The sequence below is a fragment of the Arthrobacter sp. SLBN-83 genome (assembly GCF_006715285.1).
GTDB lineage: Bacteria > Actinomycetota > Actinomycetes > Actinomycetales > Micrococcaceae > Arthrobacter.
This window is the reverse complement of record NZ_VFMX01000001.1, coordinates 1,870,471-1,926,662: the sequence shown is the minus strand read 5'-3', so window position 1 is coordinate 1,926,662 and position 56,192 is coordinate 1,870,471. Positions and strand designations below refer to the sequence as shown.

General features: G+C 64.8%; 54 protein-coding genes (2 of these 54 only partly in view). 27 read left to right on the top strand and 27 right to left on the bottom strand.

Annotation, left to right across the window (positions count from 1 at the left end):
• On the top strand, nt 1-472 hold the 3' end of the coding sequence (locus tag FBY30_RS08810; protein ID WP_235009383.1) for a hypothetical protein. Its footprint begins 977 nt before the window's first position; only the last 472 of its 1,449 coding nucleotides appear in the window; its start codon lies off the left edge, out of view; it ends in the stop codon at nt 470-472.
• Nucleotides 473-610: 138 nt separating this feature from the next.
• Complete coding sequence (locus FBY30_RS20620; protein ID WP_160141454.1) at nt 611-772, top strand: hypothetical protein; 162 nt, start codon at nt 611-613, stop codon at nt 770-772.
• Between the two features lie 41 nt (nt 773-813).
• Here the strand turns inward: FBY30_RS20620 and FBY30_RS08805 are convergent, their stop codons facing one another.
• The 4 genes from FBY30_RS08805 to FBY30_RS08790 all read right to left on the bottom strand — a co-directional run bounded on the left by FBY30_RS08805 (nt 814) and on the right by FBY30_RS08790 (nt 2,762).
• The gene (locus tag FBY30_RS08805; RefSeq protein WP_142132531.1) at nt 814-1,518 is read right to left on the bottom strand and encodes an SOS response-associated peptidase; all 705 of its coding nucleotides are present in this window, start codon (nt 1,516-1,518) and stop codon (nt 814-816) included.
• A 172-nt stretch (nt 1,519-1,690) separates the two neighbouring features.
• Nucleotides 1,691-1,939 carry a hypothetical protein gene (locus FBY30_RS08800; protein WP_142132530.1) on the bottom strand — a complete coding sequence of 83 codons (249 nt, stop codon included), beginning with the start codon at nt 1,937-1,939 and terminating at the stop codon, nt 1,691-1,693.
• A gap of 104 nt (nt 1,940-2,043) precedes the next feature.
• Complete coding sequence (locus tag FBY30_RS08795) at nt 2,044-2,451, bottom strand: SRPBCC family protein (protein ID WP_142132529.1); 408 nt, start codon at nt 2,449-2,451, stop codon at nt 2,044-2,046.
• On the bottom strand, nt 2,448-2,762 hold the full coding sequence (locus FBY30_RS08790) for an ArsR/SmtB family transcription factor (protein WP_142132528.1): 315 nt from the start codon (nt 2,760-2,762) through the stop codon (nt 2,448-2,450). Before FBY30_RS08790 ends, FBY30_RS08795 begins: the two co-directional genes overlap by 4 nt.
• A 206-nt stretch (nt 2,763-2,968) precedes the next feature.
• On the opposite strand from FBY30_RS08790, the gene FBY30_RS08785 reads away from it, so the two are divergent.
• Nucleotides 2,969-3,943 (top strand): muramidase family protein, encoded by a 975-nt coding sequence (locus tag FBY30_RS08785; RefSeq protein WP_160141453.1) that lies wholly within the window; start codon nt 2,969-2,971, stop codon nt 3,941-3,943.
• Nucleotides 3,944-4,082: 139 nt separating this feature from the next.
• Nucleotides 4,083-4,784, top strand: coding sequence for an EAL domain-containing protein (locus FBY30_RS08780; protein WP_142132526.1), 702 nt, complete (start codon nt 4,083-4,085; stop codon nt 4,782-4,784).
• Here the strand turns inward: FBY30_RS08780 and FBY30_RS08775 are convergent.
• The gene (locus FBY30_RS08775; protein WP_142132525.1) at nt 4,771-5,073 is read right to left on the bottom strand and encodes a hypothetical protein; all 303 of its coding nucleotides are present in this window, start codon (nt 5,071-5,073) and stop codon (nt 4,771-4,773) included. The genes FBY30_RS08780 and FBY30_RS08775 overlap by 14 nt on opposite strands.
• A gap of 198 nt (nt 5,074-5,271) precedes the next feature.
• Here FBY30_RS08775 and FBY30_RS08770 point away from each other — a divergent pair, with 198 nt between their 5' ends.
• The 3 genes from FBY30_RS08770 (at nt 5,272) to FBY30_RS08760 (ending at nt 7,508) form a co-directional block, all read left to right on the top strand.
• Nucleotides 5,272-6,642: a pectate lyase family protein gene (locus FBY30_RS08770; RefSeq protein WP_142132524.1), complete on the top strand. Its 1,371-nt coding sequence runs from the start codon at nt 5,272-5,274 to the stop codon at nt 6,640-6,642.
• A 133-nt stretch (nt 6,643-6,775) separates the two neighbouring features.
• Nucleotides 6,776-7,135: a VOC family protein gene (locus tag FBY30_RS08765; protein ID WP_142132523.1), complete on the top strand. Its 360-nt coding sequence runs from the start codon at nt 6,776-6,778 to the stop codon at nt 7,133-7,135.
• A gap of 88 nt (nt 7,136-7,223) precedes the next feature.
• Entirely contained in the window at nt 7,224-7,508 is a 285-nt protein-coding gene (locus tag FBY30_RS08760) for a DUF427 domain-containing protein (protein ID WP_142132522.1), read from the top strand.
• Nucleotides 7,509-7,584: 76 nt separating this feature from the next.
• Here FBY30_RS08760 and FBY30_RS08755 read toward each other — a convergent pair whose 3' ends face one another.
• Together FBY30_RS08755 and FBY30_RS08750 are read right to left on the bottom strand one after the other, a co-directional pair.
• Nucleotides 7,585-7,899: a hypothetical protein gene (locus FBY30_RS08755; protein WP_142132521.1), complete on the bottom strand. Its 315-nt coding sequence runs from the start codon at nt 7,897-7,899 to the stop codon at nt 7,585-7,587.
• A 63-nt stretch (nt 7,900-7,962) separates the two neighbouring features.
• Entirely contained in the window at nt 7,963-8,871 is a 909-nt protein-coding gene (locus FBY30_RS08750) for a patatin-like phospholipase family protein (protein WP_142132520.1), read from the bottom strand.
• Nucleotides 8,872-9,059: 188 nt separating this feature from the next.
• On the opposite strand from FBY30_RS08750, the gene FBY30_RS08745 reads away from it, so the two are divergent.
• A complete protein-coding gene (locus FBY30_RS08745) occupies nt 9,060-9,554 on the top strand; it encodes a GNAT family N-acetyltransferase (protein ID WP_142132519.1) in 495 nt (164 codons plus the stop codon).
• Nucleotides 9,555-9,614: 60 nt separating this feature from the next.
• On the opposite strand, the gene FBY30_RS08740 is transcribed toward FBY30_RS08745, so the two are convergent.
• From FBY30_RS08740 to FBY30_RS08725, 4 genes are all read right to left on the bottom strand, one after another.
• Complete coding sequence (locus FBY30_RS08740; RefSeq protein ID WP_142132518.1) at nt 9,615-10,097, bottom strand: SRPBCC family protein; 483 nt, start codon at nt 10,095-10,097, stop codon at nt 9,615-9,617.
• A 179-nt stretch (nt 10,098-10,276) separates the two neighbouring features.
• Nucleotides 10,277-11,335, bottom strand: a complete 1,059-nt coding sequence (locus FBY30_RS08735; protein ID WP_142132517.1) for a metallophosphoesterase — start codon at nt 11,333-11,335, stop codon at nt 10,277-10,279.
• 39 nt (nt 11,336-11,374) lie between these two features.
• Complete coding sequence (locus FBY30_RS08730; protein WP_142132516.1) at nt 11,375-12,241, bottom strand: phosphatidylinositol-specific phospholipase C/glycerophosphodiester phosphodiesterase family protein; 867 nt, start codon at nt 12,239-12,241, stop codon at nt 11,375-11,377.
• 241 nt (nt 12,242-12,482) lie between these two features.
• A complete protein-coding gene (locus tag FBY30_RS08725; RefSeq protein ID WP_142132515.1) occupies nt 12,483-13,928 on the bottom strand; it encodes an HNH endonuclease signature motif containing protein in 1,446 nt (481 codons plus the stop codon).
• A gap of 322 nt (nt 13,929-14,250) precedes the next feature.
• On the opposite strand from FBY30_RS08725, the gene FBY30_RS08720 reads away from it, so the two are divergent.
• Nucleotides 14,251-15,342: a type I restriction endonuclease gene (locus tag FBY30_RS08720; RefSeq protein ID WP_142132514.1), complete on the top strand. Its 1,092-nt coding sequence runs from the start codon at nt 14,251-14,253 to the stop codon at nt 15,340-15,342.
• Nucleotides 15,343-16,095: 753 nt separating this feature from the next.
• Here FBY30_RS08720 and FBY30_RS08715 read toward each other — a convergent pair.
• Complete coding sequence (locus tag FBY30_RS08715; protein WP_142132513.1) at nt 16,096-18,123, bottom strand: ABC transporter ATP-binding protein; 2,028 nt, start codon at nt 18,121-18,123, stop codon at nt 16,096-16,098.
• Complete coding sequence (locus FBY30_RS08710; RefSeq protein WP_142132512.1) at nt 18,120-19,853, bottom strand: ABC transporter ATP-binding protein; 1,734 nt, start codon at nt 19,851-19,853, stop codon at nt 18,120-18,122. Before FBY30_RS08710 ends, FBY30_RS08715 begins: the two co-directional genes overlap by 4 nt.
• A gap of 276 nt (nt 19,854-20,129) precedes the next feature.
• Here FBY30_RS08710 and FBY30_RS08705 point away from each other — a divergent pair, with 276 nt between their 5' ends.
• The gene (locus FBY30_RS08705) at nt 20,130-21,317 is read left to right on the top strand and encodes an MFS transporter (protein ID WP_235009382.1); all 1,188 of its coding nucleotides are present in this window, start codon (nt 20,130-20,132) and stop codon (nt 21,315-21,317) included.
• Here the strand turns inward: FBY30_RS08705 and FBY30_RS08700 are convergent.
• Nucleotides 21,271-22,362 carry an SDR family oxidoreductase gene (locus FBY30_RS08700; protein ID WP_142132510.1) on the bottom strand — a complete coding sequence of 364 codons (1,092 nt, stop codon included), beginning with the start codon at nt 22,360-22,362 and terminating at the stop codon, nt 21,271-21,273. The genes FBY30_RS08705 and FBY30_RS08700 overlap by 47 nt on opposite strands.
• 324 nt (nt 22,363-22,686) lie before the next feature.
• Here FBY30_RS08700 and katG point away from each other — a divergent pair, with 324 nt between their 5' ends.
• Nucleotides 22,687-24,981, top strand: coding sequence for a catalase/peroxidase HPI (gene katG / locus FBY30_RS08695; protein ID WP_142132509.1), 2,295 nt, complete (start codon nt 22,687-22,689; stop codon nt 24,979-24,981).
• Between the two features lie 63 nt (nt 24,982-25,044).
• Here katG and FBY30_RS08690 read toward each other — a convergent pair whose 3' ends face one another.
• The 5 genes from FBY30_RS08690 to FBY30_RS08670 form a co-directional block, all read right to left on the bottom strand.
• On the bottom strand, nt 25,045-26,250 hold the full coding sequence (locus tag FBY30_RS08690; RefSeq protein WP_142135053.1) for a GAF domain-containing sensor histidine kinase: 1,206 nt from the start codon (nt 26,248-26,250) through the stop codon (nt 25,045-25,047).
• 293 nt (nt 26,251-26,543) lie between these two features.
• The gene (locus FBY30_RS08685; protein WP_142132508.1) at nt 26,544-26,729 is read right to left on the bottom strand and encodes a hypothetical protein; all 186 of its coding nucleotides are present in this window, start codon (nt 26,727-26,729) and stop codon (nt 26,544-26,546) included.
• A gap of 102 nt (nt 26,730-26,831) precedes the next feature.
• Nucleotides 26,832-28,445 carry an AMP-binding protein gene (locus tag FBY30_RS08680; protein ID WP_142132507.1) on the bottom strand — a complete coding sequence of 538 codons (1,614 nt, stop codon included), beginning with the start codon at nt 28,443-28,445 and terminating at the stop codon, nt 26,832-26,834.
• 157 nt (nt 28,446-28,602) lie between these two features.
• Nucleotides 28,603-29,262, bottom strand: coding sequence for a response regulator (locus FBY30_RS08675; protein ID WP_142132506.1), 660 nt, complete (start codon nt 29,260-29,262; stop codon nt 28,603-28,605).
• Nucleotides 29,259-30,575, bottom strand: a complete 1,317-nt coding sequence (locus tag FBY30_RS08670; protein WP_200830660.1) for a sensor histidine kinase — start codon at nt 30,573-30,575, stop codon at nt 29,259-29,261. Before FBY30_RS08670 ends, FBY30_RS08675 begins: the two co-directional genes overlap by 4 nt.
• 166 nt (nt 30,576-30,741) lie before the next feature.
• Between FBY30_RS08670 and FBY30_RS08665 the strand changes: the two genes are divergently transcribed.
• Nucleotides 30,742-31,845, top strand: coding sequence for an FtsX-like permease family protein (locus tag FBY30_RS08665; RefSeq protein WP_142132505.1), 1,104 nt, complete (start codon nt 30,742-30,744; stop codon nt 31,843-31,845).
• Between the two features lie 30 nt (nt 31,846-31,875).
• Entirely contained in the window at nt 31,876-32,574 is a 699-nt protein-coding gene (locus tag FBY30_RS08660; RefSeq protein WP_142132504.1) for an ABC transporter ATP-binding protein, read from the top strand.
• Between the two features lie 20 nt (nt 32,575-32,594).
• Here FBY30_RS08660 and FBY30_RS08655 read toward each other — a convergent pair whose 3' ends face one another.
• A complete protein-coding gene (locus tag FBY30_RS08655) occupies nt 32,595-33,170 on the bottom strand; it encodes a hypothetical protein (protein ID WP_235009549.1) in 576 nt (191 codons plus the stop codon).
• Between the two features lie 219 nt (nt 33,171-33,389).
• Here FBY30_RS08655 and FBY30_RS08650 point away from each other — a divergent pair, with 219 nt between their 5' ends.
• The 5 genes from FBY30_RS08650 to FBY30_RS08635 all read left to right on the top strand — a co-directional run bounded on the left by FBY30_RS08650 (nt 33,390) and on the right by FBY30_RS08635 (nt 39,079).
• The gene (locus tag FBY30_RS08650; protein ID WP_142132503.1) at nt 33,390-33,866 is read left to right on the top strand and encodes a sensor histidine kinase; all 477 of its coding nucleotides are present in this window, start codon (nt 33,390-33,392) and stop codon (nt 33,864-33,866) included.
• 235 nt (nt 33,867-34,101) lie between these two features.
• Nucleotides 34,102-34,254, top strand: coding sequence for a hypothetical protein (locus FBY30_RS20815; RefSeq protein ID WP_200830659.1), 153 nt, complete (start codon nt 34,102-34,104; stop codon nt 34,252-34,254).
• A 117-nt stretch (nt 34,255-34,371) separates the two neighbouring features.
• Nucleotides 34,372-37,011 (top strand): exo-rhamnogalacturonan lyase family protein, encoded by a 2,640-nt coding sequence (locus FBY30_RS08645; RefSeq protein ID WP_142132502.1) that lies wholly within the window; start codon nt 34,372-34,374, stop codon nt 37,009-37,011.
• A gap of 247 nt (nt 37,012-37,258) precedes the next feature.
• Complete coding sequence (locus FBY30_RS08640; protein ID WP_142132501.1) at nt 37,259-37,984, top strand: polysaccharide deacetylase family protein; 726 nt, start codon at nt 37,259-37,261, stop codon at nt 37,982-37,984.
• Between the two features lie 135 nt (nt 37,985-38,119).
• Nucleotides 38,120-39,079 carry an SRPBCC family protein gene (locus tag FBY30_RS08635; protein WP_142132500.1) on the top strand — a complete coding sequence of 320 codons (960 nt, stop codon included), beginning with the start codon at nt 38,120-38,122 and terminating at the stop codon, nt 39,077-39,079.
• 70 nt (nt 39,080-39,149) lie between these two features.
• On the opposite strand, the gene FBY30_RS08630 is transcribed toward FBY30_RS08635, so the two are convergent.
• From FBY30_RS08630 to FBY30_RS08620, 3 genes are all read right to left on the bottom strand, one after another.
• Nucleotides 39,150-41,141, bottom strand: a complete 1,992-nt coding sequence (locus FBY30_RS08630; protein WP_142135047.1) for a rhamnogalacturonan lyase — start codon at nt 41,139-41,141, stop codon at nt 39,150-39,152.
• A 347-nt stretch (nt 41,142-41,488) separates the two neighbouring features.
• The gene (locus FBY30_RS08625; protein ID WP_142132499.1) at nt 41,489-42,784 is read right to left on the bottom strand and encodes an MFS transporter; all 1,296 of its coding nucleotides are present in this window, start codon (nt 42,782-42,784) and stop codon (nt 41,489-41,491) included.
• Between the two features lie 16 nt (nt 42,785-42,800).
• Complete coding sequence (locus tag FBY30_RS08620) at nt 42,801-44,231, bottom strand: M20 family metallopeptidase (RefSeq protein WP_142132498.1); 1,431 nt, start codon at nt 44,229-44,231, stop codon at nt 42,801-42,803.
• 119 nt (nt 44,232-44,350) lie between these two features.
• Between FBY30_RS08620 and FBY30_RS08615 the strand changes: the two genes are divergently transcribed.
• Nucleotides 44,351-45,253 carry a LysR family transcriptional regulator gene (locus FBY30_RS08615; protein ID WP_142132497.1) on the top strand — a complete coding sequence of 301 codons (903 nt, stop codon included), beginning with the start codon at nt 44,351-44,353 and terminating at the stop codon, nt 45,251-45,253.
• A 5-nt stretch (nt 45,254-45,258) separates the two neighbouring features.
• On the opposite strand, the gene FBY30_RS08610 is transcribed toward FBY30_RS08615, so the two are convergent.
• On the bottom strand, nt 45,259-45,729 hold the full coding sequence (locus FBY30_RS08610) for an Lrp/AsnC family transcriptional regulator (protein ID WP_235009380.1): 471 nt from the start codon (nt 45,727-45,729) through the stop codon (nt 45,259-45,261).
• 92 nt (nt 45,730-45,821) lie between these two features.
• On the opposite strand from FBY30_RS08610, the gene hisC reads away from it, so the two are divergent.
• From hisC to FBY30_RS08590, 4 genes are all read left to right on the top strand, one after another.
• A complete protein-coding gene (gene hisC / locus FBY30_RS08605) occupies nt 45,822-46,925 on the top strand; it encodes a histidinol-phosphate transaminase (RefSeq protein WP_142132495.1) in 1,104 nt (367 codons plus the stop codon).
• Between the two features lie 53 nt (nt 46,926-46,978).
• A complete protein-coding gene (locus FBY30_RS08600; protein ID WP_142135045.1) occupies nt 46,979-47,611 on the top strand; it encodes a YitT family protein in 633 nt (210 codons plus the stop codon).
• Between the two features lie 70 nt (nt 47,612-47,681).
• The gene (locus FBY30_RS08595) at nt 47,682-48,323 is read left to right on the top strand and encodes an NADPH-dependent F420 reductase (RefSeq protein ID WP_142132494.1); all 642 of its coding nucleotides are present in this window, start codon (nt 47,682-47,684) and stop codon (nt 48,321-48,323) included.
• 150 nt (nt 48,324-48,473) lie between these two features.
• Complete coding sequence (locus FBY30_RS08590; protein ID WP_142132493.1) at nt 48,474-48,824, top strand: hypothetical protein; 351 nt, start codon at nt 48,474-48,476, stop codon at nt 48,822-48,824.
• A gap of 57 nt (nt 48,825-48,881) precedes the next feature.
• Here the strand turns inward: FBY30_RS08590 and FBY30_RS08585 are convergent, their stop codons facing one another.
• Entirely contained in the window at nt 48,882-49,814 is a 933-nt protein-coding gene (locus FBY30_RS08585) for a threonine/serine dehydratase (protein ID WP_142132492.1), read from the bottom strand.
• Between the two features lie 2 nt (nt 49,815-49,816).
• A complete protein-coding gene (locus FBY30_RS08580; RefSeq protein ID WP_142132491.1) occupies nt 49,817-50,080 on the bottom strand; it encodes a hypothetical protein in 264 nt (87 codons plus the stop codon).
• Nucleotides 50,081-50,285: 205 nt separating this feature from the next.
• Here FBY30_RS08580 and FBY30_RS08575 point away from each other — a divergent pair, with 205 nt between their 5' ends.
• Nucleotides 50,286-50,870: a dTMP kinase gene (locus tag FBY30_RS08575; RefSeq protein WP_142132490.1), complete on the top strand. Its 585-nt coding sequence runs from the start codon at nt 50,286-50,288 to the stop codon at nt 50,868-50,870.
• Nucleotides 50,871-50,977: 107 nt separating this feature from the next.
• Nucleotides 50,978-52,465, top strand: a complete 1,488-nt coding sequence (gene dctA / locus FBY30_RS08570; protein WP_142132489.1) for a C4-dicarboxylate transporter DctA — start codon at nt 50,978-50,980, stop codon at nt 52,463-52,465.
• A 77-nt stretch (nt 52,466-52,542) separates the two neighbouring features.
• Here the strand turns inward: dctA and FBY30_RS08565 are convergent, their stop codons facing one another.
• Complete coding sequence (locus FBY30_RS08565) at nt 52,543-53,436, bottom strand: hypothetical protein (protein ID WP_235009379.1); 894 nt, start codon at nt 53,434-53,436, stop codon at nt 52,543-52,545.
• A 190-nt stretch (nt 53,437-53,626) separates the two neighbouring features.
• On the opposite strand from FBY30_RS08565, the gene FBY30_RS08560 reads away from it, so the two are divergent.
• Nucleotides 53,627-54,781, top strand: coding sequence for an N-acetylglucosamine-6-phosphate deacetylase (locus tag FBY30_RS08560; protein ID WP_442858299.1), 1,155 nt, complete (start codon nt 53,627-53,629; stop codon nt 54,779-54,781).
• Between the two features lie 83 nt (nt 54,782-54,864).
• Nucleotides 54,865-56,192: the 5' portion of an HNH endonuclease signature motif containing protein gene (locus FBY30_RS08555; protein ID WP_142132487.1), read on the top strand. 328 nt of this gene lie beyond the right edge of the window; only the first 1,328 of its 1,656 coding nucleotides appear in the window; it begins with the start codon at nt 54,865-54,867; its stop codon lies beyond the right edge, outside the window.

Sequence of the window (56,192 nt, the reverse complement as noted above, 5' to 3'; positions counted from 1 at the left end):
CGCGTCAGCTCCGCCATCCGATTCCCCCTGCACCTTTGATGATGAGTCCTACACCGCTGCCCTGGCCGGCTCCGTCTATGGCCAGGGCCAGATCCAGGGCGCCAGCAAAGTGGACTACACCGACTTCACCGTAATCAACATGCCCTCATCCTTGGCTCCGCCTTATCCGTTCGACTCCCGAGCGGAGCATCTCCGGGGCTGCACGAGCGTCCAGGAGAAGTCCTTCGGAGGCAGCAGCCGGCCCTGGTCCCCTGTCGCCGCGCTCACCACTGCCATCACCGCCGACTCAACCTACTCTGTCGCTTATCAGCTCTCCGACGGAACCGGCGAATGGCACATCCGGTGCGGAGCGCGCAGGGGGACGCTGTCGATTGAGGCAAGCAGCCGGACTGCGTCCCAATCCGAGACACAGGCGAAGGCCGACGCCCTCGTCTCCTTCTTCAACGCGGTTTTCTCCCGTGCGGGAAAGTGAGCCGGCCCGGGCTTTTGGCCGGGGAATTTGCGTCATTCCTCAAGATTTGCGCAGTTTATCCTGCTGCTGGATTAACCCTCTTCCCTTGGAATTCAACGCTGCCTAGGGTTGGCACACACGCTTTGCCAAGGGGGACAAATGAAAAGCACAGTTGAGAGTCTTACAGACGCCGCGAACCAGGACGCGCAGGTCACCGCGCCGGAATCACTGGATGTACAGCACAAAGTGGCGGATTGGACGTCCGACTGCCTGCTCACCATGCGCAGCCCCATCCGCTTCACCCGCGCCGACTGGCCGTAAATCCCGCGGCACCTCAAAGGAGCCGGTCCGCGACAGCGTCGTCACTCGGCCGGCTCAATCAACTCCGGCCCGTCGTTCCGCACACTGTTTACCCTCGTGGAGACTACCCGTGGGGTCAGAACGGGCTCGGGAAGAGTGTCCAGGAGGTGCTGGATATCGTTCTTATCCGTCAGGTCCGGGTCCAGCCACTCAGCGAAGCGGTCGCGGGGAATGATCACCGGGGACCTGTCGTGGACGTGGCCCAAGGAGTCCTGGGCGGTGGTGGTTAGGACAGTGCAGCTCAGGAGCCACCGGCCCGGGTCATCCTCCGGCACTGAAGGATCGGCCCACCACTCGTACAGGCCGGCAAAGCCGAGCATCGGTTCCTTCTCGGAGTACAGGTAGTTGGGGATCTTCTTGCCGTCTTCCGTCTTTTGCCACTCGTAGTAGCCGTCGGCAGGAAGAATTGCGCGTCTTTTCACAGCTGCCTTACGGAATGCCGGCTTCTCCAGGATGCTCTCGCTGCGGGCATTGATCAGCTTGTTGCCGATCTTGATGTCCTTGGCCCAGGACGGGACCAGGCCCCAGTGGGCCACCAGCAGGTGCCGTTCGATGCTGCCCTCGTCCAGCCGTTCGGCCACGATCGGCACCGGCTCGGTGGGGGCCACGTTCCAGCTGGGTGGGGGCAGGCTGCCTTCAACCTCTTTTGCGTCAAAGTGGCTCAGGAGGTCCCCGCTGGCCTTGGACATGACGTATCTGCCGCACATGTGGTTATTCTCCCCACTCCAGATTGCCCGGTAAGTAACGGGACGGGCCACCTGGACCACCGGTATGACTCCGTGGAGCCATGCGCCCAACACGGCCAGCGCACTGGCCCAGGTCGTTACCCGCCGTTTCAGGCCCGCCCGGCTTTTGAAGCCGTTGCTACAGACGGAAAAATCAGCTGGAGGCTTCCCGCTCGATTTCCTCGGCCAGGTCATCCACTTCTTCCGGCCGGGCTTTGATCCCGGCCTCTTCGAAACGCTCCTCCAGGACGTGGCTTACATCGTCCTGCACATGGCCCAGCTGAATGTCGTGGCGGACATCCTCCGCGATGTCTTCGGGTGTGGCATCGGGATCCGTTCCCGCCACCAGCTCATCATTGCCATCAAAGGGGTCGTTGGCGCCGCCGTCTCCGGTATCAGTCATACTCCATCGTTACCCTTCTCCGTCCGGCAGTAAACGGGAGGTAGGAGCCAAAGGGGAACGGACGACGGCGGGCCGGGACCGCCGTCGTCCGTTCACCTGAAGTGTCAGGCAGCTTCGGCAAGGAGACCGTCGATCCGGGCCAGCAGGGATGGCCAGCCGTTGCCCATGCCCTCGATGGCGTGCCGGCCCATGGGGGTGTCGAGCTGGAAGCCGGCGTGCTCGAAGTGGAGGATGGTGCCGCCGTCCACGGGTTCAAGGCGCCAGGTGATGGTGGTGTCCAGTTGGCCCTGCGAGAACAGGAAGCTGATGGACGTGCCCGGGTCCACGGTGAGCACCTCGCACTGCTGCTGGCCCCAGGCGTCCATGTCCATGCTGAAGCGGTGGCCCACCACGGGCGCGATGTCGCCCGGCGCCCACCAGCGGGCCAGCAGTTCAGGGGTGGTCAGGGCGGCCCAGACAGCGGCAACGGGGTGTGGGTAGCGGCGTTCCAGCCGGATGGCGTTCTCGGTCATGACGGTTTCTCCTCGTCCAGAAGGTCGGCCAGGGCATCCAGCCGCTGGTTCCAGTAGTGCTCGAAGTGCTTTACCCAGCCGCCGATCTCGGCGAGCCGGGCAGGCTGCAGGTGATACACCCTGTTCCTGCCCCGCCGCTCCTCCCGGACCAGCCCCGCCTCACGGAGCACGGCAAGGTGCTCGGACGCTGCCGGGCGGCTAAGGTCCAGCAGGCCGGTGAGGTCACCGGCTGTCCGCGGGCCCTGCCGCAGCTCGTCCAGGATGACGCGCCGTGCCGGGTTGGACACTGCGGCAAAGACATCGGGAAGCACAGGAATAGAATACGTCGGAAATCTCCGACATAACAACAGCAGGCTCGGTGACGGCGGTTGGAGGTTCATCCAGTAGTCTCACTTTTGGCCCATGTGGGCCGTAACTCGGCTGGACTTATTGGGGGGGCATATCCATGGTGGGAATCGGCAGTAGATCAAAGACGGCACCAAGGCGCGCGGCCTGGCCGCAGGCCGCGGTAAGTGTCGTGCTGCTGACTGGACTGGCGGGATGCACGTACTCCGATCACCCGACAGAGCCGGCGGCGGCCATCCAGTCCACCCCCGCCCCCACCGCGTCTTCGGCCGCGAAGCCCGCGCTGAGCGGGGAAACCATGCGGGACTCGTTTGGCAACGTGGACTTCTACACCACGACAGCGGGCGACACGCTCGCAGCAGTGGCGAAGGCCTACAAGCTCTCCGAGGCGAAGGTGGCCGGGTTCAACGGGCTCCAGCCCGGAACGCCCCTCGCTCCGGGCACCAAGCTCCGACTGATTCCGGATGGTCCCGGGCCGGGCGCCATGGGCGTGGCCACGGTGGACGCTAACGGCATTCCAATGGATTACACAGTGGAACCCGACGACAGCCTGGCCGGCATCACCTACCGGTTCAACCTGACCGAGGAGCAGTTGGCGGAAGCCAATAAGGTTCCTTTCGCCTACGAAAAGGGGAACGTCTTCTTCATCCAGGCCGGAAGAGCCATCCCCCTGCAAAAAAACGCGGTGGACAGCCGCTCGGGGGCCGGAGCGGAGGTCAAGAACTCGTTCGGCCAAACCGTCTACTACACCACGGTGGACGGCGATTCGTTCGACAGCCTTGGCTACAAATACCGGTCCACCACCGCACAGATCCTGCTGTACAACCCATCCTTGGCGGCGGACCAGCCCATTCCTGCCGGCACGAAGGTTCGCCTAATTCCGGGCGAGTTGAAGATCGAGGGTGCCCAGGGAACCTTCACCACCGATGCCAACGGCATTCCGCTGACCTACACCACGGCCCCCGGGGACACGGAGCGGCAAGTTTCGTTCCGCTTCGGCGTAACCGACCTGCGCGCAGCCAACCGCCCCAGCAAGGGAACAGGCGGGGCATGGTACGAATTCACCGACCTGCCGCCCGGGGAACTGGCATCCGGCCAGACCATTAGCCTGGCACTCGACAAGCCCATCAATAATCCCGAACGCTAACGTCAACACTCAGTGACCCGCCCCCATTCACTGGGGGCAGAAACCTGTGGTGTCCTACTCTTGAGTAACCCCCAGAGAGGACCTCACTTTGGCTTGTAACGGCTGCACCGCATCTTCCCGGCTGGACTTCGATTTCAGCATGGCCTTCCAGCCGATTTACGACGCAGAGGCACGCCGCGTCTGGGGCTATGAGGCCCTGGTCAGGGGAATGTCCGGCGAGGGTGCGTACGAGGTCCTGGGAAGAGTGCTGCCGGAGCAAAGATACCGTTTTGACCAGGACTGCCGGGTGAAGGCCATCGAACTGGCGTCCCGGTTGTTCCCGGCGGATGAAGAGCTGATGCTGTCCATCAACTTCATGCCCAACGCAGTCTATGAGCCGGCAGCCTGCCTCCGCGCCACCCTCCTGGCCGCGACGCGCTGCGGCTTCCCGACATCGTCAATCATGTTCGAGTTCACGGAGAACGAAGAAGTGGTTGATACCGGCCATCTCACCAATATCATCACCGAGTACCGCAAGCACGGCTTCACCACGGCCATCGACGACTTCGGCGCCGGCCATGCCGGGCTGGGACTTTTGGTGGACTTCCAGCCCGACCTGATGAAAATCGACATGAAGCTGATCCGGGGCATCGACACCAGCCCGGCCCGGCAGGCAGTGGTGGCCGGCATTGGGGGTATCGCCAGGGAACTTGGCATCAAGGTCCTGGCGGAGGGCATCGAGACGGAGGAGGAGTTCCGGGTGCTCAAGGCCGCCGGGATCCGCCTGTTCCAGGGCTACTGGTTTGCCAAACCCGAGTTCGAGGCCCTGCCGGAGATTCGAGGCTTCGTTACGGCCGCGTAGATCCCCGCCGGCCCAGCCTGTATCCCGCCCAGAACGCGAGCACCAGCAGCCCCGCCACCACCAAGGCCAGGCCGAACTGGGTGCCCCGCGTGATGAAAGCGGCACCCGGCACGCTGAACGGCTGATTGCTCAGCGGCGCATACGCGAACCAGCCCACGAAGTCCCGGTTCAGGTAAGCGATCAGCCCGCCGGCAAGCACCGCCACCAGTCCACAGATGGGCAGGACGACGGCAGAAACTTTTCCCCGACGCGACGGTCGGTTTTCATCAGGTGCGTTGTTTTCCCCCATGCCCGCGAGTCTAGCGGGGAGCACCGCCAGTCCACCCAAGAGGGTGGACACCCCTTCCGCTACTCCAAAAACATCAGTCACTCCTATTGCTGAGAAACCGCTTTCTCGATAGGGTCCTTGTCAACGCCCTCCAGTGATCGGCGTCATAGTGGACCGCGGACCGGGGGCGCAGTTCATTCCAATGACGGAAGAGAGAACATGCGAAATCGCCATGCCCACCTGCCTTTATCCGCAGCTCTGGCAGTAGCCGGCGCCCTCATGATTCCAAGCCAGGCCGGGGCAGCTCCAAACCCTGCCGCCGACCCCACTGCCCAGACCGTCCGGACACCGCTGGAACGCCAGATCCTCGCCCCGGGTGACGGCTGGGCCTCCGAAGGGGCAGGAACCACGGGCGGGTCAACAGCATCAGCTGCCCATGTCTACGACGTTCACAACAAGGCCGAAATGCTGGCGGCTTTCGCGGAAGCCGGCACACAGCCGAAGATCATCCGCGTCCATGGAACAATCAACGCGAACACGGCACCGGATGGTGCACTCCTGACCTGCCAGGACTACGCCCAGGGCACTGGGTACAGCCTGGAGCAGTACCTCCAGGACTTCGATCCCGCTACTTACGGCCGCAGCCAGGAGCCGGCCGGCCCGCAGGAGGATGCCCGCCGCCTGGCTGCAGCCAAGCAGGCAAAGACCATCCGCTGGGACATCCCCAGCAACACCACCGTCGTCGGAGCGACCCCGGACAGCAGCATCACGGGTGCGGCCATGCGCATCAACGGCGCTACCAACGTGATCGTCCGGAACCTCACCTTGAGCGATTCGGCCGACTGCTTCCCCGCTTGGGATCCGACTGACGGTGCCGAAGGCAACTGGAACAGCGAATACGACCTGCTGCAGGTCATCAACAAGGCAACCCACGTCTGGATCGACCACTCCGCTTTCACGGACGCCCCCAATCTGGACAGCTCGCAGCCGCTCTACTTCGGCCGGCCCTACCAGGTGCACGACGGGGCAGTGGATGTAACCAACGGCTCCGACCTGGTGACCATGTCCTACAACCGGTTCTCTGACCACGACAAACTGCTGCTGATCGGTTCCACCGACTCCGCCACCCGCGGCGACCCCGGCAAGCTCCGCGTCACCATCCACCACAATGTCTTCGAGAACGTGGGCCAGCGCGCCCCGCGGGTACGGTTCGGCCAAGTGGACGTGTACAACAACCACTACAAGGTGGCGGCGGACAGCGCCATCCCCTATGAGTACAGCCTGGGCGCCGGCTTCAGCTCCCACCTGTACGCGGAAGCCAACGCTTTCACGCTGCCGGACGGGATTACCGCCGCCGACATCATTGGCCGCTACAAGGGAACCCAGATCACCACCATCGGCAATGCCGTCAACGGCAAGATCACGGACATCCGCGCCGAGTACAACGCCGCTGCTGCCCCGGCCGACCAGTTGGCTGAGGACACCTCCTGGACGCCCGCTTACCGCACCCAGGTCCACCCGGCCCAGGCCGTACCGGCCCTGCTGAAGGACTCCACGGGCCCCACTTTCACTGCTGGAGGGGATTCCTAACAGCGGACTGCAGTGTGGTGCAGGCGGAAACGGCAGCGTAACTGCACGGAAGGCCCGGTTTCACTGCGGAGCCGGACCTTTCCCCCGTCAGCCATCCCTAGCCCGAGGCACAGGACGGGTCTAGGCTGGGCGGATGTTGACCATCGGAACGATCGTCCTCGGCGTCAACGACGTCGCCGCCGCCACCAAGTTCTGGCATGACGCGCTGGGCTATATCCCCCGGGAACCCGGTGACGAAACGTGGGTAACCCTGGTGCCGTCGTCGGGCCCTGGCGCGGAACTGTCGCTCATGCTCAGCGAAACTCCCGTCCAGCATCACCCGCGGATCCACCTGGACCTGTATGCGGACGACCAGTCCGCAGAGGTGGAGCGGCTGGTATCGCTTGGCGCCCAGCGCGTGGATTGGGACTTGTACCCGGACGATCCCGACTTCGTGGTCCTGGAGGATCCGGACGGCAACCGGTTCTGCGTGATCGACAAGAGCCCGCGCTAGCGACGCTCGGGAACAAGCCCGCCGCCCAGCCCGTTGGCATCCGTACAACCGTCATCTTCCGAGGGGCGGCAGCGACGGAAGGGAAATCATGGTCAGGGCTATCTGGAACGGAAAAGTCATCGCCGAATCCGCGGACACCGTAGTGGTGGAGGGGAACCATTATTTCCCGCGCGACGCCGTCAATCCCGCCTATCTGCGGGACAGCAGCAAGAACACGTTCTGCCCGTGGAAGGGCACGGCCAGCTACCACACGCTGGACGTGGACGGTGAGGTGAACGAGGCCGCGGCCTGGTACTACCCCGAGCCAAAGCCGCGCGCCAAGAACATTGAGGACCGGATCGCTTTCTGGCGCGGCGTTACCATCGAGGATTAGCGAACAGAAGAAGCGGACGACGGCGGGCGGGCACCCGGCGTCGTCCGCTTACCTTTTGCAGTGCGCCCGACGGCGTTTAGCGGTGGTTCTTGCGCTGCTTTACAACATGGAGGTCGCTGGCTTCGTTTTTTGCCCGCTTTTCGGCCCGTTTTTCGAGAATAGACTTGCCGACCTTTTTAGCGGCGCCGCCCTTGGATTTTCCGGACATCGGAATCACGCCTTCCTTTCTCGCGTTAACCGCTACCATACCCACTTTTATTTTTTTAGCCAGCCCTGCCATCCCGCGGCGCAGAGCCACGGAGGCCCCCGCATCGCCACCTTTGCCAGTTACAAGAAATGCAAATTCCTGACAGTGACCAATTACCGCTGGCGCTTTTTGTAATTTCCCCAAAAGAAAAGGGAAACCCGTAAGACAAAATTTGCGGCACGCTCTGAGTTACGGGCGAGGTCCGGCTCATTGCCAGAATTCCGCGAGCCTCCCGGCGAGGGCTTTGCCTTGGTTGTATCCGGCTTGGGCCGCGGCCGGCCGCAGGGACAGGTCCATGGCGTTGGGGCCGAACATGTGCTCGGCGTCGCTGTCCGGACCGATCACTTCAACTCTGCTGCCGCCCGCACGCAACTCCTCGACCTGCGCTGCCAACTGCATCCCCCACTCAAGTGGCATGCGCGTCCTGCCGCCGAAGGGTGACAGCACCAGGACCCGTCCGTACCCGGCGGCCACGTCGGCGTTCTCGTTGCGCCGGTAGCCGCCGTCGATGTAGGTGTTGTCCCCAATCCGGTACGCGGAGGCGCTGGAACAACTGGCCGCGACGGCGTCGACCAGGCTGACGCCGCTGTCGCAGTCGAAGACGGCCGGTTCCCCGGTCCTGGCATCGACCGCAGTGATCAGCAGCTCGTGGTCTGGCCATTCCTGCCGGGGCAGCCGCGCGGCGACGGTAGCCCGCCACCGCTCGGAGCCGTCGTAGTCAGCCGCCAGGTCGAGTGCGGCCGCACCCATCCTGCGCCGCATGTCCGCGGCATCCGTGGAGGCGGCGATGATCCTGCCGGTCCGCTCCAGATGGCTCGGCACCGGACTGCTGGGAGCCTGGGTTCCGGGACGAGGGCCCTGCGCAAGGGGAGCATCAAGGACGGCGGCATAAAGTTCCACGGGGGTGGCGCCGGCGATTTGGGCAGCTGCCGTGGATCCCGCCGATGTTCCGATAACCCTGTCGGCATTGGCCACGTCCAGCCCGGCGTCAGCCAGGCCGGCGAGGACGCCAATCAGCCAGGCGTTACCGGTGGATCCGCCGCCGCCGAGAACCAGTGCGCGGCCCGAGGGCGCAGCCGGATTGGCGTGCGGGAGAGATGAAGGTGTTGTGTTCATGGGAGTCGCCTTTCGCGATTTGCCTGTTCGGCGCTCCCGGAAGCGGCTGGGTCAGCCGCGGATCGTAGGCTGCGAGGGAGCACCCATTACGGATACTGCTTTCATGGGTCCCACCTCCTGAGGTCGTGTCACGATCAGGGGAATCTTGGCACACCGGCGGCGCCGCCCGCAACGGGTAATGTGAATCGATGATTTCGATTGACCGGGACAGCCCCTCGCGCGACGACGTCCGCCTGCTCCTGAGCGAACACCTGGCCGACATGTACGCCACCTCGCCGGCCGAAAGCGTCCACGCGCTGGACCATTCCGCGCTGACCGCCCCATCCATCACGTTCTGGACGGCCCGCGAGGACGGCAGCCTGCTGGGGTGCGGCGCCCTCAAACTCCTGGCCTCCCCCACTGGGCCGTCGATGCACGGCGAAATCAAGTCCATGCGCACCACGGCGACCGCGCGGGGCCGGGGCGTGGCCACGCTCATGCTCGGACACATCCTCGAGGACGCACGGACCCGGAACCTGGAGTGCGTCTACGTGGAAACCGGCACAGAGGATTACTTTGCTCCCGCCCGCCGCCTCTACGCCCGGCACGGCTTCACCGAGTGCCCACCCTTTGCGGACTACGTGCTCGACCCCAACAGCATCTTCATGGAGCTTCGCCTCCAGCGACCCACCCCCGGCACCTAGGAAAGCGGACGACGGCGGGTGGGCACCCGCCGTCGTCCGCTTTCCACAATTGCCTAATCTCTATAGTTGGCCGGCGGGGCCGCTGTCCTTGACGTCACCGCGCCAGCCGCCTGTTTCCGTGCCGCGCGATTCAATGAAGTCCTTGAACTTCCGCATGTCGGCCTTGACCTGCATCTCGTCGATCTTAAGCGCCGCTCCTGCCTTTTCCGTGACGGTTTCCGGCGCCCACTCGAAGTGCACTTTGACCTTGGTATGGCCGGCATCCAGCGGCGTAAACCGGACGATGCCCGCATGGGACTTACCGTCGGTGCTGCGCCAGGCGATGTGGTCGTCGGGCTCCTGGTCAACGATCTCGGTGTCGAACTCCCGCTGGACGCCACCCACCTTGGTGACCCAGTGGTTGGTTCTGTCGGTCAGTTGGGTCACCGATTCCACTCCGGACATGAACTGTGGAAAGGATTCGAATTGGGTCCACTGGTTGTACGCGGTCCGCACGGGAACTGCGACGTCAACGGTCTCTTCAACCTCTTGAAAGTGTTCCATTGGCTTCCTCCTCATGACGGACGGCCGCAACGGCGGACCGGCAGGTCTGGCCTTCCTGCCAGCCAGGCAGCCGCCACCCCTGCACGATAAATCCGGCTGCTACCGGTGTCCAGAGCCTTAAATACCGAAGCGGACGACGGCGGGTGGGCACCCGCCGTCGTCCGCTTGGCGTTCAGTGACTACTGGCTGAAGGGGACTTTCTCCCAGCTCAGGACGTCTGTTCCCTTGGCACTGTTGCCCGCAACCGTGAAGCGGACGTAGTCCACGGCGTTGTTGGCGCCGTCCACAGTGATGCGCTGCAGGTTGTCGGCGGCCGGTGAGCCGTAGATGTCCAGCCACGGTGAACCGGCTGCGAGGGGCTGGTTTTCAGCGAAGACGTGGCTGTCGCCATTGATGAGGTACACCGGCTCGTCGAAGTTGTTGGTCTCTTCAACGATGGCCTGCACGATTTCCCGGAAGCCGGAGACGGTGTCCGGGTTGGTGGTGGCGTCTGCCAGGAGGGACGGGTCGAACATGTCGGCCTGCTGCATGAGCACCACGGCGCGGTCGTTGCTGCGCCTCGCGTCGGCGAACGTCTGGTGGATCTGGGCGATCACGGCGTCCGTGCGGTGCTCCACCTCGGCGAGTTGCTCCGGGGTCGGTGCGGTCTTACCCAGGCCGGTCCACGGTAGGAGGGAGTTGTTGCTGCCCTGGACGTTCAGGACGGAGAAGGCCACCCGGTTCTTGTCGAAACGGACGTCCTCGGGGAGGCCCAGGTTCTCCTGCGACTTCACCGGCATGGTGGCGCCGAGCGTCTTGCCGGGCTGGTTGAAGAACACCTCCCGGATCTTGTCCAGGCGCTCCAGCGGATTGTAGGCGCCGTTGTTGGTGCGGTGGCAGTCCACCCACTCGTTGTCACCGGGCGTGTAGACCAGCGGATGGGTGAAGGTGTCGAACTGGGCGCGGATGTAGGAAAAGTACTGGTCCGAGCAGACGGACGAGCCGTTTTTTATATCGCCCACATGTGCTACAAACTTCAGGCCCTTATCCGCATTAAGGTCCTGGATGCGGGAGGGGAACTTGGCAATCTCGGCGGCGCCGTAGGGGATGTCGCCGATGGCGGCGAAGGTGAAGGCCTGGTTGCCGTCGTTGGTGCTGTCCGCCGTATTGGCTGATTCGGCGAAGGCTGGCTGGGACGCCAGGAGGCCGAACGCCAGGGTGAGGGCCGCCGTCGTAAATTTTGCTGTCTTTGAAGGCATGGGGATGGTCCTGTTTCTCGGGAGGTCTGGACAGGGGGCTTAGGCGCCGTGCGCAGTGAGGAACTGCTGGAGGCCGGCGAGGTCGTCGGTGTTGATGTGGTCCACGCCGGCGTCGGCAAGTTCGGTCCAGACGGCGTCGCGGGCGGCGCCGGGCTGGTCCGGGGTGGCCCAGAAGCGAACGCGGTAGCCGTTGGCGTGGGCCATGGACACGAAGACGCGCAGTTTGGTGCGCTCCGCCTCGGGCATCGGTCCGATGCCCTGCCAGGTGAAGATCTTGGTCCAGTTGTCGCTGACCAGCGGCATCAGGGCCGCGGGCAGGCCGGACGTAAGGTCGGTGGCGCGGCCGTCGTAGAAGCTGAAGCGCTGGGTTTGCGCCCGCATCGTGGTCAGCGGGCGGTTGCCACTGATGACCGCGGTGACCGGGCCGGTCCTGACGTTGCCGTTGGTGTAGTGGCTCATGATGTCCCGGTGGTCGGCCAGCTCCTGCTCGATGGCGGCGTAGGTGGCCTCGCCTTCGCTCTTGATGTCGATCAGGAGCTGAAGGCTGCCGTCCCACTTGGGGTAGACGCTGTGGCCGGGCTGGCTGCGGACCAGGTCCTCAAGCGGGTCGAGGTAGAGGCTTTCGAGCGTGACGCCCTGCTTGGCGTCAGCGAGGTCGTGGGCCACGCGCAGCTCGCCGTCCACCAGCCAGACGTCCGCTTCAACACTGGTGAAACCGTGCTCCAGCGCGTCGAACAGGGGGCGGTCATGCTCGTAGTCGTTGTGGGCGTGGGTGCCAGCAAGGGGCTGGCCGACGACGACGGGCGTCGGCTTGGGCGCTTCAGCCTGCGCTTGGGCCGGGACTGCTGCCGCCCCCGCCATGGAGGCGAGGATGGCGACGGCGGCGAGGGTGCTTTTCACGAACACGGGGTACTCCTGAGACCTTGGGGATGCCGCCCGGCCGTGGGGGCGCCGGGCGAAGGGGTGCGTGAATAGACTGCTTGACCTGCCGAAACGGCGTGAGGCCCCTTGGTTTCCGTGTGGTAAACGAGAGGGAACAACAGAACCGGGGCATGGCTGATACCGCTTGGTCCGACCGCGCGCCAATCCAGACGTTGGAACAGCACGCTGGCACCAGAACATAGGGACCGGGCCGACGGGCGGCGTCCTATGAGGCGATAAGGAAGTCCACAATTGATTCCAGTGGGCTTGTTCCCTCCGGCAGGAAGCCTGGTGGCCGGAGTGGTGGTTCCCGGTCCGGTTGTTCGGCGTTGTAGCGGCGGCCGGTGGGCGAGATCCAACCGGGTGGCTCATTGCTTGTTGCCGGACCCGGGCTCCAGCCGGTTCGATGCTTGAGTCGATGATGTTTGGGGCACAACTGTCCCAAGTTACTGATTCCGGTGGATCCTCCGTGTTCCCAGGCCTTGAGATGGTCCGCCTCATTGTCCTGGCTGGGGTTGCTGCAGCCGGGGAAGGTGCATTTTCCATCTCGTATCCGCAACCACCGTTTCAATGACTTCGGAAGCCGGTAGCTGGTGCGGCCAAGTTCAAGCGGAGCTCCGTCGCGGGGGTCCACTAGGACCCGGTAAAACGAGCCGGCCCCCTCAGCTACGAGCCTGCGGGCCATCGACGCCGGGATGGGCCCGTAGTTATCGAGTTCGGCTGGTTCGTCAGTGGCACCGAGGAGGGAGCAGACCGGCACCGTAACCAGCACATCCGCCTTGATGGACGGTCCCCCTCCGGCGAACTGCCCCGTCTCACCGAGCAGCAATCGGGCCGCCTCGTCGACCTTGAGTTGGGTAAGGGTCCGGGGTTCATCCGGCCCCTGCAATCCACGGGCCAAGGCAGACGACTTGTTCCAGATGGCACAGGCCTTGTCCGCAGCCATGTAGAGGGAGACCCATGCCATGCCGTCGCGGTCCGGGCTGTACTCCATCCGGCGGTCTTCAACCGACTTCGCATGCCTGAGTTCGAGGGACTCGGGATGATGGCGCTCCCGCCAAGCACGCACCTTCCGCCGGAACCGGGCTGGTGCCAACTCCCCCGCCGCGGCGCCCCTGGCTGCGTTTGGGGCTTCCGGGTCCAGGAAGTGCCCCACAAGTGCAGCGGCAGCGGCATTCTTGAGACCGCTGGTTTCATCAACGATAATCCGGGCGTGCTGCCATGAGATTTCCCCGGCCTGCAACGCATCCAGCGCTGCTGGCAAAGAAGTGGTCAGCGCGTGGGCCTCACCCAGCAGGGCCGATGCAGCGCGTTCACCGATGGTGAGGACGCAGGCGACTTCCGCCACCAGGCTCATCTCCCGAGCCGAGGACTCGTACGGGGTTTCCGCTGGCACCTCTAGCGCGTCTGCTGCATTTGCATAGGCCGCCAGCAGTTGGACTTTTGCTGCTGCAGTGACGGCTTCAATCCGGGCCACAACGCCCAGACCGTCCAAGCACGAATCAGCAAGTTCGCGAAGCGGATCCGCTTCGACATCCCGACCAGCGTGGTCCGGGTTGTCCGTAGAGTTAGCCAGGACGGCGGCAAGCTCACCAGCCAGCGCAGCGAGGGACGTGACGGCACCGGCCAACCCTGCCTTGCCTCCAGCGTCCAGAACCGCCCTGGTTTCCATAACCAAAGCCTGCCACTAGGGTCCGACATTTTGACTCTGGTACCCGTGCCAGTCGATTACCGGGTAGCGACTGCGGTGGCGCGGCTCTTGCGGAGCGGACGACCCGGGAGGTATCCGGTCTCGTCTGCTTATGTTCTGGGATGGGAGGTTCAACTCCCCAACCGGCTCATCCGCCCTTCGTTTGGTGCTTGCAACATGACGGAAGCTATCAGCTGCTTGCGTGTAAATGTCGCTCCCCGGATGTAGGTTTTGCTTCGACAGCTTGAAATTCCTGGTGGCACGTGGTCGTGTCCAGCAGCAGGGGCCTTACTGGGGGTAAGACATGGAGTTTGCAGAGAAGCTTTCGGCGTTGGCGGCAAAGGTGCGTCAGCAGCGAGGAGTTATTCAAACAGAAGAGGCAACGAAGAACGCATTCGTTATGCCTTTCATTTCGACGATTCTCGGCTACGACGTCTTCAATCCTCTGGAGGTCGTTCCTGAGTTCATCGCAGACGTGGGACTCAAAAAGGGCGAGAAGATCGACTATGCCATCGTTAAGGACGGTGAGGTTCAAATTCTGATCGAGTGCAAGAAGTCGACGGAACCCGTGAAGATCGAGCACGCCTCACAACTCTTCCGGTATTTCGCGGTGACCAACGCCCGTATCGCAATTCTGACCAATGGCGAGGTCTACCAGTTCTTCACTGACCTGGATGCACCAAATCGTATGGATGCTAAGCCCTTCCTTGTCCTGGATTTGAACGACATCGACCAGTCACTGATCCCCGAACTGCAAAAGCTGTCCAAGGATGTTTTCGACTTGGATTCGATCATCAGCGCGGCCGGCGAACTGAAGTACATTGGCGAACTCAAGCGGACTCTGGCGGCACAGTTCAAGGAACCTGAGGATGAATGGGTCAAATTTCTGACCGCTAGGGTTTATTCGGGAGCGTACACACAAAGGGTGCGAGAGCAGTTCACCACCTTGGTTTCCAAGGCGACCAAGCAGTTCCTTAACGACCAGGTCAACGAACGACTGAAGAAGGCCCTCGGCAACCCCGGGTTCCCTCAGACTGAGGACACCACCGTACCCACCACCGTCACCAGCGCTCCGGTGGCAGAAGCGGATCTTGCGGAAGCTGATGGCTTGGAGACGACGCTTGAGGAGATTGAGGGCTACCAAATTGTGCGTGCGATCGTGTGTAGTGAGGTAAAGCCAGTTCGAGTTGCACAGCGGGACGCAAAGTCCTACTTCGCGGTTCTTCTGGACGACAACAACCGGAAGCCCATTGCCCGCCTCCACTTCAACCGGACGCAAAAATACATTGGCATCTTCAACGACAACAAAGAAGAAACTCGCGTGCCTATCAACTCGCTCGAAGAGATCTACGAGCACACCGAAGCCCTGCGCGCGACGGTAAAGAGCTATCTGTAACCACTACAGCCAGGCAAGCACCGCCCCGTAGCATCTCGGGTGCTGCCAAAAGCTTTGTAACCAATGCATTTTTTACCCTAGATCCTGCAATTCTGGGCTTTGCCAGCACAAGGGCTCAACTTCATGTCTGCCTAAGTGTTTTGGGTCTATAGGAGGCGTCTTGTATGGATATGACGCGATGGGTCTTTCGGCTCTACCGGCAGCATTGTCCGTCAATGAAGATTTCGGTAGACGGTCCGGGATTCTGGCCGTCTCAGAATTCTGCATGGAAAGCAGGAACATATAATGATTTCGGCTAAAACCCTCCCCCGTTCGGCCGCCGCCCTTGGTATCGCAGGAGCCCTTGCCTTGATCGCATCACCGGCAATAGGAGCACCCGGAGGTGCCTCCAGCGGAGGCGCGCAAGTGGTAAACGAATCGGGCTGCCAGAAGACATCAGATGGGACACAGTGCTCAAGAGTGCACACCGTAGTCAACACCGTGAGCACTCCAAGCGGAGTTAGCAACACCCTCAACATTGAACGCGTTTACTCCACAACCTCACACCCTGATGGCATCACCGAGTGGTACTCGAATATGTACAGGGACCACACAATGACGCGAGGAGGCATACTGCAGGAAAGGAGCACGCACGTTGACTTTTCAGCAGCCAACTGCACTTATTCAGCGGACATTCACTACGCTAACGGCGCTTACCAGTTCCACAGAATCAACTTTGACTGCCCGCACTGACCCGAACCTAGTAACAGAGCCCTAGACCTCCGCCACCGGCGCAGCGAACTGGGCCTCGTACAAGCGTGCGTAAGCCCCGCCAGCCGCCAGCAATGAAGCGTGGTTCCCCTGCTCCACAATCTGGCCGGCCTCCATCACCAGGATGAGGTCGGCATCGCGGATCGTGGACAAGCGGTGCGCGATCACGAACGAGGTCCGGTCAGAACGCAAGGCACTCATCGCCTTCTGCACCAGCACCTCGGTCCGGGTATCCACAGAAGACGTCGCTTCGTCCAGGATCAGCACTGAAGGCTGTGCCAGGAATGCCCGCGCAATGGTCAGCAGCTGCTTCTCACCAGCGGACACGTTGGAGCCTTCGTCGTCCAGCACGGTGTCGTACCCCTCGGGCAGGGACTTCACGAACCGGTCCACGTACGTCGCCCGCGCCGCCTCCAGGACCTCGTCGGAAGTAGCAGTGGGCCGCCCGTACGCAATGTTGTCCCGGATGGTCCCGCCGAACAGCCATGTATCCTGCAGCACCATTCCCATCCGCGAGCGCAGGTCGTGCCGGGTCATGGTGGTGATGTCCACGCCATCCAAAGTGATTCGCCCGGCGTCCAGCTCGTAAAACCGCATCATCAGGTTCACCAGCGTGGTCTTGCCCGCCCCGGTCGGCCCGACAATCGCCACCGTCTGCCCCGGCTCCGCCACTAGGGAAAGCCCGCTAATCAGCGGCTTGTCCGGCGAATACGAGAAGGACACGTCCTCAAACACCAGCCGTCCACGGGAAGCACCGTCGGGGCTCTGCAACGAGGCCCCAGTGGGATCCGCCGACTGCTCCTCCGTATCCAGCAGCTCGAACACGCGCTCGGCGGAGGCGACCCCGGACTGCAGCAGGTTCGCCATGGATCCCAGCTGCGCCAGCGGCTGCGTGAACTGCCGCGAGTACTGGATGAACGCCTGCACGTCGCCCAACTGCATCGCACCGGAGGCCACCTGCAGGCCGCCCACCACCGCGATCCCCACGTAGACCAGGTTCCCGATGAACGTCATGGCCGGCATGATCAGCCCGGAAATAAACTGCGCCCCGAAGCTCGCCTCATACAGCTCGGCATTCTTCTGCCGGAACCGCTCCCCCACCTCACGCTGCCGGCCAAAAACCTTCACCAGCGCATGCCCGGTGTACGTCTCCTCGATCTGCCCGTTCAGCTCGCCCGTATTGGTCCACTGCTGCACGAACAGCTTCTGCGAGCGCTTGGCGATCAGCGTGGTGATCCCCAGCGTCAGCGGAATGGTCACCAGCGCGATCAGCGCCAAGGTGGGCGACAGGATGAACATCATCACCAGCACGCCCACCACCGTAAGCACCGACGTAACCGCTTGGCTGATGGACTGCTGCAGGCTCTGCGAAATGTTGTCCACGTCGTTGGTTACCCGGCTGAGCAGCTCGCCGCGCTGGATCGAGTCGAAATACCGCAGCGGCAGCCGGTTGATCTTCGCCTCAATCTGCTCGCGGAGCCCAAAGACCGTCCGCTGCACCACGCCGTTCAGCACATATGCCGTCCCCCACATGAACGCCGATCCCAGCACGTACAGCACCAGCGCCCACGTCAGCACACCCGCCAGCGCGCCGAAGTCGATTCCCGCGCCGGGCGTCAGCGTCATGGCGCTGAGCATGTCCGCCTTCTGGTTCTCCCCGGACGCCCGCAGCATGGCAATCAGCTGCGCCTGCGTCATTCCCGGCGGCAGCTGCTTGGACACCACACCGGCGAAAATCAGGTTGGTGCCCTCGCCCAGCAGCCGCGGCCCGATCACCTGCAGCACCACGCCCGCCACAGCCATGAGCAGCACCAGCATCAGCCAGAACCGTTCCGGCCGCAGCGTGCCCAGCAGCCGCTTGGCGGAGCCGCTGAAGTTCATGGCCTTCTCGGCCGGCACGTTCATTCCGGCAAATGGTCCACCGTGCCCCGGGCCCCCGCGCGGCCTTGGAATACGTACGATGGCGGCCTGGCCGGTTCCGGAGGCGGGCGCGGCTTTGCTGCCGGGCGCTGAAGTGGGTCGCTGGCTCATACCGTTTCCTCCGCTGCGAGCTGGGACGAAACAATCTCACGGTACGTCTCCGACGTCTCCAGCAGCTCGTGGTGCGTTCCGTGCGCCACGATCCTGCCGTCGTCGAGCACCAGGATCTGGTCCGCATCCACAATGCTGGACACACGCTGCGCGATGACCACCATGGTGGCACCGGCAATATTGCGCTTGAGCGCCTGGCGCAGCCGGGCGTCCGTGCCCGTGTCCAGGGACGAGAAGGAATCGTCAAAGATGTACAGCTCGGGCCGCTTCACCAGGGCCCGGGCGATGGCCAGCCGCTGCCGCTGCCCGCCGGAAACGTTGGTGCCGCCCTGCGATATGGGCGCATCCAGCCCCTCCTCCATCCGCTCCACGAAGTCCCGCGCCTGCGCAATTTCCAGCGCGTCCCACAGCTCCTCCTCGGTGGCGTCCGGGTTGCCGTACAGCAGGTTGCTGCGCACGGTGCCGGAGAACAGGTAGGGCTTCTGCGGCACCAGGCCAATGTGCCCCCACAGGAGGTCCGGGTCCAGGTTCCGCACGTCCACCCCGTCCATCAGCACGGCCCCGGAGGTGACGTCGAAGAGCCGCGGCATCAGGTTCACCAGGGTGGTCTTGCCCGAACCGGTGCTGCCAATGATCGCCGTCGTCTCCCCCGCACGGGCAGTGAAGCTGATGCCCGACAGCACCGGATGCTCGGCACCCGGGTAGGCGAATCCGACGTCGCGCATTTCCAACTCACCGCGCCGGACCGCGCTGGTGACCGGCTGTTCCGGCGGCAGGACGCTGGAACTGGTGCCCAGCACCTCGCCGATGCGGTCCGCTGACACCGACGCGCGAGGGATCATCACGGCCATGAACGTGGCCATCATGACGGACATCAGGATCTGCATCAGGTAGCTCAGGAACGCGATCAGGGTGCCCACCTGCATGGACCCGTCCTCAATCCGGAACGAGCCGAACCAGATCACCGCCACGCTGGAGACGTTCAGGACCAGCATCACCGTGGGGAACATCAGGGCCATTAGCCGGCCGGCGCGGAGGGCGACATCGGTGACGTCCGTGTTGGCTCCGGCAAAGCGCTCCGTCTCCACGTCCTCGCGCACGAACGCGCGCACCACCCGGATGCCGGTGAGCTGCTCGCGCAGCACGCGGTTCACGGTGTCGATCCGGGCCTGCATCTTCCGGAACAACGGCACCATCCGCGTGACGATCAGGCCGACGGCGATCAGCAGCACCGGGACGCACACGGCTATGAGCCACGAGAGTTGAGCGTCCTGCCGGATGGCCATGATCACCCCGCCGATGCTGAGCATGGGCGCCGCCACTATGAGCGTGGCGGAAACCAGCACCAGCTGCTGGACCTGCTGGACGTCGTTGGTGGAGCGGGTGATGAGGCTGGGGGCGCCGAATTTGGTGACCTCCTGCTCGGAAAACTGCCCCACCCGCTCGAAAATTGCTCCGCGCAGGTCCCGGCCCAGCCCCATCGCGGCCTTGGCGCCGAAGTAAACGGCAATGACGGTGCAGGCGATCTGCGCCAGCGTGACCAGCAGCATGACGCCGCCGGTAGACAGGATGTAGCCGGTATCGCCCCGGGCCACGCCCTGGTCGATGATGTCCGCGTTCAGCGTGGGCAGGTACAGTGACGCGATGGACTGCGCCAGCTGGAAAACCACGACGGCGGCCAGCAGCGGCCGGTGCGGCCGCAGGTATTCAACGAGCAACTTCCAGAGCATACGCAAAAGCCCTCACCTGACGGAGTGTCCACAAACGTGGTGCGAAGGTCAGTGTACGTCCGGAAAGGGCAGTTGATCCTGCCAGTTGGCTGGGAAAAACGGCAGTTCTCCCACGGCGTATTGCAACGGTCCTGCGGGAGATTCAGAGGCGCCGGTGGGTACGTCAATGTGAGACAACTGATAGGGCGCCAAGAAGCGCCACATCAACGAATGATGGAAGAACGAACGATGCCTGCCGCCACACAGAATGCCCCACAACGTACTGCCAGATTCGGAATGGCCTTTATCGGCGTCCTGCTCATCGCCGTCAACCTTCGGGTGTCCTTTGTCAGCGTGGGGCCGGTCCTGGTCAACATCAGCAGCGACCTCGGCCTATCCAGCGCCGCAGCGGGATTCCTCACCGGCCTCCCGCTGATTGCTTTCGCGGTCTTCTCGCCTTTGGCCCCCGGATTCGCTTCCCGACTCGGCCTGGACCGGGCAATGTGGACGTCCCTGCTTATTCTCGCCGTCGGTATCGTGCTTCGCTCCTTGCCCGTGCCCGGTCTTATCTGGGCCGGAACAATTTTGATCGGCGTGGCCATTGCCTTTCTCAATGTCCTGGTGCCCTCCCTCGTCAAGCGGGACTTTCCGTTGCGCGTCAGCCAGGTGACCGGAAGCTACACCGCTGCCCAGGCCGCCTTCGCAGCAGTGGGGGCCGCCGTCGTCGTGCCCGTGGCGCAAACGTCCCCGGCGGGGTGGCGCCTCGCCCTGGGAGTCTGGGCGGGACTGGCCCTCGTCGCCATGGCAGTGCTCCTGCCCTGGCTCCGCCGGCATACCGCAGCTACAGGGCACGCCGCCAAGCCCGAAGCGGCGTACCGGTCGCCCTGGGGGTCGGCCCTGGGCTGGCAGGTGACGGCTTTCATGGGGCTGCAGTCGATCGCCTTTTACGTGTTGATGGCGTGGTTGCCCACCATTGAGCAAAGCCGCGGGACCCCCGCCACCACTGCCGGCGTGCACCTGTCCGTCTTCCTGCTGGTCAGCGTGTTCGCCAGCCTGGGGACGGGCGGGGTCCTTCACCGCGGATCGGACCAACGGCTGGTTTCCTTTGCCAGCGGTGCATTGGTGTTTGTGACCTTCCTCGGCCTGGCACTGGCACCGGACCTCATCCTGCTGTGGGTTGTCCTGGGTGCTTTGGGATGCGGGAGCCTCATCGTCATTGCCCTGTCGCTGTTCAGCCTCCGGACTGTGAACCACCCGCAGGCAGCATCACTTTCCGGAATGGCCCAGTCCGTGGGCTACGCGCTCGGCGCTGCGGGTCCAGTGGTTTTCGGCGCACTTCACGACGCCACCGCGGACTGGACGCTTCCACTGTTCGCCACCGCCGGTGCCATGGCGGTGCTGGCATTGATGGGTCTGCTGGCCGGCCGTGACAGGGTTATCAGGGAATCAGGCGATCGGCACGATAGCGGTCAAAGAGTGAGGTAAACGCGTCCAGCGTCCGCCGGTACCCCGTGAAGCCGGCATCCCTGCTCTTGCCCATGTCCGTCACCACTTCGATATTCCGCCCCAGGTCGCCGTCCGTGTGCCACCACGACGCCACCCGGTCCAGCTCCGGTTCGCGAAGGTTGTCTTCCTCGGCGATCCGCCGCCACTGGTCTTCCCGGCCGGCCATGGACTGTTCCAGCGGACGGGGCTCCCCCTGGTACCCCTCCCACTCCACGCCGAAGTAGGCGGCGAGCTTCGGCCACATCCATCGCCAGCGGAACACATCGCCGTTGACGATGTTGAAGGCCTCGTTGGCGGCCGCGGGAGTGGTGGAGGCCCAAAGCATGTGCTCGGCGAGCAGGCCTGCATCCGTCATGTCGGTCAGGCCGTTCCACTGCGTTTCGGACCCCGGGAAGACGAACGGCTCCCCGCTGTCCCGGCAGAGGGTGGCTTGTGCGGCGAGCGTCAGGCCCATGTTCATTGCATTGCCCACCGCATGCCCGATTACCGTGTGTGCGCGGTGTACTGACCAGGTGAACCCCTGCTCCTCCGCCGCAGCCCACAGCTCGTCTTCCTGGGCGTAGTAGAAGTTGGGCGCCGGCAGGCGTGGTTCTTCCTCATGGAAGGGTGTATCCGGCATTTCCCCGGCGGCGTAGGCCTCGAACGGCCCCAGATAGTGCTTGAGCCCAGTCATCAGGGCGACGTGCGCTACGTCCTTTCCCTGCAGTGCGGCGAGGAGGTCACGCATCATGCCCGCATTGACGGCGATGTTCTCTTCCTCGGTGTCCTGCCGGGACCAGGCCGTAAAGAAGACATGCGAGGGGTTCTCCGCAGCAAGCACAGCGGCCAGGGATTCAGCCGAGGTCAGGTCCGCGGAAAGCCACGTAACGCCGGAACGCTCCGGTCCGGGCCTGCGGGACAACGCAAGAACTGCCCAGCCTTGGCCAACCAGGGTGTCCACCAGGGCCGATCCTGCGATACCGGTGGCGCCTACTACCAGGGCCGTCCGGCCGTTGCCTGCTGCTGTTCCTGATCCATTGGTCATGGTGCTCCTCGTGGTTTAGGTGCTGGTGGTCCGCGCGTCAGCACGGCCTCACGCTTTGGCGGAGGCCCGCGCGCTGCATCGCGCCGGGACAATGAGCCAACAAGGGCCCACTGGCGACAAGCCGCGGCGTCCGGCAGATATTCCATTGCTCGGAAACCGCTTCGGACGCGACGGGCCGGATGGCCCGATTCGTGTGGTTCGCCGGCAGGTCTCACCCATGGCGTAGGTGTGACTTGCGCTGTCACCGGTCCATGTTCAAATAGGAGGGTTGCACCGGCTGCCCGAGTCCAACCGCGGCCTCGGCCCAACGGAAGGAAAAAGCACATGACCGAACCCCAAGACCATCCTCCGGTCCCCACTCCCGGGAGCGCACAGGGCCTGGACCAGAAGGTTGAGGGCGGGTGCCCGGTGGCCCATGGCAGTGCCACCGCCCAGGGCAGTGAGAGTGAAAACCCGGCAATCGATTCGCCGCAGCCCAAGGGCCACCGGCCGCGAACCAACCAGGACTGGTGGCCCAACCAGCTGGACCTCTCCGTACTGCACACCCACGGCCAGGCAAGCAACCCCCTGGGCCCCAGCTTCAGCTACCGGGAGGAATTCCAGAAGCTCGACGTCGAGGCGCTCAAGCGGGACATCACCGAGGTTCTCACCACTTCCCAGGACTGGTGGCCGGCGGACTTCGGCCACTACGGCGGCCTGATGATCCGCATGAGCTGGCACGCAGCCGGAACCTACCGTGTCCACGACGGCCGCGGCGGCGCCGGGGACGGCAGCCAGCGGTTCGCGCCGCTGAACAGCTGGCCGGACAACGCCAACCTGGACAAGGCCCGGCGACTGCTGTGGCCGGTCAAGCAGAAGTACGGCCAGAAACTGTCCTGGGCAGACCTGCTGGTCCTCGCGGGCAACGTTGCCCTGGAGTCGATGGGCTTCAAGACGTTCGGCTTCGCCTTCGGACGTGAGGACGTGTGGGAGCCCGAACAGATCATCTGGGGGCCCGAGGACGCCTGGCTCGGTGACGAGCGGTACGTCGGCGAAGGCCAGATGTCCGAAGAAGTGGGTTCCACCGAGATGGGCCTCATCTACGTCAACCCCGAAGGCCCCATGGGCAACCCGGACCCGGTGGCCGCTGCAGCCTTCATCCGCGAAACCTTCAAGCGCATGGCGATGAACGACGAAGAGACCTTCGCGCTGATCGCCGGCGGCCACACCTTCGGCAAGACCCACGGCGCCGGCCCCGCCGATGCGCACGTGGGCCCCGAGCCTGAGGGTGCCAACCTTGAGGCGCAGGGCCTGGGCTGGCTCAGCACCTACGGCAGCGGCAAGGGCGGCGACACCATCACGTCCGGCCTGGAGGTCACCTGGACCGACGTGCCCACGCAGTGGAGCAACCGCTTCCTGGAGATCCTGTTCGAGTACGAATGGGAACTGACCAAGAGCCCCGGCGGCGCCCACCAGTGGGTGGCCAAGGACGCCCCCGAGATCATCCCGGACGCGCACGACCCCAACAAGAAGCACCGCCCCACCATGCTGACCACGGACCTGTCGCTGCGCTTCGACCCCACCTACGAGAAGATCGGCCGGCGCTTCCTGGAGAACCCGGACGAATTCGCGCTGGCCTTCGCCAAGGCCTGGTACAAGCTGCTGCACCGCGACATGGGCCCCGTAGGCCCGCACATGCTGGGCCCGTGGGTTCCGGAACCGCAGCTGTGGCAGGATCCCGTTCCCGCCGTCGACCATGAACTGATCGACGAGCAGGACATCGCCCAGCTCAAGGCGAAACTCCTTGACTCCGGCCTGACCATCCCGCAACTGGCGGGCACCGCCTGGGCGTCCGCCGCCACGTACCGCAAGACGGACCGGCGCGGCGGCGCCAACGGTGCACGGATCCGCCTGGAGCCGCAGCGCAGCTGGGAGGCGCACGAGCCCGAGCAGCTGGATGCCGTGCTTCCGGTGCTTGAGCGGGTGCAGGAGGAGTTCAACGCGGCACAGTCCGGCGGCAAGAAGGTTTCCCTCGCGGACCTGATCGTGCTGGGCGGCGCCGCGGCCGTGGAAAAGGCAGCGGCCGACGGCGGGTTCCCCGTCACGGTGCCGTTCCGTCCGGGCCGCACGGACGCGGCACAGGAGCAGACCGACGTTGAATCTTTTGGCTACCTGCAGCCGCGCGCTGACGGGTTCCGCAATTACCTGCGTCCGGGGCTGAAGCTCCAGCCGGAAACCCTCCTGCTGGACAAGGCGTACATGCTGGACCTCTCGGCACCGGAAATGACGGCGCTGGTGGGCGGAATGCGGGCCTTGGGCACCAACGTGGGCGGTTCCAGCCATGGCGTACTGACGGACAAGCCGCAGGTCCTGACCAACGATTTCTTCGTCAACCTGCTCTCTCCCGGCACCAAGTGGAAGGCCTCGGAGTCCGAGGAGAACGCCTACGAAATCACCGACGTTGCCACCGGCGAACTCAAGTGGACTGCCACTTCGGTGGACCTCGTCTTCGGTTCCAACTCGCAGCTGCGGGCGCTGGCGGAGGTGTACGCGAGCGAGGACGCCAGGGAGAAGTTCGTCAACGACTTCGTGGCCGCCTGGACCAAGGTCATGGAGCTGGACCGCTTCGACCTGAACTAGGCAACACCACGCAACCTCCGGGCCGGCCGCACTACGCAGCCGGCCCGGAGCCGTTTACATTCCCTACAAGTCAGCCGGGAAGCTGATTACCGCGGTGGTTCCACCGCCCGGCGTCTCCTTGAGCGTCAGCTCTCCGCCGTGCGCCTCGGCAATGCGCCGGCAGATGGCCAGTCCCAGGCCGGACCCTTGTCCGTCGCCCTCCCGGTGCAGCCGGACCAAAGGTTCCAGCACACGCTGCCGGTCCTCCACGGCAATGCCCTTGCCGTTGTCCGCCACCAGGACCGTGACCCCGTGATAGTTGGAGATGCCGCTGATGCGCACTTTGAGGTCCCGGTCCGGACTCCGGTAGTTCGCCGCGTTGGCCACGAGGTTCTGCAGCAGGGTGCGCAGCTGGCCGGGGTCCACATGAAGCTTCAGGTCCTCGCTGTCCACGGCAGCGTCGGGTCCGAACGGGAGTCCCAGGTCATTGGCTACCTCAGCTGCCACCGTATGGAGGGATGCGGGCTGCCGCTGGATGCTTCCGCCCATCCGGGAGTAGCTCAGGACGTCTTCAAGCATCGCGAGCATCCTGTGGCCGCTGGCACCGATGAGCTGGAAATACTCTGCGGCGGGGTGCTCGGTTTCCAAGTCGTCCTCACCCATTTCCACGTAACCCAGCATGGTGGTGAGGGGGCCGCGAAGGTCATGGCTGACGCGGCCGGCAAACTCCGCCAGCTTGGCGTTGCTCTCCCGCACGTCGTTAAGCGCGGTGTTCAGCTGCAGGGTACGGCGCTGGAGTTCGAGCAGTTGCACGGCCTGGCGGGCCAGGACCTCCAGCATGTCCTGCTGTTCCTTGCTCAGCACCGCAGGCGAATCGGAGAAGACACACAGGGACCCGATAACGAACCCGGAGGCCGTTTCCAGCGGCACGGACGCATAGAACCGGACGGCGGCGATCTCCCCGGTCACAAAGGGGTTTGCCGCGAAGCGCGGGTCCAGGGAGGCATCCGGAACCACCGTGGCCTCCCCCGAGAGGAAGACCTTGGAGCACATGGAGTCGTCCCGGGAACAGATCCCGGCGTCAATCCCGACGGCGGCCACTTGGCGCTGTTCGTCGGACGTGACCACGTTGATCACGCCGTAGGGGACGCGGGAGAGCCTAACAGCGAGCTCGACGAGATTCTCAAGGGGCTCGGTGGACAATTCTGCGACTGCGGCCAGCGGTGCCTCGTCGAGCCGGGTTGCCAGGCCGTAGTCCCGCAGCAACTCGTCCCGCCCAACCGGATCCATAAGAGCTGCCGTTGCTGTGTGGGTGCCCACCACTAATAGTCCCCCTTCCAGACCGCAATAAATGGGTCCGGGGCCGATAGTACCGGCCATCGTGAGCGCTCGCGAAAAACCAGTGCACTAATTGGGGGGAGCCCCCGCGCGAGTCTAGCTCCAGCGCGAGGGCTCCTGATGCTTCCTGCCGGGGAACTGACGTGGAAGCAATTACAAATTACCGGCCAGTAGGTTGGGCCTAGACCAAAAACCGACGCCTTGGGCCAATCTTGATCCAACCTTGAGCAGTTACTTTTACGCCCCTAGTCGGCCGGATCGGCCGCAGCGTCCGGGTCCTCTTCGGGTTCAAAAGTGTTCGGCGCAGCACCATCGGAAATTCCGACGCCGTCCTTCCCACCGGGGATCCCGCCGTCGGCCTTACCCTTGCCGGCTGGCGAACCCTCCTGCGGCTCATCCTCAGGCAGTGAATCAGGTGAATTGATGGACATCGCTCCTCCTTCTGTGGCTGGGCCTCCACGCTAACAGCCCCCAAAGCAAAAGGCGCCGGGAAGGCTGGAAGTTTCTGCCCGCCGTCGTCCGTTCCGCCCTGGTCAGCTCCCCAATTCCGCGGCCCGCTGCCGCCTCAGGATGTACCGCTGCAGCTTTCCCGACGGCGTCTTGGGCAGGTCCTTGACGAAGTGGATGCGGCGCGGATAGGCGTGTGCGGCAAACTGCGTCTTGACCATGGTTTGGAGCTCGGCCACCAGGGCATCGCTGCCCGTGGTCCCCTCCGCCAGTACCACATAGGCCTCCAGGACTTCGCCGCGGAGTTCGTCCGGAGCGCCCACCACGGCAGTTTCCAGGACCGCCGGGTGCGTGGCCAGGACACTCTCCACATCAAAGGGGCCGATCCGGTAGCCGGCCATGATGATCACGTCGTCATCCCGCGAGGAGAAGAAATAGAAGCCGTCCTGGTCCACCATGCCCGCGTCGCCGGTCAGGTACCACTTGCCGTCCGGACTGAACCTTTCGGCCGTCTTTTCCGGCGCGTCCTGGTACCCCCTGAACCACATCATGGGACTTTCGGCCACGTTCACGGCAACCCGGCCCAGTTCGCCCGGCGCAGCCGGTTCGTCTGCGTTGTCCTTGAGGACCGCGCAGGTCCATCCCGGAAGGGGCCGGCCCATGGAACCCGGCCGCAGCTCCGTCCGCACGTCGTCATGCCAGGCGTTGATGATCATCATGCCGTGTTCGGTCTGTCCGTAGTGGTCCCGCACCGGAACGCCCAGCACTTCCCGGGCCCAGCTGATCACCTCCGGGGTGAGCGGTTCGCCCGCGGACGAGGCGCGCCGAAGGCCGAAAGGGCCCGTGCCGGCGTCGGTTTTCGCGCGCATGGTCCGGTACACCGTGGGAGCCGCCGCAAAGTTGGTAACGGAAAATGCCTCCAACACCTTGAAGCTGAGTTCCGGGGAGAACCCGGCCTGCAGCAGGAGGTTTCGCCGCCCCGCCGCCATGGGGCCGAGAATCCCGTAGTACAGACCGTAGGCCCAGCCGGGGTCCGCCGCATTCCAGAAGACATCCTCTTCACTGACGTCCAAACCCAGCTCGACGTACTGGCGGAACGCGGCCAACGCACGGACGGGCACCGGCACACCCTTGGGGGCACCCGTGGTTCCGGACGTAAAGATCAGCACCAAGGCGCCGTCACCGCCCACCGCCTCGGACGCGATCCCCGGCTCCTGCCTGGCCAGGAGCGGCGTGAGCGCCAAGTCCGGATGGGACGCTTCCGCACCGGCAACCACCACGGCGGCCGCGGTTTCCTGGATCTTCACCCGCTGGTCGGCGTCGGTGATCACCGCCTTGGCGCCGGAGGCTGTGAGCCGGAGTTCGATGGCCGGCCACGCGAATGCCGTGAAGAGTGGGACGTGGACGGCTCCGCGCCGCCAAATGGCCAGCAGCATGACCACAAGGTCTGCCGACTTGCCCATCAGGGTAGCCACCGCGTCGCCGGGACCGATCCCCAGCTCTGCCAGGGCGGCGGCTCCCCGTTCCGAACGCTCCCGGAGCTCGCCGTAGGTGATGTCCTCCGCGGATAGATCGGCCGCGACCACCGTGAAGGCAACCTTGTTGGGATCGTGGCTGTCACACAGGAGGTGGGCCGCGCAGGCATCGGCCGCACCGTACGTGGCAAGAAGGGCATCAACGGCTGGAACCGGACGGGACATTCGTTCTCCTTTGAACAGTTACACCTGAAAGGCAACGGCGCCTGATGGGCAGTGACATAAACCTACTGCAGGGTAGGCGCCTCCCGCGCCACCCAGGTGATGGACGACGGCGGGACGCGGCAGGGTGCCAGGCCCCGCCGTCGCGCTTTTCCCAAAGTCAGCCGTTGGCACCCGGCTGCCGGATGATCCGGCGCTGGGTGGCTGCGGCGATTGCGGCGGTGCGGTTGTCCACGCCGAGCTTGCCGTAGATGTGCACCAGGTGCGTCTTCACGGTGGCTTCCGAGATAAAGACCTGCCTGGCGATGGCCCGGTTGGACATGCCGGTGGCCAGCAGTTCCAGCAGCTGCACCTCGCGCGGCGTCAGGGAGGTGCCAGGGTTGCTGATCCGGTCCATCAGCAGCGCGGCAGCACGGGGTGCCAGTACAGTGCCGCCGGCAGCGGCCTGCAGCACCGCCTGCCGCAGCTGCTCCGGCGGGGCATCCTTCAACATGTAACCGCCCGCCCCGGCCTCGACGGCTGCGAGGATGTCAGCGTCCGTATCGTACGTGGTGAGGATGAGCACCGGCGGCGGCGCGGGGAGCTTCCGGATCTCGGCGGTGGCCGTGACGCCGTCCATCCCCTCCCCCATCTGCAGGTCCATGAGGACAACATCGGGTGCCTCGCCCAGGGCCGTCAGCCGCGCCAGTTCCTTCAGCGCAGCCTTCCCGTCGGAAGCCTCGGCGGCGATCGAGATGCCTTCGAATCCCGTGAGCATGGCGCGCAGCCCGGCGCGGACCACGGGATGGTCGTCCACCAGCAGTACGCGCACCTCGCTCACTGTTCCTCCACAGACAGTTCCTCCACAGGCAGCCGGATGGCCACCACGGTGCCCTCTCCCGGCGCGGACTCCACCGCCAGCGACCCGTCCAGGGCTGCGACCCGCTCACTCAGCGAGCGCAGCCCGTATCCGCTGCCGTCCGCTGCGCCCTCCGCACCTGACGGAGCTGACGGATCAAAGCCCGTGCCGTCGTCGTAAACGTCCATGGTCACCTCGGTGCCCAGGAAGGCGACGCTGACGACGGCGGTGGTGGCCTTGGCGTGTTCGCGCACATTCGCCAGGGACGCCTGGGCCGCGCGCAGCAAGGTGACGCGGACGGGCTGGGGCAGCTCCTGCGGCTCGCCGTCAACCTCCAGCCGGCAGCGCAGGGCTGACCCTGACGCCGCCGCGGCAGCCTCCGTCTTGTCGCAGAGCCGGTGCAGGGCCTCCACCAGCGAAGTGCCTTCCAGCTGGGGCGAGGACAGCCCGCGGACAAAACTGCGGGCCTCGGCCAGGTTGTCCGCCGCGGTCTGCTGCACCAGGGCCAGCCGGCCGGACGCAGTAGCGGCATCGCCGTCCGCGAGCGACTGCTCCGCCGCCCGCCCCAGCAGCACGATGCTGGACAGGCCCTGCGCCAGGGTGTCGTGGATTTCCCGGGCCAGCCGCTCCCGCTCCGCCAGCACGCCCGCCTCGTGCTGGGACCGCGACAGCTCCTCCCGCGTGCGGCGCAGCTCGTCTGCGGCCCGCCGCTGGTTTTCGGCCTCACGATAGAGGGCGGCATAGGCCAGGCCGGTGATCACTGAAAAGATCGCCCCCAGCACGGGCCCCACAACGGCCGCCGCGTGCGGCACGGGAGCACCGCTGACGGCCCACTGCGAAGCGATCACTGCCACGGTCATCAGCGCAATGGTCAGCAGCGCGGGCCGCCGCGGCAGCAGGTGCAGGTGCAGGAAGAAGATGGGAAAGGCCAGCCACGCGAAGTCGGCGCTTCCGGCGAGCAGGAACGCCCACAGGGCCGTCACCAGCCCCAGCCACAGCAGGCCGTAGCGGCGGGGGTTGAAGGCGATCCGGCCTTCCGCATGCCTCTTCTCCAGGACGGTGCCGGTCAGGTAGACGGCAGCGAGGACGACGGCTGCGCCCGCCCACACCCAGGGCAGGGAACCTCCGGCCATCAGCATCCGGGCCAGGCCCACAGCCAGCAGGACGGCGAAACCCGTATGCAGGGTGACCCGCAGGACCCGGAGGATGGCCGCCGACGAGGCGCTCTCCAATGCACCCAGAAGCCCCCGGGACCCGGCCGTCTCCGGTGTTGGCGGCAGGAGCGTAGCAGGCATTTCATCAGCTTATGCCGGGACAGCGCAGAGGGGATCAACCAAAAGGTTGACCCGCAGCTCAACCCTTCCATTCCCGCGGATCAACCATCCACGCGATGCCCGCACGGGTGGCCGACGGGAGAGTGGAAGAACAGAACAAACCACCCCTGCTGAGAGAAGAAACAACGTGTTCCTGGCAATCCGCGATATCCGCTTCGCCAAAGGCCGGTTCGCCATGATGGGCGGCGTCGTAGCCCTGATCACCCTCCTGCTGGTCATGCTGTCCGGCCTGACCGCGGGGCTCGCCGAGCAATCCACCTCCGCCATCGGGAAGCTTGGGGCATCAGCCGCAGAACCGGTGGACGTCATCGCGTTTGGCGCCCCAGGTTCCGGCACCCCAAAGGCGTCCTACACGGAAAGCTCCGTGACGGCCGGCCAAGTGGACAGCTGGAAGAACCAGCCCGGCGTCCAATCTGCCGAGCCGTTGGGCATCACCCAGGCCCGGGCGCAGACGGCAGACGGGTCCGGCACAGCGAACGTGGCAGCGTTCGGCGTTTCGCCGGGCAGCCCACTGGCACCCGTGGACGTGTCCGCCGGGACGGCCGCGGTGGGTTCCTCGGTGGCCCGGGCCCTATCGGTGGGCCAAGGGGACAAAATATCCCTGGGCGGCGTTGAGCTTTCCGTCGCCGCGGTCGTGCCGGACCAGTGGTATTCGCACACCAGCGTGGTGTGGACAGCCCTGCCGGCGTGGGCCAAGGCGGCGCACGCGTCCGACGGCGGCCAGCTGGCCACGGTCGTCGCCGTCACGTACGCGGACGGGGCCGCAGTTGATGAGGCCGCCGCGGACGCCGCGGCCAACACGGTGAGTGCGTCCCGCACCGGATCCTTCCAGGCCCTGGGCTCCTTCAAGAGCGAAAACGGATCCCTCACCTTGATGCAGGCCTTCCTGTACGGAATCTCGTCCCTGGTGATCGTGGCCTTCCTGACCGTCTGGACCATCCAGCGCACCCGCGACATCGCCGTCCTGAAAGCCATGGGCGCGCCCAGCTCCTACATCCTGCGGGACGCCATGACCCAAGCTGCCATCGTCATGGTGGCGGGGGCCTTGGTCGGTGGAGCCGCGGGCGCTGCCGGCGGCTTCTTTGCCGCGCAGTCCGCCCCGTTCCAGCTGAGCGCGGGCACAACGGTGATTCCCGTCGTCGGGATCGTTGCCCTGGGTCTGGCCGGCGCGGCACTGGCCGTCCGCCGCGTCACCAAGGTGGATGCGCTCCTGGCGCTCGGCGGCAACTAACTTCTTCCCCTCCCCTGAAAGGTAATCACCATGACAACTCCCGCTCCCCTCAGCCTGGTCAACGTCACCCTCGAATATCCCGACGGCGGCCGCACCACCACCGCGCTGGACCGGGTCAGCTTGACCGCAAAAGCAGGTGAGCTGGTGGCACTCGTGGGCCCCTCGGGGTCCGGTAAGTCCAGCCTCCTGGCCACCGCCGCTACACTGGTCCGGCCCACCAGCGGGCAGGTCATGATCGACGGCACCGACACCACTGGACTCAAGGACAAGGAGCTTACGGCGCTGCGGCGGGGAAAGGTGGGCATCATCTTCCAGCAACCCAACCTGCTGCCTTCGCTTACCGCCGTCGAACAGCTCGTCATCAGCGACCACCTGCGCGGAAGGCCCGCAAAGGCGGCCCGCGCCCGGGCGGCCGAATTGCTGGACGTCGTGGGGCTCTCTCAAAGCGCCCGGAAGCTGCCGCACCAGCTCTCCGGTGGCCAGCGCCAGCGCGTGAACATCGCCCGGGCGCTCATGGGAAGTCCCAAGGTGCTGCTGGTGGATGAGCCGACGGCGGCGCTGGACCACCAGCGCAGCGCCTCCATCATCGCCCTCCTGCGGCAGGTAACCACGGAATTTTCGGTGGCCACGGTCATGGTCACTCACGACACCGAGTTCGTGCCGCTGACTGATCTGGTGGCCACCATGCGGGACGGCCGGCTGACGGCGCCGGTCCTGACGGGAGTGTGAGCCTGCAGGAGGCTTCTGCGTCACATGGGAACTGCGTACCCTTGGCCGGTCGCCTGCTGCATAGCGCTGCTGGTCAACGGTTCTGCGGGTTGCGGTGCTTCGGTCAGGGGCAGGATCAAAAGGTTGCGGTGCAGCGTCACCCACCCGTCCCGTTCCAATTCGCGGTGGTCGAACTGGTCAGGCACGAAGACAACCGTCCTGTTGCCGGGGTCCGGCACCTCCACCAGGATGTCCCGGCCGTCGCCGAGACTGTTGCACGCTTCCCAATAGTTGTATTCGTCGTACGGGTACTTCCCCACCAGGCACACAACACCGGGCACCATTCCGGGTGCGGCGTAATAGGTCATCGACTCGTACTCTGCCAGGAGCCGCGACTCACCGATCCTTGCGTCCCCGTCGTCATCCTGGATGGCGTGGACGGCATCCTGCTTGGTCAACTGCCGCTCCAGCACCTCCACCGTCCCGGGAACTGGGACGAAAAACATCACGTAGAGAAACCCCAGGACCGCGCAGGTGCCAACGCCAACAACCGCGGCGAGGGTGATGATGAGTTTCCAAAACAGCGTCAGTGGTTCCGCGGGTTTTTGGACGGTCACGATGGTCAAGCGCTGCCCCCTCAGGCTGGTGATCTCCCTGAACGCTACACCAGAGACCTCGCCCCAACCCTGCACGGCGGTGGGACAGGCAGGTGGGTCCGGCCCGGCCCCGGCCACACGCAAAATTGATGGGATCTTGAGGCAAACCTTGCCATCCCTAGACAAATCGGGTCCACGCTGGAGCCATAGGCAAAGCCAGCTTTTGGGGAGCAGGAAGTCATGGGAAGCAAAACAGCGTTGGACAACGAAGTCGCAACCGTTGGCGGCGTGCTGACAGACCGGCAACCGCTGGACTTCCACACGCTGGGGGTTGCAGGGTGCATCGACCGGCTCACGGCACCCCTGCGCCAGCGGGGGACGGTGGTTCAATGGGACACTCCGCACTGGGGCCTGGAGATCCCTGCGGACTCCGCATCCCTGCTGTACCAGTCCGCCCGCGAGCTCCTGAGCAACGCGTACAAATACTCCTCCGCGCACACGCTCACCATCCAGCTTGCGGCCGTTGACCACGGCATCCGCCTGGCAGTGTCCGACGACGGCACAGGCTTTGACAGCAACCTTGCCACCAGCGGGCGGCACCACGGATACGGGCTCCGGCTCATGTCAGTGGCCGTCCAGGAAGCGGGCGGAACGGTGGACATCAGCTCCAGCCCCGGGCAGGGCACCAGTGTCACGGTAACGCTGCCGCTGGACTGACCGGACACGCACGCCAAAGACTCACAGACTCGGATGCCCGCCGTCGCTGGGACGGCGGGCATCTGTATGCCCGGAAGGATTCCCGGGCGGGACCACCTTGGTGCTCCCTCCAGGGCAGCGCAGGATTTGGCCGGGCCACAGCGCCTGGGTAGTCCTTGACAGGTCAGGGAGCGAAGCGCTGAATGAGGGATGCCGCAAACCAACAATCCCAGCGCCACACGTAACAGGAGCAGCCATGACTGAGAATCCAGCCAAGGACGACGACGACCGGGTGCACAACCAGGCGCCCGCCGAAGGCGACCCCAACGCCGACCCCAGCGACCTGCGTGTCCATACCCAGGATCCCGCCGAAGGGCCGGACGACGACGAAAAGACCACGAAAAGCTAAGCCCTCCCCATAACCACATAACCCTCCCACTCCGTGGAACACCCCTTGCGGGGATGAATCTCCAAGGCTATTTTGAAACGTATCAGAAAGCGCTTTCAGAACAACGGAGTTGGATACATGGCGGACACTCTCATCCGGTGGATCGACGGACAGGCCCCTACGGAGATCAGCGGCGGAACCACCTGGGGCATGCCGTTCCCGCGCGGCACGGTGCCAGGAGTGGAGGGCCTGACAGTTACCGATGCCACCGGAGCCCGCACACGTAGCCAGGCATGGCCCTTGGCCACGTGGCCGGACGGCTCATTGAAGTGGGCAGGAATTGCACTGCCGGCAACAGACGCACCGTCGGACACCTACCAGGTGGCGTCCGACGGCGACACAGCCACCGGAGCCGGCCAACCGACGTCGGACGGTGCTTCAGTTACGGTCACCGAAGGTGCCGACGCCCTGACCGTGGACACCGGCGTCCTGGCGATGGTCATCAATCGCAGCGGATCCACCCTCTTCAGCAGCCTGGTCCGGGACGGCCGGGAAGTTGCCCGCGACGCCCGACTGGTCAGCATCCTGCAGGACGGTGTCGCGGAAGGCGCGGGAACGGTGGGCCGGCATGCCTTCACCGGTGAGGTCACCGCCGTCGTCCTCGAACAAAGCGGCCCCGTCCGCGCGGTGGTGCGGCTGGAAGGCAAGCACCGCCCGGACGTGCCGGACAGCGGGAAGCGGGAGTGGCTGCCGTTCGTGGTGCGGTTCTACTTCTACGCCAACGCCCGCAGCGTGCGGATGGTGCACTCCTTTATATGGGACGGGGACGCTGAGCGGGACTTCCTGGCCGGACTCGGCGTCCGCTTCACTTTGCCGCTGGAGGACCAACTGCAAAATAGGCACATCCGCATCGCGGGTGCCGACGGCGGCTTCCTCACCGAGGCGGTCCGCGGCCTCACCGGGCTTCGCCGCGATCCCGGCGCGGAGGTGCGGGCGGCGCAAATCGCCGGCCGCCCCACTCCTCCAGCGGATACCTGGAACCCGGAAGTCTCGGGCCGCCTGCATCTGATCCCCGCCTGGGGCGATTACACCCTCAGCCAGTTGAGCGCGGACGGCTTCGAACTGCGCAAGCGCACCACCGCCGGCCACGGTTGGGTAGGGATCTCCGGCGGAACCCGTTCGGCGGGTTTCTGCTCCCTCAGCGATACCCGGGGCGGCCTGGGCGTGGGGATCAAGGACTTCTGGCAATCCCATCCGGGGCAGTTGGACATCCGCGGTGCCGCCACCGGCGAAGCAGCCCTCACCGCCTGGCTCTACTCGCCCGAAGCCCAGCCAATGGACCTGCGGTTCTACCACGACGGACTGGGCCAGGACACGTTCGAGGAACAGCTCGAAGGCCTCGAGATCACCTACGAGGACTACGAACCGGGGTTCGGCAATCCCACGGGCATTGCCCGGACCCACGAGTTAACCCTTTTCGCCTACGAGGCCACCCCGTCCACCGAAAGCCAGGCCGCGGACGCTGCCTCCGCCTCCGCTCCCGCCCTGCTGCAGGCCACTCCGGAATACCTGCACTCCGTGGGAGTTTTCGGTGACTGGGACCCGTTGGACCGCAGCACTCCGGTCCGGGCCCGCCTGGAGGACCGCCTGGACTTCCTGTTCGACTTCTACGCCGGGCAAGTGGAGCAGCGGCGGTGGTACGGCTTCTGGAACTACGGCGACGTGATGCACACCTACGACTTCGACCGGCACGTATGGCGCTACGACGTGGGCGGCTACGCCTGGGACAATTCCGAGCTCTCCCCCGACCTCTGGCTCTGGTACTCCTACCTGCGCTCGGGCCGGGCGGACATCTTCCGCTTCGCCGAAGCCATGACCCGGCACACCGGCGAGGTGGACGTCTACCACCTGGGTCCCTGGAAGGGCCTGGGGTCGCGGCACAACGTCCAGCACTGGGGCTGCAGCGCAAAGCAGCTGCGGATCAGCACCCCCGCCTACCGCCGCTTCTACTACTACCTGACGGCGGACGAGCGCACGGGGGACCTGCTCACCGAGCTCGTGGACAGCGACCAGAACTTCCTGGGCCTGGACCCGGTCCGCAAGGTCCGGCCGGACGCCGCCACCTACCGGCCCAACCGCGGCGCCCTGGGCGTGGGACTCGGCACGGACTGGGGATCGCTCGCGGCCACTTGGCTGACCGACTGGGAACGAACCGGCAATCCGCGCTCCCGCGACCGGCTGCTGGGCACCATGGCGGACATCGGGGCGCTCAAGTACGGGTTCCTCACCGGCGAAGCACTGTATGACCTGGACAAGGGCCGGTTCGATACCGGCCGGGAGCAGATTTCGGTGTCACACCTCAGTGCCGTGTTCGGGCTGGTGGAGATCTGCAGCGAACTGGTGGACCTGGTGGACGATCCGGAGTTCGAGCGCGCCTGGCTTCAGTACTGCCGCCTGTTCCTGGCCACCAAGGAGGAACAGGTGGAAGCCGTGGGCCAGCCCCTGGAGGGCATCTACCTCACCCAGGCGCACAGCCGGCTCACGGCCTATGCGGCGTCGAGGTTGCAGGACCGTGACCTTGCAGCCCGGGCCTGGGTGAGCTTCGCCGAAGGCGGGGAGCATCTTAACCACGAGTCCGCATTCACACTGCGGAAGATCGAACCGCCGTACGTTTTGCTGCCGGTGGATGAGGCGCCCACGGTCTCCACCAATGACACCGCGCAGTTTGGGCTTGCGGTCATCCAGAACCTCGCCCTGGTGGGCGACCACCTGGACTGACGCAGCCTTCCCAGCCAGAACCAACGACGGCGGCACCCGGCTTTCGCTTCCTTGACAGCCAGGTGCCGTCGTCGTCCGTTTCCCCCGCTTGGTGGAGCGAAAGGTAACGCCTGCATAACGCGCTTTTTGCGCGCTCACAGAAGTTACCCAGTCGACGCCTGCCATCTGTTTACACCCGCTTTAAGCCCGCCATAGGGTGCTCACCTAAACAAGGTTGAAAGGGACCTTGGGAAGGGAAAAGAGCACCATGAAGAGCAAGATTGCCGTCGTGGCTCTGGCAGCCGCGAGCCTGGTCCTGGGCTTGCTGGCGGGCGCCCCCGCAGCAAACGCCGCCGACAAACCGCTGATCGGCCTGACCTTCGATGACGGGCCGTCGCCCGAGCGCACCGCATTTGTCCTAGACACCCTCAAGGCGAAGGGCGTCAAGGCCACATTCTTCCTCCAGGGTTCCCATGTCCAGCAGTACCCGGACCTCGTCCGCCGGATCAAGGATGAGGGCCACACCATTGGTAACCACTCATATGACCACGCCAATTTCCCCGAGCTCACCCAGGCCAACCAGAAGCAGGAGATCGACAGCACCAACGCCGCGATCAAGGCCGTGACCGGTACAACGCCCACGCTGATGCGCTTCCCGTTCGGTAACAGCACCCCCTACACGTTGGACTACCTCAGGAGCATCGGTATGAGCGGCGGCATCCAGTGGCACTGGGAGGTCGGCGAACCCGGCGACTACGAGTGCCCCGGCGCAGCTGCAGTCCAGAAGTACGTACTGGATGAAGTTGCCCCCGGCGCAATCATCCTGCTCCACGACGCCAACGACGTCCTGTCCTGCCCCGCCTCCCAATGGGACTACCTGGCCGGCACCATCGACGCAATCCGGGCCAGGGGCTACGACTTCGGCGTGGTTGCTCCCTCCCCAACGGCCAACGCGCTCAACGAAGGCTCATATGGCGTCGTGGTGAAGCCATAGGCAGGCCGGGCACCACCGGATTCACCTTTTGCACCGCCCGCTCTGGAAACCGAACCGACCAAAAGGTATGTTGGTAAGCATGCTGATGATTTTTACCGAGTCATCGGTTCCCGGTAACAAAGCGAAGGAGACGTTATGAGCACGAAGGTGGAAAAACGCATTCTGGTGAACGTACCGGTGAGCACGGCTTATAACCAGTGGACCCAGTTCGAGGAGTTCCCGCACTTCATGGGCGGCGTCAAGAGTGTTACGCAGCTCAGCGACGACAGGCTGGAGTGGGTGGCCGAGATCGGCGGCGTGCGCCGGCAGTGGGAAGCCAGGATTCTTGAGCAGGTTCCGGACCGCAGGGTTGCCTGGGCCGCCACCGAAGGCGCCACGAACGCCGGCGCCGTGGACTTCGAGGACGTGGGAGGCGGCCAGACCTCCATCCAGCTGACCCTCGAATACGAGCCCGAAGGCATGATCGAGAAGGTGGGCGACAAGCTCAACGTCGTTGACCGGCAGGCCGAATCGGACCTGCAGAAGTTCAAGGAATTCATCGAGGATGAGGGCTACGCCAGCGGCGCCTGGCGCGGATCCGTCAACGCCGGTTCCGCTGTGGGAACCCCCGGTGTTGAACACGCGGGTGCTTCCCGTGGTGATTCCGGCAAGGCGGGAGTCTCCGGCAAGGTTGCGGCGGGCGTGGGCATCGCGGCGGCTGCGGGCGCAGCAGCAGCGATGGCAGCCAGCGGCAACAAGGACAAGACCGAGACTGCGGACGTAACGGTTACCGAGACCACCCCCGTGGTTCCGGCGGAACCGGTGGTTCCTGCAGAGCCCCTGACCACCGGCGCAACAACGGGCGCGGCGGACGCGGGCACCGGAGTCCCTGCAGCAGGCACGACGGCGGCAGCTGGCTCCACCGGTTCCGTCGCCGACCTGGACGACAGCAGGATCGGCCACCAGTTCGACCAGACCAACGGCCTGGTGGACACCACAGGCGAGTCCGACGACACGGTGGCAGGCGAGAACCTGAGCGCCGGCGAACGGCGCGAGGGTGACCGCGGCACCGAAGGCGGCCTGCCGCCCGTCGGGGGCAACCTCGGCGGTCACTGACCCGTCCCCCACAAGCAAGCGCCGCCCGCCTTCCCCCAAGGCGGGCGGCGCTCTTGCGTCCCGGGCAGGTTTACTTCGTCTTGCCCGCGTAGAAGACAGCCGGCGCGGCCGGGGCCTGCATTCCCTCGCCAATGAAGAAGCTCGGGTGCGGCGGCTGGTTGTAGCCAACCGTTTCGCGGGCCACGCCGGCGCGGTACATCGGATCATGCATCAGGGTGCGCAGCCGGACCTCTGTAGGCGAGGTGGTGGTGTAGATCCGCAGCTCGGTGCTGTCCGCTGACGGGAACACCAGTTCCTCGCGCCAGTCACCCAGGAGGTCCGCCTGCAGCGACGGGTTGCCCTTGGTGTAGTTGTTGGTGCGCGCCCCGGTGGCAGTCAGCAGTCGGTCGCTGGACTCGGTTTCCCAGTTCCACTTCGAGATGGTGGGGACGCCGTAGCCAACCTCGGCACTGAAATCGTGGTCAACGATCTCACGCAGTAGATCGCCGTCCCACCAGGCCATGAAGTTGGCGGCCGGGATCTTGTCCGAGATCCGCTCACCTTTGGCCGACATCAGGTACCCAACGGTGGAGTTCCACGCAGCGTCCCCACCTACCGCCCAGCTCTCCGAGCCCGGGAAACGCGGGTCGATGTCGCCCGTGGCACCGCGGCCCGTGTCCTTGAACGCCGGGATGCTCCACAGCACCTCGCCAGTGGCGGCGTCACGGAAGGTGGCGCCGCGGTTGCCGCTTTCCTTCATGCTCTCGTGCACCGCGAAGGTCTCCAGGCCGGGGCGCGAGGGATCCAGGTCGCCGGTGTGGATGGCGTCGCCATGCCCCAGCTTGGTGTTGTACAGCGGCGTGCCGTCGTCGTCGATGGTCATGGAGCCGAAGACGAACTCGTCCTTGCCGTCCTGGTCCACATCCGCCACGGACAGGTTGTGGTTACCCTGGCCCTTGTACTCGGCTCCCGCCACGTCGGAATCGAACTTCCAGCGCTTCACCAGCTTGCCGTTCACCAGGTCGTAGGTGACCAGCACGGTGCGGGTGTAGTAGCCGCGGCTGAACATCATGGACGGGTGCTCGCCGTCCAGGTATGCGACGCCGGCGAGGAAACGGTCCACGCGGTTGCCGTAGTTGTCGCCCCAGGCCGCAACGCTGCCGCGAGGCGGATCGTAGGGAACTGTGTCCATGATGGTGCCGGCAGCACCGTTGAACACCGTAAGGAACTCCGGGCCGGACAGGACATAGCCGGCGCTGGTGCGGTAATCGGCCGCGGGGTCACCGATGACGGTGCCCGCGTTGTCAGTGGTGCCGTCGGCGGTTTTGAAGGCCACTTCAGCCTTGCCGTCGCCGTCGAAGTCGTAGGCGAGCATCTGGGTGTAGTGGGCACCCGCGCGGATGTTGCGGCCCAGGTCGATCCGCCACAGCTTGGTGCCGTCCATCTTGTATGCGTCCACGTAGACGTTGCCGGTGTAGCCGGCCTTGGAGTTATCCTGCGCGTTGGACGGGTTCCACAGCTGGATGATTTCGTAGGCGCCGTCGCCGTCCAGGTCCGCCACGCTGGAGTCATTGGCACTGTAGGTGTACGGCTTTCCATCCTTGCTGACGCCGTCGGCCGGTTTGTCCAGCTTGATGGGCAGGTAGTTCTGCGCCAGCGGGCTGAACTCGGCACTGAGTTTGTCCTGCCCATTGCCGTTGCCCACCGTCTTGATGACGTACCTGGAGTCCTTCGTGCCGTCGGGGTCCAAATACGTGGTGGTGTCCCGGATCGGTTGATCGGTAATGATCACGCCGTCGCGGATGACCTGGAAGCCAACACTGTCCTTGTCCAGGCCCAGCATGCGCCAGCCGAGTGAAACACCCTGATCGGTCAGTACCGCAACCGGGGCGCGGTCCAGGTTTTCCACCTGCCGGGTGAGGCCGGAATTTGCGGGAGCCACGGGAGCCGCAGGGTTTCCCGCACCAGGGTCGGCGGCGGCAAGCGGGACGCCGGTGAAGGCCAGGGCAGCGGCAGCGAGGGTGGCCGCTGCTGCCGGCGCCGCCTTCCACGCCCTGCCCGCCTGGGATTTCGGGGAACACATTGAGGGGTTTGCCAAAAGAACATCTCCTTTGATGCAGCGGCGGCTGAGTCGCCGCTGGTTTTGGAACGTTTCATTCGTAGCGGTTTCTGACCCGTCGCGAGTGATTTCGAGGGATGCAAACTACGAGGAAGCGCTTTCTGCCCTATAGGTCTATCAGCGCGTGACAAACACGGTCAAGGGTTTGACCGAAAGATATTGGGAGAATTTGTTCTTTATACGGTCGCTTCTGCACATCACACGCCCACTCACCTTGGCACCCTAAGTGGAAACGCCCGCCCACCTTTTAAGTGGAAGGTGAGCGGGCGTTGAAGGACAACCTGGCAAAGGTGAGCGGGCGTCGAATGGGGTCAGCGGATCCCTCGGAATTTCACCGCCGAGGCGAGCGCAGCGAGGCTGATGACAGCGATGACGGCCAGGTAGTAGCCCGGTGCCACAGCTTGTCCGGTCTGCTGCACCAGATAGGAAGCGATCATGGGGGTGAAGCCGCCAAAGGCCACGACTGCCGTGTTGTAGCTGAAGGAGAGGCCGGTGGCACGGGCGCGGGCATCAAAGGAATCCGACATGACGGACGGCAGGGCGCCGAAGTACGCCGCCTTGAGCAGTCCGAGGATGGTCATCACCAGGGCCAGCACCAGGAAGGACCGGGCGCTGATCACCCACAGGAACAGCGGGACGACGGCGACCAGCAGCACCACCACGGTGGGCACCATAATTGCCATCCGGCCAAACTTGTCCGAGAGGTGGCCCACCACCGGTGTTCCAAAGGTAAGGATGACGCCGGTGATGATCAGCGACGTGAAGGAGATGCCGGGTTCGAGGCCAAGTTCCTTGATGGCAAACGTTGGCATGTACTGAAGGATGAAGTTCAGGGCGGTGGAGACGGCCAGCGCGCCGCCGGCGATCAGCATCCCCACTTTCTGGGTTGCGAACACTTCCCGGATGGGTGAATGCTTCTGGGCCTCCGGCTTTTCCGCAAGGGGAACTTCCTTCATCTCTTTGCGGATCAGGTACCCGGCCGGGCCCACCAGCAGTCCGAAAAGGAAGGGGATGCGCCATCCCCATTCGGTCATCTGGGCATCGGAAAGGACGGTGGTGAGAACAGCCACCAGGATCGCGGCCAGCAGACTGCCCAGGCCCTGGCTCGCGAACTGGAAGCTGCCCAGGAACCCTTTACGCTTGCCGTTCTGCGCGATCAGGTAGGCGGTGGCGGCACCAAACTCTCCGCCGGCAGAAAAGCCTTGGATCAGGCGTGCCAGGACGATTCCGATCGGAGCCAGGATGCCTATGGTTCCGTAGCTGGGCATGAAGGCCAGCAGGGCCGTCCCCAGGACCATCAGCCGAATGGTGACGGTCAAGCCCTTTTTCAGGCCGTGCCGGTCGGCAAATGAACCCAGCACCAAGCCGCCGAGCGGCCGTATGAGGTAGGAGACGCCAAACACGGCAAAGGCCTGGATGAGTTCGACGCCGGGATCGTGGCTTGGGAAAAAGTTCCGGCCAATGTAGATGGCCAGGAGAGCGTAGATGGCAATATCAAACCATTCGAGCGCGTTCCCGATGGTGGCAGCGACAATCCCGCGGGTGGCGGACTGCGAGCCCGCCACCTGGACAGGACCGGGCTGGTTCTTTTGCTGTGGAATGGTCATGGGGACTCCAGGGATTTCAGGAAGCAGGGTGGGCCGCTACGGCCGTTTGCGGGCGGGCACCGCCCGCAGGGGTGGTGGAGGTGGCGAGGTCGAAGAAGAGTCCGGCAGCAATCTGCAAACCTTCCCGCGCCACCGATTTGAGGAGATGCTCATCCGGGGCGTGCTGCTGGCAGCCGGGATGGGAATGCGGAACCCACAGCGTGGGCAGTTCAAGGACTTCAGCGAAGACAAAACTCGGCAGCGATCCGCCGATGTTGGGCAGCAGCACCGGGCTGCGCCCAGTGGTTTCCTCCAGGGACGAAAGGGCCCACGAGACCCAGGGGCTGTTCGGGTCCAGCCGGCTGGCGGGGAAGGACTGGCCTACACTGACGTCCACCATGGTGAATCCGGCGGCATCGAGGTGGCGCCGGACTGCGGACTCAAGGTTTGCCATGTCCGTTCCGGGAACGAACCGGAGCTGCAGGCTGGCGCTGGCTGAGCCGGGAATGGCGTTGACTGGTTTGGCAGCGTTGCCGGCACCGAGGGCCAGGACTTCCAGGGTGTTCCAGGCGTACAACCGCTCGGCGGGGCTGAGGGATGAGTCACCCCAAGTGGGGTCGGTCCTGGGATCACCGGGCTGGGGGACCACGTCGATGAGTTCCAGCGCGGCGGCCACCGAGCCGGGGATTCCTGCCGGGAGCAGCTCCGGGAGCCTGATGATGCCGTGTCCGTCCACCAGGGACGCCACCGCAGCCGCCACGGTGGTGGCCGGGTTCCGTAGGATGCCGCCCCAGTTGCCTGAGTGGTAGGAACCGCTGCGCAGGTCTGCCGTGAGGTGGAAGGTCACACCGCCGCGGGCCCCTAGGAAGACCGTGGGGCTGTCGGCAGCCAGGCGCGGACCATCGGAACCAAGAAAGACGTCCGCCTGCAGGCTACCGCGGTGGTCGCGTGCGAAATCCGCCAGATCAGGGGACCCGATCTCCTCCGCCCCCTCCAGGAGGAACACCAAATTAAAGCCAAGGTGTCCCTGCTGTTCCAGGAGCAATTGCAGGGCCACGATATTGATCCAGTGCTGGCCCTTGTTGTCGGCAGAACCCCGGCCGTACCAGCGGTCCCCTTCTTCGTTCAGCACCCATGGGTCCCGGCCGTTGGTCCAGCCCGCGGCCTGGCCATCCACCACGTCGGCGTGGCCATAGCAAAGAACCGTCGGCAGCTCCTGGCCTTCGTGCCGGGTGGCCACCAGGAATGAATTGCTGCCGCCGCGCCAGGAGTCGAAACGCTCCACGGAGCAGCCCAGGGAGGCAAATGCCGGCTCCATTACCTCGTCGAGATATGACTTCAACGCAACCCGACCCTCCGCCGTCGAACTCTCCGACGGATAAGAGACAATCTTCTCCAAGTCCGTCTTGAAGCGGCCGGAATCCACATATTCCCCTGCTGCTGCTGTCAGTTGCTCGCGTTGCTGCATCGATGGTCACCCTTGCTGTTGGAACGTGACTCCAAAATTAGGGTGCCCCAGCGCAAACAACCAGTATCATTTTGTCGACGAGCTTTGACTTGAATGCAAACCGGAGGAAGCACCCCTTCATGAACATGCTCACTCCGGCCCTGATGTACTTCCACGCCGTGGCCCAGGAGGGCACGCTCACCGAGGCAGCCGGTAAGCTCCACGTCTCCGCGTCCGCCATCAGCCGCCAGATCAACAAGCTGGAATCTTCGCTGGGCACGCAACTCTTCAGCCGCCATGCACGCGGAGTGGAGCTGACCGAAGCCGGCCGTCTCCTGCTCGCCTACGTACGCCGGGCCGAGGCGGAAGGGACAGCTGTCCGCGAAGAACTGCTGGTGTCCATGCAGCGGAAGACCCGGACCCTTCGCGTGGCCTGCGCCGAGGGATTTGCCCGCGTTTGGGTGCCATCAGCCATCGCCACCTTCAGCCGCCAGCATGACGACGTGGAGTTCCATCTCGACGTCGTCTCCTCCTCCGAGGGCACGCGGCGGGTTGCCGAGGGAGAGGCGGACGTTGCCGCGGTGTTTTCCCTGGGCCCCCAGTCCAGGGTGACGGTGGAACACTCCATGCCCACACCCGTCGCCTTTGCCCTGGTGGCGCCAGACCATCCGCTGGCGTCCCAGCCCCGCGCCACCCTGCAGGACCTGTGCCGATACAAGCTGGCCATCACGGCGCCCGGTTCCAGCCAGCGCGAACTTTTGGACCTGGCCATGCAGATTGAAGGCCTCACTCCCTCCATCAGCCTGCAAAGCGACCACATCAACCCGGTGATCCAATTCGCACGGGCAGGGGTGGGTGTCTCCCTGGTCAGTGGGTTGTCCCTGGACCGGCGGGACCGGGAGGACCTGGTGCTGGTCAACCTGGACCATCCGGTGCTGCGCCAGCGGCAGGGCCAGATCCAGACAATGACCGGCCGCACCCAGCCGGCGATCCTCACCGCGTTCGTGGACGCCCTCATCGATGCCCTGGAACTGTTCGAGTAAAGCGCCTACTTCTTTGCCGCTGCCTGCAGCAGCGGCACAGTGCGGGTGGGCATCACTTCCACTAAAGACATGGCGGTGCTGGTGCGCACGACGCCGTCAATCGCCAGCATTGCGTTGGTGATCCGGTGCAGGTCGGCCGGGTCCCTCGCGGCCACCTTGGCCATCAGGTCAGCGTCCCCGGTGGTGGCGTGCATTTCGATGATTTCCGGGATGGTCTGCAGCGCCGCAACGGCAAGGTCGCTGGAGGACTGGCTGATGGAAATCGAGATGAAGGCGATGAGCGGCAGGCCCAGCGCCCCGGTCCGGACCCGCTGGCTGAAGGGGGCCAGGCTGCCGTCGTTGGCCAGGCGGCGAAGCCGGGCGTGCACGGTATTGCGTGCCACGCCGAGCGTCCTTGAGAGGGACAGGACCGTCGCCTGGGGGTCCCGGTCCAGTGTGAGGAGGATCTCTGCGTCCAGCGCATCAATAAGGTGCATACTGAGCATTTTGCCACTTGAAGCGCGGCCAAATGCTGGATCCGTCCTGCCTAATCCACCCCTGTTGCGCAGACGTCCCGAATTCCCGCACCATGCTGTCCATGACCAGCACCCTTCCCGAAGCCGCGGCACCCGAGGTCCGCGCCGCCGTCGCCCAACTCCCCGCCTACGTGGCCGGCAATAGCGCCCAGTCTGACCTGACCGCCGCCCTTGCCTCGAACGAAAGCCACTTCCCTCCCCTGCCGTCCGTCATCAAGGCGATTTCCGCGGAGGCGGACCGGATCCACCGGTACCCCAGCATGGGCGCGGTGGAGGCACGGGAAGCCATCGCCGCACACTTCGGCGTCAGCCCTGATGAAGTTGCCGCGGGCCCGGGAAGCTCAGGGGTGCTGCAGCAGATCATTTCAGCCGTTTGTGGGCACGGCGACGAGGTGGTCTACGCCTGGCGGTCCTTCGAGGCGTACCCAATCCTGGTGGCGGTGGCCGGTGCCGTTTCAGTGCCGGTGCCGCTACTGGCCAGTGAGCACCACGACCTTCCGGCCATGGCGGCTGCCATCACCGATCGCACCCGGCTGGTGATCCTGTGCTCGCCGAACAACCCCACCGGAGTGTCCATCAGCGCGGAGGCGCTGGAAGAGTTCCTCCAGTCCGTGCCCCCGCAGGTGCTGGTGGTACTGGACGAGGCGTATATCGAGTTCCAGCGCGGAACCGGCGTGGACTCGCTGGACTTCTACCGCCGTTACCCCAACCTGTGCATCCTGCGCACCTTCTCCAAGGCGTACGGGCTGGCGGGCCTGCGGATCGGCTACGCCATTGCGCGGCCCGATATCGCAGAGGGCCTCCGCCGCACCGCCGTTCCGTTCGGCGTGAACCGCATGGCGCAGGCCGCCGCGGTTGCCTCGCTCGCGGCCGGCGACGAGGTCCTGGAGAGGACCGAGGCCGTGGCGCAGGAACGCACCCGGGTGATCGGGGCCCTCAGGGGCTACGGCTGGGACGTGCCGGACAGCCAGGCCAACTTCTACTGGCTCCGTGCCTCGGACGAACTGCGGGAACGGCTCCTGGATGCACTGTCCGGGGCTGACATCCTGGCCCGCGGTTATGCCGTTGACGGCGTCCGGATCACGTTGGCTGACAAAGCCACCAATGACCGGGTGCTTGCGGTCCTGGCCGACCGCGAGAGGTTTGTGTCCCGGTGAGTACTTCCACAGAAACTCGCGCTGACGCAACCGTCGCCACCCCGGCCCGGCACGTGGAAGGGCCGACGACGGCAGGTTCCGTGCCGCCGTCGGCCGTCCGTCACTCAGTGGTTGAGGATGTCCTGGGCATCCTCACCGGCACGTTCGCCGCATCACTGGGGCTGTTCCTGCTCAAGTCGAGCGGCGCCGTCACCGGTGGCACCGCCGGGCTGGCGCTGCTGCTGAGCTATTCGGTGGCGCTGCCGTTCGGCGTCATCTTTTTCTCGGTCAACCTGCCGTTCTTCGCGCTGGCGGTATGGAAAAAGGGATGGAACTTCGCCCTGCGCACTGGCGCAGCAATTGCCCTGGTATCCGTGATGGCAAGCCTGCATCCCGCGGCCCTGGGCTCCTTGCACATCGACCCCGCGTATGGCGTGCTGGGTGGAAACCTGCTCGCCGGCGTCGGCCTGCTGATACTGTTCCGGCACAAGTCCAGCCTGGGCGGCTTCAACATCCTGGCCCTGCTGCTGCAGGAAAAGCTGAAATGGCGGGCCGGATATGTACAGATGGTGCTGGACGTGGCCATCGTCCTGGCCTCCCTCGTCCTCGTGTCTCCGCTGATGGTGCTGCTGTCCGCGGCCGGCGCCACCCTCCTGAACCTCATTCTCGCGTTGAACCACCGGCCCGGGCGCTACCTGGGAAAGTAGGCGCCTGCCTGGCCCTTTATTCCCTGCAGCCCGTTGAAATATCTGGGCATGGGCTGGTGTTGCCGCCCATATGATAACAATCGGAATCATCGGTGCAGGACATATTGGAAGCCAGGTTGCACGGAAGGCCGTGGAGCTGGGCTACGACGTAGTCATCAGCAACTCACGGGGCCCGGAAACCCTCCAGGACCTCGTGGCGGAGCTTGGCCCGAAGGCCCGGGCGGCCACGTCAGCGGAAGCGGCTGCTGCCGGCGACTTCGCCGTGGTCACTGTGCCGCTGAAGAACTACAAGGACGTCCCGGTGGAACCGCTGGCCGGCAAGATTGTGATCGACACGAACAACTACTACTGGGAGCGGGACGGCCGCATTCCTGCCCTGGATAACGGCGAGGCCACCACCTCCGGGATGCTGCAGGAACACCTCCCCCAGTCCAAGGTGGCCAAGGGCTTCAACCACATCATGGCCAAGGACATCACCACGGACGGAACTCCGGCCGGCACGGAAAACCGCCGCGCCCTTGCCACCGCCAGCGGCCACCCGGAGGCCGCCGAACTGGTGACCCGCCTCTACGACGAATTCGGTTTCGACACCGTCAACGTTGGCCCGCTCTCCGAGAGCTGGCGCGTGGAGCGCGACCGCCCGGCCTACGTTGCACGGCAGAACGCCACAGAGCTGAAGGACAACCTGGCCAAGGCGCCGCGGACCATCTGATTTGTCCCATACAGAGACTGGCTGGCAGTTCCCACTGCCGGCCAGTTTTGTTTTAAGCGGCGCTAATTTCGGGCCGGATCCAGCACCGGGAAGGCATCGGGGTACCCGATCTGCTTACAATCGAAACCTCTGACCACTACCGAGGGACCCATGAAGAAATTCGCCACAGCCCTGTTTGCCGCCGGCCTCGTTGCTTCCGCCACGGCCTGCACCGCCACGCATCAACTGACCACCGCTGAAACCTGCGAGCGGATCCAGGCCGTTGTGTCGAACCCCGCCAACAACGCCGGCAAGACGGGCATGAACAACCTCGCCAACCAGATCCGCCCCATCCACGCGGTGGCATCTGACGACCTCAAGCCGGCCCTCGCCTCGATCCTGGCGTACACGGACGAGCAGGCCAAGGAGAACCCGGACAAGGACAAGCTGGCCGGTCTCCAGTCCGGCTACCAGGAAGCCGGCGCAACCTACAGCAAGTTCTGCGGCCAGGCGGGCGGCTAAGCGCTTGGGTGAAAGGACCGGCCCCCTGTCCAGGTGGCCGGTCCTTCTGTTAATGGCCTAGAGCGTCGCAGGGTCCGTATTGGCGCCGCACAGAATGACGGCAACGCGTTCATCTTCCGCGGGCACGTACGCTCCGGAGAGCAGCGCCGCGTAGGCGGCAGCCGCTCCATGTTCCACCACGATGCGGTAGTCATTCCATAGCGCGTAGCGTGCTTTGATGATGTCAGCGTCCGTTACCAGGACGCTGACGACGCCGCAGCGGAGCGCGACGGAGAAGCCGATGTCGCCGACGCGGCGGGCACCCAGGGAGTCCGCGGCAACACCGGATACAGCCACGTCCACCGGTTCGCCGGCAGCGAGGGCGGCGTGCAGGGTGGGCGCATTTTCCGGCTCCACGGCCACCACTTTGGCCGAACCTTCGACGGCGGCCGCCACTCCCGCCATCAGTCCGCCGCCGCCCGTGGCTACCAGGACCGTATCGACATTCGGCAGCTGTTCCAGCAGCTCGGAGCCCACTGTTCCGGCGCCTGCCGCGATTTCCGGCTGGTCATAGGCGTGGCAGTAGACCGCCCCGGTTTCCTCTGCGTGGCCCACGGCGGCCTGGTAGGCGCCTGCGTACTCGGCACCGCCCTGGACCACCGTGGCCCCGATGGCCTTGAGTTTGGCGACTTTAACGGCCGGCGCGGCTTCGGGAACGAAGACGGTGGCCGGTACCCCGAGTTGTTTCGCGGCATAGGCGTTGGCCAGTCCGGCGTTTCCGCCGGAGGCCACCACGATTCCCACATCGGCCCGCAGCTCCCCGCGCTCCTTGCTGGCCAGGATGCGGTTGAGGGCGCCCCGCGCCTTGAACGTGCCGGTGTGCTGCATGAACTCGCACTTGAACCAGACCTGGCCGTTGAACACTCCGGAGTCCGCCTGCATAACCGGTGTCCTGCGGATCAGGCCTGCTGTCCGGCGGGCTGCCTGATCAATATCGGCATGGGTGATCATGCCTAGACTTCGTCGTCCCAGGTTCCCTGATCCTTGAGGGCGTCCTCCGGCTCAGGCTCCCGCGCCGCTTCTTCACCGCCAACATAGGACGCCGGAACAGTTCCGGCGGCATGGGCCTGCTGTTCCTCCCGGATGTTTTCCGCGCCCGGCTGTTCCAGGTGCTGGCCGGAGGTGGGTGCCTTTGCGGCCTGGTCCTTGGCTTCGTCCGGGTCGCCTGGCCCGCGGAGGTCTGCGGTGTTGTGGGGATCGTCGCTGGAAACTGTCATGGTCCTGCCTTTCACCTGGAACTGCCTGTTTCTGGAACTGCTGTACCGGACCTGGGTGAACCCGTGTCCGGACTCCAGCCTACGGTCAGGAGTCATTCCTTCGTCCGCCCCACTCATGTTGCGGGCCCGCGTCCCCACGGTTGTGGACCCAGCAGGGACTCTGCGGCTGCCTCCAGCGTTAACCGGAACGACAGGAGGAGGCCGAATGATCATTGTGCTGACAGGCATCGACGGGTCGGGAAAGTCGACGGCGGCGCGCACCTTGGTTGCATCTGCGCGCGCCCGTGGAGTGCGGGCGATGCTGGTGAGCAACCATGCTGGACGCCGGGTTATGTCTTTGGCCGCGGCCAGGCTGGGAGTTCGGCTGCCCGCGCGTCTGGCTGACGCCGTCGAAACATTCCTCCGGGTGGGCAACGTGCTGCTCTCGCACCTCCGCGCTGGCCGGTTCAATGGATTGGTGGTCATGGACCGCCATCTCTACTGCCAACTGGCACTGCGGCGCGCGAAAGGGCTGCCGCGGGGATGCTTCCTTCCCTGGCTGTTGGCGCGGCTGCCGCAGCCGGACGCAATCGTTCACCTTGATCTGGACCCTGCCGAAGCGCATCGCCGGATCACCGCCCGGGGAACGGATTCCGAGAACCTGGATGACCTCGCAGCCTTCAACAGGGGGTACCGGGAACTGCCGGAGTACGCGGGCTTTCTGAGAGTCGATGCGTCAGGTACGGCGTTCGAGGTTGCTGCGGAGCTGGACGAGTGGCTCGCCGGTGTAGCAGTCACAAAGCGCGATTAGTATTCCGCATTACGGAAATAGGTTTTCCTCTTGCGGAATAGTGTGACGAGGATTACTTTGGAAACGGCCCCGCAAACGGGCTGTTCCCAATTGATAGGCAAAGGTCAATGAAGATCCCCAACCCTGAGGCACTGAAGGCGAGTTCGGTGCCCGCGAAGAGGAAGCCGCTGTACAAGTCGCTCTTCTTCCAGATTCTGATCGCCGTCGTGGCAGGTGTCCTCATCGGGCATTTCTGGCCGGACCTCGGATCCCAACTGAGGCCGCTCGGAGATGGCTTCATCAAACTCATCAAGATGATCATCGCGCCGCTGATCTTCCTGGTGATCGTTACTGGAATTTCAGCCGTCGGCGACGTCAAAGCGGTTGGAAGGGTGGGGGTCAAGGCCCTGCTCTACTTCACGGCAGCAACACTGTTCGCCCTGGTCTTCGGACTGATCGTGGGGAACATCGTCCAGCCCGGTGCTGGCCTGAACATTGATCCGGCAACCCTCTCCCAGGCAGACCTGGATGCAAAGACCGGTTCCGCGGCGCCCAAGGATGCCGCTTCCTTCATTCTCGATATCATCCCGGCCAGCGTCATCGGTGCGTTTGCCAGCAACAGCCTCCTGCAGGTCCTCTTCTTTTCCGTCTTTTTCGGTGCCGCAATCGTCGTGATCGGCCGCGAGAAGTGCCTGCCGGTCATCAACGTCATGGAAACGGTCCTGGAACTGATCTTCAAGATCATGGCCTGGATCATGAAAGTCGCACCGCTCGGCGCGTTCGGGGCCATGGCATTCATCATCGGCCAGTACGGTCTGGATACCTTGAGCACCTACGCAGTCCTGATCGCGGCCTGCTATGGCGCTGCAATTATCTTCATCGGCCTGCTCTTCGTCGTGGCGTGGGGCTTTGCCCGGGTGCCGCTCTGGCAGTTCCTCAAGTACACCCGGGAGGAATTCCTGCTGGCCCTGGGCACCGCCTCAACAGAAGCAGTGATGCCCAGGATCATGACCAAGCTGACCAACGCCGGCTGCTCCCGTGCCACCACAGGCCTGGTGGTCCCCACCGGCTACTCCTTCAACCTCGATGGCGCAGCGATCTACCTTTCGATCTCACTGCTGTTCCTGGCCCAGGCCTTCGGACACCACCTTGACCTCGGCCAGCAGCTGGCGGCACTCGGGGTGCTGCTGTTGACGTCCAAGGGCATGGCAGGGGTGCCCGGCTCGTCATTCCTTGCCCTCTCGGCTACCGCCGCAGCACTCGGGATCTTCCCGGTTGCCGGCGTCGCACTCCTCCTCGGAGCCGACCGGCTCATGGACTCGATGCGCGTGGTAGTCAACCTGCTCGGGAACTGCGTGGCTACCTTCATCGTCTCCAAGTGGGAGGGCCAGTTCGACCGCAACGTCATGGTCCGCGCCTTCAACGGTGAAATCACCAACCACGACTCTGCGATCCTGCTCGGCAAGGAAGAGGATTTCGAGGGCCAGGAGCTGCAGCGGCTGACGGAGGGGCAGGAACCGTCGCCCCGGTTCAGCGGAGCACCCACCCGCGACGTCGTTGCCGAACTTCCGGTCGATACCGGCGCCAGCGTCAGGCTTGGCGGCAAAGCCAAATAGCGCCTGCCCACGCAAAGGATGCGGGCCGGGACCATAAGGTCCCGGCCCGCATCCTTTTTATGCTTGAAAGTTGCCTTTTACCGCGAAGCAGTCGGGGAGGCCGACGACGAGGTGCCAGTGCCGGAGGACATCGTCGACGAAGAAGTCGGCGAGGCCGTCGACGAGGCTGAGCTGCTCGGCGAGGACATGCTTCCCGAACCGGACGAGCTGCTGGAGGTGGAGGTAGCGCTGGACGTTGCGCCGCCCTTCTCGGCCTTCTTCAGGACGTCGTTAATGAGGCCCTCCAGTTCCTTCTGGTCCTTGTCACCCAGGTCGGAGCCGCTCTTGGTGGCGACCACCAACAGGCGGCCCTGCGCAGCGGACACCTGCATCAGCTTCTGCTGGTTGTCACCGCTGCGGGTGCTGACAGTAGCGAAGGTCTTCTCCGCGTCAGTGTCCGCCTGCAGTTCCTCGCTGGAAACGTCGTACTTCTGCCCCAACGCGGAGACTGAGAACTTGGCGCACTGGTCCATCTTGTCGCTGATGTCCGTGAGCGTCTTGACTGCGTCGGGGCCGTCGCTGCCGGACTGTGCGGACAGCGTGCGCGGCTGGTTGCCTTCGGAAAGCGCCACGGCTACGTCGCCGTTCTCCACCTTGTCCAGCAGGCCGGCGGTGGCGATGTCCTTGCAGTCCTTGGGATCGATGGTCGCCGTGCTCATGAGCAGGTTGACGATGTTGCCGCCCTGGGCCACCTGATCCTTGGAGTACAGCTTGAGCTCGTTGCCGTCGGCGTCCTTCATGCCGGAAATGAGGTCGCGGAGCTGGTCTTCCGAATACACCTTGGCGTCCGCCGTCTTGCTGGCAGAAGCCGACGCCGAGGCCGACGTGCTGGCCGTGCCCGACGGGCTCGCGGTACCGCTGCCTCCTCCCGAGCAGCCAGCCAACGCCAGCATCGCCGCAGCAACTACTCCAAGCGCAGAAACTTTTCGCATTAGGTTCACCCTCCGAAATAGACAGCATGCTTAGTAACTTCCACTGTAGATGTTCCCATTGGGAGTGTGAAATAACGCAAGGGGATTTTTGCCGGCCTTCCGAAGCGGCCCTGTGGAATAATCCGTGGCGGGAGGCGGGTGGAACGTGAACAGCGCATTGACCCTCCGCGGGCGGATTGTCACCGCCACCATGGACTTACCGGACGGGGTTGTAACAGCCGACGGCGGCCTGGTTACCTTCGCCGGGCCAGCGTCGGAATATCCGGGGGTTCTTCCAGAAAAAGGGCCTGACGGCCAGATTCTCGTGCCGGGACTGGTGGACCTGCACTGCCACGGCGCCTACGGTTGGGACTTTTCAGAGGGCGACCTTGACGGCGCATCCCGGGCGGCCCGATACCTGCACAGCCGCGGTACCACTACCTTGCTGGCCAGCGTGGTCACCGGGAACCCGCGGGACCTGATGCGCAGCCTCGGGGTGCTCAAGGAACTGGCCGAGCAGGGTTTGGTTGCGGGCTCCCATCTGGAGGGCCCTTTCCTTTCGAGCCAGCAGTGCGGCGCCCACGACCCCGCCCTGCTGAGGGATCCCGATCCGGAGTTGGTAACCCAACTGCTGGCGGCGGCAGGACCCTCCCTCGCGTCCATGACGCTGGCGGCGGAACTCCCCGGCGCTTCCGGCTTGGTGGATCAGCTCAGTGCGCTCGGCATCGTCCCCTCCCTGGGCCACACCGCTGCGGACCATACGACGGCGGCGGCCTTCCTTGAGCGCGCGGCCGCCGGCTTGCGCTCTGCGGCTGATAGTGCGGGCAGGATGCGGCCCACGGTCACGCACCTTTTCAACGCGATGCCTCCACTGCACCACCGTTCCCCCGGCCCCGTCTCGGCCAGCCTCAGCGCGGCACGGGCCGGCACGGCAGTGGTGGAGCTGATCGGAGACGGCGTGCACCTGGCACCGGAGACGGTGAAGCTGGTCTTTGACCTTGTCGGAGCGGACAACATTGCACTGGTGACCGATGCCATGGCCGCCACAGGTCTGGAGGATGGCCAGTATCGCTTGGGGTCGCTCTCAGTAACCGTGACCGACGGGGTGGCGAGGGTGGATGGCACGGGTGCCATCGCCGGCGGTACCGCGACGTTATTGGACGTTGTCCGGACTACCGTAGCCGCAGGTGTTCCCCTGCAAGATGCCGTGACGTCCGCTTCTGCCGTCCCGGCTTCCGTCCTGGGCCTTCCGGCGGAGGTCGGTGACTTGCGTGCTGGTATGCGCGCTGACATCTTGGTTCTTGGCCAGGAACTGCAGGTGGCTGGGGTGCTGCGCGATGGTGAGTGGGTCCACGAGGTCGGATGAGAGCATGTCCTGCCACGTAGTAGCTGCCCGCTCCCTTGCTACCCCGACCTCAAATTGTCAGACCCTTGTTAGATGATTCTTGTATGGCAAGCAGCAGCGGTGTTGGGGCAGGTGCGGAGCGTGTTCATGCCTCTGTTGCTGCCCTTGATGCCCTGGACCGTGAAGATGCTTTCCTGGCCTCCGGCACTGCTGTTGGTTCGGGTGTTGATGTGTTGCAGCGGCGGTACGAGATCCGGCTGGAAAGGCTGGAGCTACGGTCCCGGCTTACCGCGCAGCTCGCGGCCGGGCAGGCACGGGACTCAGCCGACGCTATGGGATTCCAGCAGGCCATGACCCCGCCGGACGCATCCCTGCACGACCGCACCTACACGGAGATGTCCGCGGTGGAGGAGATCGCCGGAGTCCTGACCATCAGCTCCGCCGCCGCAGGTGCGTTCCTGGAACAGTCCCGAAAGGTTTGCTCCCTCCCACCCGTGTTCGAGGCCCTGGCCGCCGGCGACATGTCCTGGCAGCACGCAAAGGTCATCGCCGATGAAACCGAAGGCCTCGAACCCGCCGGTGCTGCCGGGCTCGTGGCGCACTTCTTCGACCCCGACGCACCCCACCCCGCCCGCGGTGCAGCCCCCGGCGAACTCGTCCCCTCCCGCTTCCGCGCCAAGGTCCGTGGCTGGCGGGAACGCCACCACGCCGAGTCGATCGAGAAGCGCTACGCCAAGGGTGTGGCTGACCGGCGGATGGAATACACCCCGGACAAGGACGGCATGGCCCGGGTCACGCTCTACCTCCCCGGCGACACCGCCTGCGCCATCTGGAACCGCACCACCGCCACCGCCCGCGGCCTCCAAGGACCCAACGAACCACGCACCCTCACCCAACTCCGCCCCGACATCGCAGCATCACTCCTTCTCAGCACCGGCAACACAATGGAGACCAACCGCAACACCACCGCCGCAGCAACAGAGCCGGTCAGCAACGACGAAGGACCCGGTAACGACGACGGAACCGGCACCGCTGCCGGTTCGCGGCCCGTCCGGGAGATCGGCAAGGCACCCACCCCGCGGGCCGACGTCCTGGTAATGGTGCCGGTACTCTCGCTGCTCGGGGCGACGGATGAGCCCGCAGTACTTGACGGACTCGGCCCCATCCCGGCATCGATGGCTCGGAAACTCGTCGCGGACGGGGCCGACTCGTTCTACCGCGTCCTCGTCGACCCCAGGGACGGGGCACCACTGGAAATCGGCCGCAAGAACTACCGCCTTCCCGAAACCATCAAACGCTGGATCAGGATGCGCGACGCCAAATGCACCTTCCCCGGCTCCACCAACCACAGCCCCGACAACGACACCGACCACCTCACCGCGTGGGAAAACGGCGGCACCACCGGCACAACCAACCTGGCACAGCTCTGCCC

Excerpts from the sequence above, each read along its gene's own strand:
- FBY30_RS08725 (WP_142132515.1), bottom strand. The coding sequence starts at position 13,928 with ATGGAAACCAGGGCGGTTCTGGACGCTGGAGGCAAGGCAGGGTTGGCC.
- FBY30_RS08590 (WP_142132493.1), top strand. The coding sequence starts at position 48,474 with ATGAAGAAATTCGCCACAGCCCTGTTTGCCGCCGGCCTCGTTGCTTCC.
- FBY30_RS08615 (WP_142132497.1), top strand. The coding sequence starts at position 44,351 with ATGAACATGCTCACTCCGGCCCTGATGTACTTCCACGCCGTGGCCCAG.
- FBY30_RS08585 (WP_142132492.1), bottom strand. The coding sequence starts at position 49,814 with ATGATCACCCATGCCGATATTGATCAGGCAGCCCGCCGGACAGCAGGC.
- FBY30_RS08805 (WP_142132531.1), bottom strand. The coding sequence starts at position 1,518 with ATGTGCGGCAGATACGTCATGTCCAAGGCCAGCGGGGACCTCCTGAGC.
- FBY30_RS08640 (WP_142132501.1), top strand. The coding sequence starts at position 37,259 with ATGAAGAGCAAGATTGCCGTCGTGGCTCTGGCAGCCGCGAGCCTGGTC.
- FBY30_RS08580 (WP_142132491.1), bottom strand. The coding sequence starts at position 50,080 with ATGACAGTTTCCAGCGACGATCCCCACAACACCGCAGACCTCCGCGGG.
- FBY30_RS08750 (WP_142132520.1), bottom strand. The coding sequence starts at position 8,871 with ATGAACACAACACCTTCATCTCTCCCGCACGCCAATCCGGCTGCGCCC.
- FBY30_RS08595 (WP_142132494.1), top strand. The coding sequence starts at position 47,682 with ATGATAACAATCGGAATCATCGGTGCAGGACATATTGGAAGCCAGGTT.
- FBY30_RS08795 (WP_142132529.1), bottom strand. The coding sequence starts at position 2,451 with ATGACCGAGAACGCCATCCGGCTGGAACGCCGCTACCCACACCCCGTT.
- hisC (WP_142132495.1), top strand. The coding sequence starts at position 45,822 with ATGCTGTCCATGACCAGCACCCTTCCCGAAGCCGCGGCACCCGAGGTC.
- FBY30_RS08610 (WP_235009380.1), bottom strand. The coding sequence starts at position 45,729 with ATGCACCTTATTGATGCGCTGGACGCAGAGATCCTCCTCACACTGGAC.
- FBY30_RS08780 (WP_142132526.1), top strand. The coding sequence starts at position 4,083 with ATGGCCTTCCAGCCGATTTACGACGCAGAGGCACGCCGCGTCTGGGGC.
- FBY30_RS08690 (WP_142135053.1), bottom strand. The coding sequence starts at position 26,250 with ATGGATCCGGTTGGGCGGGACGAGTTGCTGCGGGACTACGGCCTGGCA.
- FBY30_RS08685 (WP_142132508.1), bottom strand. The coding sequence starts at position 26,729 with ATGTCCATCAATTCACCTGATTCACTGCCTGAGGATGAGCCGCAGGAG.
- dctA (WP_142132489.1), top strand. The coding sequence starts at position 50,978 with ATGAAGATCCCCAACCCTGAGGCACTGAAGGCGAGTTCGGTGCCCGCG.
- FBY30_RS20620 (WP_160141454.1), top strand. The coding sequence starts at position 611 with ATGAAAAGCACAGTTGAGAGTCTTACAGACGCCGCGAACCAGGACGCG.
- FBY30_RS08705 (WP_235009382.1), top strand. The coding sequence starts at position 20,130 with ATGGCCTTTATCGGCGTCCTGCTCATCGCCGTCAACCTTCGGGTGTCC.
- FBY30_RS08720 (WP_142132514.1), top strand. The coding sequence starts at position 14,251 with ATGGAGTTTGCAGAGAAGCTTTCGGCGTTGGCGGCAAAGGTGCGTCAG.
- FBY30_RS08800 (WP_142132530.1), bottom strand. The coding sequence starts at position 1,939 with ATGACTGATACCGGAGACGGCGGCGCCAACGACCCCTTTGATGGCAAT.
- FBY30_RS08715 (WP_142132513.1), bottom strand. The coding sequence starts at position 18,123 with ATGAGCCAGCGACCCACTTCAGCGCCCGGCAGCAAAGCCGCGCCCGCC.
- FBY30_RS08735 (WP_142132517.1), bottom strand. The coding sequence starts at position 11,335 with ATGCCTTCAAAGACAGCAAAATTTACGACGGCGGCCCTCACCCTGGCG.
- FBY30_RS08620 (WP_142132498.1), bottom strand. The coding sequence starts at position 44,231 with ATGCAGCAACGCGAGCAACTGACAGCAGCAGCAGGGGAATATGTGGAT.
- FBY30_RS08670 (WP_200830660.1), bottom strand. The coding sequence starts at position 30,575 with ATGCCTGCTACGCTCCTGCCGCCAACACCGGAGACGGCCGGGTCCCGG.
- FBY30_RS08660 (WP_142132504.1), top strand. The coding sequence starts at position 31,876 with ATGACAACTCCCGCTCCCCTCAGCCTGGTCAACGTCACCCTCGAATAT.
- FBY30_RS08770 (WP_142132524.1), top strand. The coding sequence starts at position 5,272 with ATGCGAAATCGCCATGCCCACCTGCCTTTATCCGCAGCTCTGGCAGTA.
- FBY30_RS08745 (WP_142132519.1), top strand. The coding sequence starts at position 9,060 with ATGATTTCGATTGACCGGGACAGCCCCTCGCGCGACGACGTCCGCCTG.
- FBY30_RS08710 (WP_142132512.1), bottom strand. The coding sequence starts at position 19,853 with ATGCTCTGGAAGTTGCTCGTTGAATACCTGCGGCCGCACCGGCCGCTG.
- FBY30_RS08560 (WP_442858299.1), top strand. The coding sequence starts at position 53,627 with ATGGACTTACCGGACGGGGTTGTAACAGCCGACGGCGGCCTGGTTACC.
- FBY30_RS08625 (WP_142132499.1), bottom strand. The coding sequence starts at position 42,784 with ATGACCATTCCACAGCAAAAGAACCAGCCCGGTCCTGTCCAGGTGGCG.
- FBY30_RS08645 (WP_142132502.1), top strand. The coding sequence starts at position 34,372 with ATGGCGGACACTCTCATCCGGTGGATCGACGGACAGGCCCCTACGGAG.
- FBY30_RS08630 (WP_142135047.1), bottom strand. The coding sequence starts at position 41,141 with ATGTGTTCCCCGAAATCCCAGGCGGGCAGGGCGTGGAAGGCGGCGCCG.
- FBY30_RS08740 (WP_142132518.1), bottom strand. The coding sequence starts at position 10,097 with ATGGAACACTTTCAAGAGGTTGAAGAGACCGTTGACGTCGCAGTTCCC.
- FBY30_RS08635 (WP_142132500.1), top strand. The coding sequence starts at position 38,120 with ATGAGCACGAAGGTGGAAAAACGCATTCTGGTGAACGTACCGGTGAGC.
- FBY30_RS20815 (WP_200830659.1), top strand. The coding sequence starts at position 34,102 with ATGACTGAGAATCCAGCCAAGGACGACGACGACCGGGTGCACAACCAG.
- FBY30_RS08565 (WP_235009379.1), bottom strand. The coding sequence starts at position 53,436 with ATGCGAAAAGTTTCTGCGCTTGGAGTAGTTGCTGCGGCGATGCTGGCG.
- FBY30_RS08775 (WP_142132525.1), bottom strand. The coding sequence starts at position 5,073 with ATGGGGGAAAACAACGCACCTGATGAAAACCGACCGTCGCGTCGGGGA.
- FBY30_RS08760 (WP_142132522.1), top strand. The coding sequence starts at position 7,224 with ATGGTCAGGGCTATCTGGAACGGAAAAGTCATCGCCGAATCCGCGGAC.
- katG (WP_142132509.1), top strand. The coding sequence starts at position 22,687 with ATGACCGAACCCCAAGACCATCCTCCGGTCCCCACTCCCGGGAGCGCA.
- FBY30_RS08650 (WP_142132503.1), top strand. The coding sequence starts at position 33,390 with ATGGGAAGCAAAACAGCGTTGGACAACGAAGTCGCAACCGTTGGCGGC.
- FBY30_RS08700 (WP_142132510.1), bottom strand. The coding sequence starts at position 22,362 with ATGACCAATGGATCAGGAACAGCAGCAGGCAACGGCCGGACGGCCCTG.
- FBY30_RS08680 (WP_142132507.1), bottom strand. The coding sequence starts at position 28,445 with ATGTCCCGTCCGGTTCCAGCCGTTGATGCCCTTCTTGCCACGTACGGT.
- FBY30_RS08765 (WP_142132523.1), top strand. The coding sequence starts at position 6,776 with ATGTTGACCATCGGAACGATCGTCCTCGGCGTCAACGACGTCGCCGCC.
- FBY30_RS08575 (WP_142132490.1), top strand. The coding sequence starts at position 50,286 with ATGATCATTGTGCTGACAGGCATCGACGGGTCGGGAAAGTCGACGGCG.